This window comes from Jiangella ureilytica, from assembly GCF_004348545.1.
GTDB classification, from domain to species: domain Bacteria; phylum Actinomycetota; class Actinomycetes; order Jiangellales; family Jiangellaceae; genus Jiangella; species Jiangella ureilytica.
In genome coordinates this window covers 1-54,569 of sequence record NZ_SMKL01000040.1, presented here as the reverse complement: position 1 = coordinate 54,569, position 54,569 = coordinate 1, and the positions used below count along the sequence as shown (strand labels likewise).

The following is a 54,569-nucleotide window of genomic DNA, read 5'->3' as shown; positions in this document are numbered from 1 at the left end:
GGGTGGGGGTTCCGGGGTCGGCGTGGGCTCGTCGGCCGGCGTCTCGGCCGGCGTGTCGGTCGGTCGCGGCGGCGGTTCGGGCGGCGGGGTCGGGGTGACCCACGCCGTCGGCGGCGCGGCGACGTCCTTCGCGCCGCACGCGAACCAGTCGTCGATGTCGCGCGGCCGGCCGTTGGGCCGGTCTGGCCCGCGCAGGCCGACGAACGGCCCGCCGGTGTAGACGAGGTACTGCCCGCCGCCGCGCACGCCGACCGCGGTGAGCCGGTAGTCGTCGTCACGCAGCCAGACGGTGAGCCGCGTGCCCTGGTCCGTGACGACCGAGCCGATCGCGTCGCTGCCGGCCAGGTCGCTGCCGCCGTAGCGGCCGCACCCGGCGTCGTCGGCGTCGATCAGCTCGGCGCGGCCGTCGGCCGCCACGGGCAGCGCGGCCAGCAGCACCGCCGCCACCGCCGCGAGCAGCACTCGAAGTCCTCGCACGACGCCCCCCGGCAAGACGACAACGGCCGCGGATCACACAACGGCCCCATGCTTTATAGCGCGATGGGTCTGGATTGTCAGCAAGTGTCCAGCATGTCCTGCAACGCATCCTTCTCCGCGGCCGTGATCGTGAGCTCCCAGTCGTACTTCACGTCGGTCCAGTGCCGCGCGTAGTAGCACCACCAGCCGGTGTTGGCGGGCTTCCACTCCGACGGGTCGCTGTCGCCCTTGGAGCTGTTGCTCGAGGCGGTGACGGCGATCAACTGGCCGCGGGCGAGGTCGTTGGCGAAGTCCTCGCGCCGGTCCTCGGTCCAGGCGCCGGCGCCGGAGCGCCAGGCGTTGGCCAGCGGCACCATGTGGTCGACGGAGACGTCGCCCGGCTCCTCGATCCAGACCTGGTCGTAGACGCTGTACCAGCTGCCTGCGGTCGGGTAGCAGTCGGCGCCGGTGGTGACGCCGGAGCCGTCGCGCACCAGCACCGTCTCGCGGGTGTTACAACTGCCCCCGGCGGGGCTCCAGTGCGGGAATCTCTCGCGTGAGTAGCCGGCGCTCGACCCGGGGGCGGCGACGGTCAACTCGGCGAGCTGGGCCGCGGACTGCGCCGGCGACGGCGGATCCGGCGGGTAGGCGCTGGCCGGGCTGACCAGCGCAAAGACGAAGGCGAGGGTGGCGAGGAGGGTGAGGACGGCACGGCGCATGACGGTGACCTCCTGATTGGCCGAGGGTCACCAAGATTGTCAAGGATGTCCGGAGTGCGCCAGTGTGTGCCGGCCTCTTCGCTCAGATGTCAGCGAACCGCAACCCGGCCGTCGCGAGCTGGCCGAGCAGCGGCGACGGCGCCAGGCCCGGCTCGCGGACCTCGGCGTGCAGCCGCTCCAGGGTCGCCAGCGCGGCGGCCGGGCCGAGCCTGTCGAGCAGCTCGAACGGCCCGGCCGGCAACCGGCAGCCCAGCCGCATCGCGGTGTCGACGTCAGCGGCCGACGCGTACCCGGTCTCGAGCATCGCGACGGCGTCGTTGAGGTACGGCACCAGCAGCGCGTCGACGACGAACCCGGCGCGGTCGGCGCAGACGACGGGGGTGAGCCCGGCCGACGCGGCGACCCCGGCGACGGTGTCGACGGCCTGCCGGGCGGACACGACGGTGCGCACGACCTCGGCGACGGCGCTGGTCGGGCCGGCGAGATGCAGCCCGACGACGTCCTGGGGGCGGCCGGACGCGGCGGCGCTGGCGACGACCGGCCCGGTGCCGGTGGCGGCGAGGACGGTCCCGGGCGCGGTGGCGGCGGCGATCGTGGCGAACGTCTGCGGGTCGCCGGGTGCGACGACGAGGTCGGCGTCCGCGGCATCGCGGACGACGTCGTGGCCGGCCTTGGTGAGCGTCTGCGCCAGCGGTTCGGCCGACGCGGTCTCGAGGACGGCGATGCGGCGGGCTTCGGGGGCGGCCCCGGCGGGAGCCGAGCCGGCGCCGTCGCTCCCCGGCCCGTAGTCGTAGAAGCCGCGACCGCTCTTGCGGCCGAGGAACCCGAGCGTGACCAGCTGGCCCAGGACGGGCGCGGGCGCATGCAGGCGGTTGCGGCCCTGGCGGTACATGGTGCCGAGGATCTCGTGGGCGGTGTCGAGCCCGATGAGGTCGAGCAGCGCCAGCGGGCCCATCGGATAGCCGAGCCCGGCCGTCATCGCGGCGTCGATGTCCTCGCGGCTCGCGTGACCGCTCTCGTACATCGCGGCCGCGCGGTTGAGGTAGCCGAACAGCAGCGCGTTGGTGACGAAGCCCGCGCGGTCGCCGCACTCGACCGGCGACTTGCCGAGGCGCCGGGCGAGCTCGGTGACGCCTCGCACGACCTCTGGAGCGGTGACGACGGTGCGGACGACCTCGATGAGCTGCTGCACCGGCGCGGGGTTGAAGAAGTGCATGCCGACGACCCGCTCCGGGTGCGACACCGCCACGCTGATCTCCGTCACCGAGAGGGAGGAGGTGTTGGTGGCGAGGACGGTGGTCGGCGCGACGATGCCGTCGAGACGGCCGAACAGCTCGCGCTTGATCTCCAGCCGCTCCGGCACCGCCTCGACGACGAGGTGGGCGCCGCTGAGGGCGGCGAGGTCGGTGGTGAAGGTGATGCGGCGGCGGAGCGCGGCTTGATCCTCGCCGGTGAGCTTGCCCCGCTGGACCGCCCTGCTCGTCGAGGTGTCGACGTGGTCCCGGCCGGCGTCGAGGGCGGCCTCGTCGCGCTCGACCCCGACGACCTCGAGGCCGGCCCGCGCGAACACCTCCGCGATGCCCGCCCCCATCGTCCCCAACCCGACGACGCCCACGCTCGTGATCTGCATGCCGCGCAGTCTAGGCAGGGAGGTCGGCCGGGGCGGCGAGGAACCGAGCCCGCCTCGCGCTGCCACGTTCGCAGGAGTCTTCACCACCGGTGGCCGTCTTCACTACCGGCGGCCGTCCTCACTACCCAGAACCGTCTTCACTAGCCAGAACCGTCTTCTGAGCTTCCACGACCACGCAGAAGACGACTCGCGGAAGTGAAGACGACCGGCGGCAGCACAGTGCGTGGGCCGGGACCACCACCGTCGCCCGCCTCGCCCGCCACCACGCCGGGTTGCGAATTAGCTTAGGCGTACCTTACGTTGGCGCCGTGACCGTTTCGTCCACCATGCCGCTCGACGGCCTCGCCGCGCGCGAGCTCGATCTCGCGTACGGGCGCGACGTCGTCGTGCGTGCGGCGTCCATCGAGCTGAAGCCGGGCACGGTCACGGCGCTCATCGGCCCGAACGGCAGCGGCAAGTCGACGCTCCTCCGGGCGCTCGCCCGGCTGCACCTCCCGACCGCCGGCGGCATCAGTTTCGACGACGGCACCGACGTGCTCAGCCTCGACCCGAAGGAGCTGGCCCGCCGCATCACGCTGCTCGCGCAGAGCCGCAGCACCCCCGGCGGCCTCAGCGTCCGCGAGCTGGTCGAGTACGGCCGCCACCCGCATCGCGCGCGGTGGAGCGGCCGCGACCCGGGTGCGGAACAGGCGATCGGCCGGGCCATGACGCTGACCGGCATCGAGGCGCTGGCCGACCGCCCGGTCCAGGCGTTGTCCGGCGGGCAGGCGCAGCGGGTGTGGCTGGCCAGCTGCCTGGCGCAGGACACCGGCCTGCTGCTGCTCGACGAGCCGACGACATTCCTCGACCTGCGCTATCAGATCGAGATCCTCGACGTGGTGCGTGAGCTGGCCGACGAGCACGGCATCGGGGTCGGCGTGGTGCTGCACGACCTCGACCAGGCGGCCGCCATCGCCGACCGCATCCTGCTGCTCGAGGCCGGCCGCGTCACCGCCGACGGCGCCGCACACGACGTTCTGACCCCTGAGAACCTGAGCCGCGCCTACGGCATCCGCGTCGACGTCCATGTCGACCCCGTCGACGGGCGCATCTCGACGCGCGCCGTCGGCCGGCACAACGACGTCCGGCCGCGCGTCACGGCCTGACGCCCACAGAGCCCCGCATCACCCGTCCCACATCCACGATCACGAGGAACCCCACGATGAGAAGAGCGCGCGCCCTCGCGGGCCTGTCCGTCGCGTTCGTGCTGCTCGCGACCGCCTGCGGCACGACGGAGGATGCGTCCGGCGACGATCCCACCGAGGCAGCGGAGTCGACCAGCGACAGCGGTGACGACCCCGCCGCCGGGCCGATCACCGTCACCGATGCGCGGGGCGTCGAGGTCACCCTCGACGAGCCCGCGGTCCGCGTCGCGGCCACCGAGTGGAACGCCGTCGAGAACCTCGTCTCGCTGGGCGTCATGCCGGTCGGTGTGTCGGACATCAGGGGCTATGAGGCGTGGGTCAGCGGTGCCGACCTCGACGACACCGTCACCGACATCGGCACCCGGGGCGAGCCGAGCATGGACACCCTCGCCAGCCTGGACGTCGACCTCGTCGTGGTGACCGACAGCCTCATCGAGGGCGCCCTCGAGCAGGTCGAGGCGACCACGCCGGTCGTCGTCATGCCGGGCGGCGACTCGCAGGACAACATCGGCCAGATGTTCGAGAACCTCGACCTCATCGCCGAGCTCACCGGCACGCAGGACCGCGCCCAGGAGTTGCGCGACGAGTTCGACGCGAAGATCCAGGAGGGCCGGGCCGCCATCGAGGAGGCCGGCGCGGCCGGCGCCCAGGTCGCGTTCGCCGACGGCTGGGTCGACGCGGGTACCGTGAACGTCCGTCCGTTCGCCGAGGGCTCGCTGGTCTCCGACGTCTTCGCCGAGCTCGGGCTGGAGAACCCGTGGCCCATGGAGGGCGACCCGGTCTACGGGCTGGCCCAGTCCGACGTCGAGGGCCTGACGGCGCTCCCCGAGGACACGCGCTTCTGGTACATGGCCAACGACACCGACGGCGGCGACGCGTTCGCCGACAACCTGGCCGGCAACGCCATCTGGGAGTCGCTGCCGTTCGTCCAGGCCGGCAACGTGGTCCGCTTCCCCGACTCGCTGTGGATGTTCGGCGGGCCGACCTCGATGATGCAGTACGTCGACGCCGCGGTCGACGCCGTCGGCTGAGGCGGAAGGGCCCACCTCCAGTGAAGTACGGCCGGCTGCCCCTCGTCGCCGTCACGCTCGCGGTGCTGATCTCGGGCGCGGCGGTCGTCCACCTGACCCAGGGCACCGCCCAGGTCGGCGCGGGCGACGTGCTGCGGTGGGCGGTCGGCCGGGGCGACGACGAGGCCGGCGCGGTCGTGCTGGCCTCGCGGCTGCCCCGGCTGCTGGCGGCGATCGTCGTCGGCGTGGCGCTGGGCGCGGCCGGCGCCACCATGCAGTCGGTGTCGCGCAACGTCATGGCCTCGCCCGACACCCTGGCCGTCAATGCCGGTGCGCACTTGGCGCTCGTGACGGCGGCGACGGTGGGGGTGTCGGTGCCGCTGCTGGGCGCCGCCGGCATCGCGTTCGTCGGCGGCCTGGGCGCGGCGGCGCTGGTGCTGGCCCTGGCCGGGGTCGGCGGCACCGGGGCGGTGCGGCTGGTGCTGGCCGGCACGGCGATCGCGCTGGCGTTCCAGTGCACGACCAGCGCCATGATCATCCTGTTCTCCGAGGAGACCCGCGGCCTGTTCGCCTGGGGCGAGGGGTCGCTGGGCCAGAACGGGCTCGACGGCGTCCGCACGCTCGCGCCGCTCGTCGTCGTCGCGCTGGCCGCGCTGCTGCTGCTCGGCCGCAAGCTCGACCTCGTCTTCCTCGGCGACGACCACGCCCGCATGCTGGGCGTCAACGTGCGCCGGGTCCGCGCGGGGGCCATCGTGCTCGCCGTCCTGCTGTCCGCCGGCGCCGTCACGCTGGCCGGCCCCATCGGCTTCGTCGGCCTGGCCGCGCCCGCCGTCGTCCGGCTGGCCACCCCGATGGTGCCGGGGCTGCACAAACACGTGGCGCTGCTGCCGATCTCGGCGGCGACCGGCGTGCTCATGCTGCTGGTGTCGGACGTCGCGCTGCGGGCGGCCATCGGGTCGCAGGGCGCGCTCGAGGTGCCCACCGGCGTCATCACCACGATCTTCGGCGCGATCTTCATCGTCGCGCTGGCCCGGAGGATCCGCGGCGCGGACACCGTCGGCGAGCCGCCGGCCGCGGGCGTGCGCGGCGGCGTGACCACGCGGCGCTACGGCCTCGTCCTCGGCACCCTGATCGCCGTGACGGTGGCGGTCACGTTCGGGGCCACGCTGCTCGGCGACTCCGTGCTGCTGCTCGGCGACGTCGTCAACTGGCTGTCCGGCCAGGCCGGGCCGATCGTCAGCACCGTCATGGACACCCGCCTCCCCCGCGTCGCCGCCGGGCTGCTCGCCGGGGCGTCGTTGGCGCTGGCCGGCGCGCTCATCCAGGCCGTCGCCCGCAACCCGCTGGCCGAGCCCGGCATCATCGGCGTCGCCGGCGGCGCGGGCGTCGGCGCCGTCACCATGATCACGCTGGTGCCCATGGCGAGCTTCTGGGCGCTGGCCGGGGTGGCCGGCCTCGGCGCCGGGCTGGCCGCCGCGGTGGTGTTCCTGCTGGCCGCGAAGGGCGGGTTCGCCAGCGAGCGGCTGGTGCTGATCGGCGTCGCGGTGTCGGCGGCGGCGCAGTCGCTGATCGTCGTGCTCATCACGCTCACCGACCCGTGGAACGAGGTCAAGGCGCTGACCTGGCTGGCCGGGTCGACCTACGGGCGCTCGTTCGAGCACCTGGTGCCGATGTCGCTGGCGCTCGTCGTCGCGATCCCGCTGCTCTTCGGCATGCGGCACACGCTGGACCTGCTCTCCGTCGACGACCACACGCCGCGGGTGCTCGGGGTCCACGTGCCGCACGCCCGGCTGATCCTGCTCGCCGTCGCCGTCGTGCTGACGGGGGCCGCCGTCGCCGGCGTCGGGGTCATCACGTTCGTCGGGCTGGTCGCGCCGCACGCCGCCCGGGCGCTGGTCGGGCGCCGTCACTCGCGGATGCTGCCGGTGGCCGCACTGCTCGGCGCGACGCTGGTCTGCGGTGCCGACGCCTTGGGCCGGACGGTGATCGCCCCGGCCCAGCTGCCGGCCGGTCTGGTGACCGCGATCGTGGGAGCGCCGTACTTCGTCTGGCTGCTGTACCGCACGCGCCTCCGGGGGAATACGGCACCGCGGCGGGCGGGTTGGCGTGGACATGCCGCTCACCGGGGAGTACGAGCCGAGCACGTCTGACTGGGCGCGCAAGCAGGCGGAGGAGTACGAGGAATCCGGCGGCACGTCGGCCCTCACCCTGCGGGGCACGCCGGTCGTCGTGCTCACGTCGGCCGGCGCCAAGACCGGGAAGCTGCGCAAGACCGCCCTCATGCGGGTCGAGCACGACGGTGAGTACGCCGTGGTCGCCTCGCTCGGCGGCGCCCCGAAGCACCCCGTCTGGTACCACAACCTCAAGGCCAACCCGCACGTCGAGCTGCAGGACGCCACCGAGAAGCACGACTACCTCGCCCGCGAGGTGGTCGGCGACGAGCGCGAGCTCTGGTGGAGGCGCGCCGTCGACGTCTGGCCCGGCTACGCGAACTACCAGACCAAGACCACCCGCGTGATCCCGGTCTTCGTGCTCACCCGCCTGGTCGACTGACGACGGCGTTTGCCCGCCGGTCGGGCGGGTAGGGGCCGCGCATGACGTCGCATGCCACCGACCACGCCGACCGCCCGACCGAGTTCCCGGCCCAGCGGCAGGAGCCGCCCGGCTCGACCGCCGCCATGGATCCGGTGCCGGACCACGGAGAGAAGACGTACCAGGGCTCCGGCAAGCTGACCGGCCTGCGCACGCTGATCACCGGCGGCGACTCCGGCATCGGCCGCGCCGTCGCAGTGGCGTTCGCGCGCGAGGGCGCCGACGTCGCCATCACCTATCTCCCCGAGGAGCAGGACGACGCCGACGCCACGATGCAGCTGGTCACCGACGCCGGCCGGCGCGGCGCGGCCTACGCCGCCGACCTGCGCTCGCACGACGTCTGCGTCGAGACCGTCACCCGGGCGGTGGCGGAGCTCGGCGGGCTGGACGTGCTGGTGAACAACGCCGGCTACCAGATGGCCCGCGAGGGCGGCATCGAGAACATCGACCCCGAGCGGCTGGACCGGGTGTTCAAGACCAACCTCTATGCGCTGTTCTGGATGACGCAGGAGGCGGTGAAACACCTCAAGCCGGGCGGGTCGATCATCAACAACTCCTCGATCCAGGCCTACGACCCGACGGTGTCACTGCTCGACTACGCGTCCACGAAGGCCGCCATCAACAACGCCACCGTCAACCTGGCGGCCGAGCTCGGGCCGCGCGGCATCCGCGTCAACGCCGTCGCCCCCGGCCCCATCTGGACGCCGCTGCAGCCGGCCACGCAGCCGGAGGAGAAGGTGGCGAAGCTCGGCCAGGACACCCCGCTCGGCCGGGCTGGTCAGCCCGCCGAGGTGGCACCGGCGTTCGTGTTCCTCGCCTCCCCCCGCGACGCGAGCTACGTCTCCGGCACCGTCCTCGGCGTCACCGGCGGCAAGCCCGTCTTCTGACCGGGTCCCGACGGCGTCCGCTGCGGCTCCGGCGGGGTCAGAGCCCGCCGCCGAGGTAGGGCAGCCGGCCGCCGTCCACGTCCTGCGGCCGAGCGGCCAGCTCACACCGTCCGTCGAGGGAGCAGCGCACGAGCCCGGCCACGGTGCGGTCGTCGTTCCACACCTCGAACACGAGGCTCCCGTCCGGTTCCCAGGTGACGGTGCCGGGCTCGGTGCCGTCGACCGTCAGCTCCCGCTCGCCGGTCACCGCGTCGAAGACGACCACGGACCGGGGCACGTCGATCGTCGCGTAGCCGCCCTCGTCCTGGAGCCTTCGTTCGGCCCGCTCCTGCGCCTCGGTCAGCCCGGGCGACACGATCACCGCCAGGTGGCGGCCGTCCGGCGAGAACCCGTGCTGGGGGACGTGCGTGTCCGGCGGCAGCTCCCACCGTGTCTCGCCGTCGGCGTCCACGACGGCGGGCACCCGGTTCGCGGCCTCGTTCGTCGGCGACAGCACGGCGAGGCCGGCCCCCGGTGAGACGGCGTTGGCGAAGCCGTAGCCGGTCCACGGCGTGACCGTGTCGGCCTCCGGGTCCCAGAGCGCCAGGCCGGTCGGCGCGTTCGTCGCGGCGTCGAGCAGCACCCGCCCGTCGCCGAGGAAGCCCCTGACCGAACCCATGCTGCCGCCGTCGCCGGACTGCACGCGCTCGTGCAGCACCTCGCCGGTCGCGGCGTCGGCGACATAGAGCAGTGTCCGGCCGGGACCGCCGTCGGGCGCGTGCGTGGCCCAGTCGTGTCGGGCCCAGGCGATCAGGGTGCGGTCGGCGGAGACCCCGAAGCCGTAGATCGGGCCATCGCCCAGCTCCGTGCGGCCGCCGTCCGGCGACAGCAGGAGCAGCCGCAGGTCGGGGCTGCCGTCCGGGCTCTCGGCCGGCGGGACGGTCAGCACCGCGACTCCGCCGGCCACCGCCTCGATCGTCTGGATCCTGGAGATGTCGTCCGGCAGCGCGAACTCCTGGTCGTCCACGCGCAGCACGCCGTCGGTGATCCAGGGGGCGCCGGCGGGCGCGGGACCCTCGGCCAGCCCGGCCACGTCGAGGTCGACGGTGCCCGGCCCGGGATCGCCCGCGTCCGCGGGCTCCCGGGCCGCCGGGCCGATGGTGCCGAGGTCGGCGCCGTCGACCGCCAGCGGGTCGGCGACGACGAACATCGTCCCGGCGGCGACGGCGGCGACGGTGGTGCCGGCGGTCGCGAGCCGGACCTTGGCCCGGCGCCTGTTCGCCTCACGGAGCACGGCGTCGGCCAGGCCGGCGCGGGGCGGGACCCGCGTGACGAGATCGTCCAGCGCGTCCCGCAGGTGGTCTTCGAGCGTCATGCTGAGGCCTCCTCAGGAGTGGGGAGAGCGGCGTCGGCGGCCAGCTCCGGGGCGAGCACCCGCACCCGGGCCAGCGCCCTGGCGGTCTGGCTGCGGACCGTGCCGACCGAGCAGCCCATGATCTCGGCCACCTCACGTTCGGGCAGGTCCTCGTAGAAGCGGAGCACGAGCACGGCCCGCTGCCGCGCCGTCAGCCGGAGCAGCGCCTGGCGCAGGTCGAGCCGGTCGCCGACCTGGCCGGAGGCGTCGGAGACCGACCGGTCCGGCGGAGCGGCCATGGTGTCCTCGCGGACGATCTTCCGCCGACGCCAGCGGGTGGCGTGGTCGTGGTAGATCGTGCGGCGGACGTAGGCCTCCGGGTTGTCGACCTTCTGCCAGCGGCGCACGAGCTTGACCAGCGCCCCCTGCACGAGGTCCTCGGCGGTGTCCAGGTCGCCGGTCAGCGCGTACGCGGAACGACGCAGCGCCAACGAGCGGGACTCGACGAATTCCCGGAACTCGCTCTCGGCTCGAGAATCCATCTCGCCCCTCTCGTCGGCGCTGCTTCCTCACTCACAGACGCACGAACCCGGGCTCACTATGTCAGTCGTCGGAACCGTGACCACTGTTGTCGTCGTCGTCGCGGTCGTCGTCGTGCTTGTCGTCGTCACGGTCGTCACGGTCGTCGTCACGGTCGTCGTCCCGGTCGTCACGGTCGTCGTTCCGGTCGTCCCGGTCGTCGTCGCGGTCGTCGTCGATGTCGACCCGGGTGATCTCGCCGTTCATCGCGTCGACGCGGACGTCGTGCTCGACGCCGTCGAGGTGGATCTCGACCTTCCACTCCAGCCGGCCGTGCTCCCACTCCCGCTCGACCTCGGTGACCGTGCCGCCGCCGACGTGGGCGAGGGCGATCTGCTCGGCCTCGCCGCTGCCCATGCCCTCACCGTCCTGCGCCATGGCGCTGGGCGAGTCGCTCGGCGACGGCGATGCGCTCGGGCTGTCGTCCGGCATGGGCATGGACGACGCGGAGTCGTCGGGCGACGGGGAGTCGTCCGGAGACGGCGAGTCCGACGGCGACGGCGATGCGCTGTCGTCGGGCGTGGGCGAGCTCGTGATGGACGACTGCCGCGACGGGCTGCCGTCGTCGGAGGTGGTGACGGCGTAGGCGACGCCGCCGGTGACGAGGAGCGCGGCCGCGGCGGCCGCGGCGGAGACGAGACGGTTGCGGTTCATGGTGGTGTCCTTCCTGACTGGTGCGTTGCCACCACGTTCCCGCCGGCCGCCCTAGCGCCGCGCTGGGCGACGGTTAACGCCGGGCTAAGACGGCCCGGCCGCCCGGCCGCCGAGGTCGACGACGACGGTGAGCCCGCCGCTCGCCGGGGATTCCAGCCGCACTTCGCCGCCGGACTGCTCGGCCGTCCGCCGGACGATGTCGAGCCCCAGCCCGCTCGACCCGGACCCGCTCACGCCGCGGCGCAGCGCCCCGGTGTGCTGGCCCGACGGGAGCCCGGGCCCCTGGTCGGCGACGACCAGCCGGGCGCCGCCGCCGGGCCGCGGTTCCAGCCGGACGGTGAACGCCGTCCCGTGCGGGGTGTGGGCGAAGATGTTGCCGAGCAGCGCGTCGACGCACGCGTCGAGGTCGCCGCGCGCGAGCGCGACCGGCAGCCGCCCGGGCGCGACGTCGACCGTCAGCTCGCGCTCGGTGTCCTCGGCGAGCACCGACCAGAACGCGACCCGCTCGCGGACGGCGTCGGCGGCGTCGGCCTCGGCCCGGTCCGGCGCCGAGCCGCGCCGGCGGGCCTGCTGGATGACGTCGGTGACGGCGCGGTCGACGGCGTCGAGGTCGGCGACGATGCGCTCGGACTGCTCGCCGCCGGGCAGCGCCTCGGCGTCCATGCGCAGCGTCGTCAGCGGCGTGCGGACGCGGTGCGAGAGGTCGGCGATGGTCTCGCGCTCCTCGCGCAGCAGGTCGGTGATCCGTCCGGCCAGCCCGTTCAGCGCCGCCGCGACGACGCCCAGCTCCCCCGGCGCCGACGTGTCCGCGCGGGCGTCGAGCTCGCCGCGGCCGAGCCGGTGCGAGACCGCCGCCAGATCCGTCGCTCCGCGGACCAGCCGGCGACCCAGCCGGTCCGCGACCACCAGGCTGACCAGCAACAACGCCACACCCAGGCCGGCCAGCAGCAGCCAGGCCCGGCCCACGCCGCGGGCGAGCCGCTCGTCCGGGACGAAGGTGCGGATGACGCCGACGCTGCCCTCCGGGCCCTCGACCGCGAAGACGATCTCGCGGCCGCCGTCGGCCTCGGCGGACGCGCTGGTGCCGCGCTCGGCCAGCTCGACGAGCGGGGACCGGCCGGTGTCGGCGCCGAGCCGCTCGCCGTCGGGCAGGAACACCGTCACGTCGGACGCGGAGTCGGCGTCGAGCTGGGCGACCGTCAGCCCCAACGACACCCGGTCCGTCGTCGCGACCAGCGACGTCAGCGCCTGGGCTTCGACGGTGGCCGCCTGCACCGCGCGGTCGGCGGCGACGTCGCGGACCAGCAGCGCGAGCGGGAGCAGGAATGCGACCAGGACGAGTGTCGTCGTGGCGGCGACGAGGACGAGCAGCCGGCGGCGCACGTGTTCACCTTTCCCTCGTGGGACTCGCCGCCGCCTGGCACCTGGCGGTCGGCGTCGACGAGCTCACGCCTCCGGCGCGGCCAGCCGCACCCCGACGCCGCGGACGGCGTGCAGGTAGCGCGGCTCCTGCGCGGTCTCGCCGAGCTTGCGGCGCAGCCAGGACAGGTGCACGTCGACGGTCTTGTCGGCGCCGCCGTACGGGAGCTGCCAGACCTCCGTCAGCAGCTCGCGCTTGCTGACGACCTCGCCGGCCCTGCTCGCCAGGTAGTGGAGGAGGTCGAACTCGCGCGGCGTCAGGTCGAGTCCGGTGTCGTCGAGGGTGGCCTCGCGCGTGCGCGGGTCGATGCGCAGGCCGCCGACGGTGACCGCCTGGTCGCGCTGCTCCTCGCCACCGCGGCGCAGCACCGCGCGGATGCGCGCGTCGAGTTGGGCGACGCCGAACGGCTTGGTCACGTAGTCGTCGGCACCCGCGTCGAGGACGGCGACCACCTCGGTCTCGTCGTCGCGCGCGGTGGCGACGATGACCGGCACGTCGCTGACGCCGCGGAGCATGCGCAACATGGCGGTGCCGTCGAGGTCCGGCAGCCCCAGGTCGAGCACCACGACGTCCGGCCGCTCGCCGACCGCCTGCTCGAGCCCCGCCATCGCCGTCGGCGCCGACCGGACCGCGTGCCCGCGTTCGGTCAGTCCTCGGATCAGCGCGGACCTGATGGTCGCGTCGTCCTCGACGACGAGTACCTGTGCCATGCGGTCGAGATTACGGGGTCGGCCTGCCCACGCGGCGCCGTCGTGGCTGGTCCGAGGGGTCCGTTGAGGCTGCCTTAGGGATCGCTTAACCCGGGCGGCGGGCAGACTGGGGGCATGGCGAAGTCGAGGATCGTGCGGGTCGGGACCGTGACCGTGCTGTGGCTGGCGGCCGCGGCCGGCGCCACGGCGGTCGGCATGACGGCGGTCGGCATGATCGGCAGCGACATCTTCGGCTCCGGCCAGGACCCGCTGACGGCCGCCGAGGTCGAGCAGCGCCTCGCGTCCCCCGCGCCGACCGCTGCACCGACGGAGACGCCGTCGGTGGCGCCGTCGCCGACCCCCACACCGACGGGCACGCCGTCGTCGACACCCTCGGAGACGCCGTCGACGACACCTGTGGCTCCCCCGGCCCCCGAGCCGCAGAGCATCGCCGCCGACGGCGCCGGCACCGTCATCGCCCACTGCAACTCCGACGGCACCGTCACGGTCGTCAGCGCCGTCCCCGCCCAGGGCTTCGAGGTCGACAGCGACGACGACGATCGCGACGACCATCCGCAGATCAAGTTCGAGAGCGACGACCTCGAGGTCGAGGTTCGCCTCCGCTGCGTCGACGGCGCCATCAGCCCGGAGATCCGTCACCACGCCGAGGACTGACTCGACGCAACCTCTAGTTGCACTTCCGTCGGCGACTCGTCTAAGGTGACAAGCAACCAAAGGTTGCTTCAGGAAGAGGGTATGACATGGTCGACATCCTGCACCGCATTGGCGCCGAGTCCTCCACCGCCGACGTCTACAGGGCTCTGACCACGATCGACGGCCTGGCCGGCTGGTGGACCGAGAACACCACCGCCGCCGGCGACGACGTGATCCGGTTCCGCTTCGCCCTCCCGCAGGGCGAGGACGGGTTCGACATGAAGGTCCTCGAGACCGAGCCGGGCACGCTCGTCCACTGGGAGGTCGTCCAGGGGCCCGAGGAGTGGATCGGCACCCACGTCCGCTTCGAGCTCGCCCAGGAGGACGAGTACGCGGTCGTGATGTTCCGGCACGAGGGCTGGAAGGAGGCGGTGCCGTTCATGAACCACTGCAGCACCAAGTGGGCCATGTTCCTGATGAGCCTCAAGCGACTGGTCGAGACCGGCAAGGGCGAGCCCGCCCCGCACGACGTCCAGATCAGCAACTGGCACTGACCGCGCGTGACCTGCTCATCCAGGATCGACGACGTCATGGTGTCGTCGATCCTGGATGATCACGGGCCGGCCGCGCATCTACAGGTTGATGACGTGGCCGGAGATGCCGTGGATCGCTTCCTTGACCGCCTCGGACAGCGTCGGGTGGGCGTGGATGTTGCGCCCGACCTCGTCAGCGGTCAGGTCCCACAGCTGGGCGAGGGTGAGCTCGGGCAGCAGTTCCGTGACGTCGGGGCCGATGAGGTGGGCGCCGATGATCTCGTTGTGGGCGGCGTCAGCGACGATCTTGACGAAGCCGACGGGGTCGCCGAGGCCGTGGGCCTTGCCGTTGGCCATGAAGGGGAACTTCGAGACCTTGACCTCGTGACCGAGCTTGCGGGCCTGCTCCTCGGTGTAGCCGAAGCTGGCCACCTGAGGCTGACAATAGGTGGCCCGCGGGATCATGTCGTAGTCGATCGTCATCGTCTCGGCGCCCGCGATGGTCTCGGCGGCGACGATGCCCATCGCCTCGGCGGCGTGGGCGAGCAGGATCTTGCCGGTGACGTCGCCGATGGCGTAGATGCTCGGCACGTTGGTGCGCAGGTGGTCGTCCACCTCGATGGCGCCGCGCTCGGTCAGCCGGACGCCGGTCTTGTCGAGGCCGTAGCCGTCGATCCGCGGGGCGAAGCCGATGGCCTGGAGCACCTTGTCGGCCTCGAGGACCTCCTGCTTGTCGCCCGCGGTGACGGTGACCTTCACGACGTCGCCGGAGTCGTCGATGGCGTCGACCCGGGTGGAGGTGCGCACGTCGACGCCGAGCTTCTTGTACTGGCGGGCCAGCTCCTTGGAGACCTCGGGGTCCTCGAGCGGCAGCATGCGGTCGAGGAACTCGACGATGGTGACCTGGACGCCGTAGTTGGCCATGACGTAGCCGAACTCGACGCCGATGGCGCCGGCGCCCGCGATGATGATGCTCCGCGGCAGCTCGCTCTCGAGGATCTGCTCCTCGTACGTGACCACGCGCTCGCTCAGCGACGTGCCGGGGAGCAGCCTCGTCGTCGCGCCGGCGGCGACGATGCAGTGGTCGAACGTCACCGTCTCGCTGCCGCCGTCGTTCAGGCGGACGTCCAGCGTGGTGGCATCGGTGAACGTGCCCCAGCCGTCGAACTCGGTGATCTTGTTCTTCTTCATGAGGTAGTGCACGCCCTTGACCCGGCCGTCGGCCACGGTGCGGCTGCGCTCGTACGCCTTCGAGTAGTCGGCCTTGACCTCGCCCTCGAAGACCAGCCCGAAGGTGTCGGCCTCGTTCTTGACGATGTGGGCCAGCTCGGCGTTGCGCAGCAGGGCCTTGCTGGGGATGCAGCCCACGTTGAGGCAGACGCCGCCCCAGTACGTGGACTCCACGACGGCGACGGACTTGCCCAGCTGCGCGGCGCGGACGGCCGCGGTGTATCCGCCGGGACCGGCGCCCAGGACGACGACATCGAAGTGCGCACTCATGACGAACAGCCTAGAGGGCGCGCTCGGCTGCGATGACACAGTCGTGAAGCGGATCTGAATCCACCTCGGTGTTCAGTGCGGAGGTGTGAACGACACCACGCGCGCCGACCTCGAACGGCTGCAGATCCAGGTCGGGCGGGTCATCGACGATCTGAAGGCCGCGCTCGACGCGCCGCTGTCGATCATGGCGTCCGGCGAGGCGTGGACCGGCAACCGGGCCGACGGCTTCGGCACGTCGCTCGAGATCCACAAGAGCATCCTGCAGCGCGGCGCCGACACCATCAGCGGCGACATCGACGCCGCCGTGGCCGCCGCGCCGCCTGAGGAGCCGCCGGCATGACGTTCTCCTCGGTCTCGGTGGCCGGCCTCGAGGACCTCGTGGCCAAGCTGCGGATCGCGCGCCGCGAGATCGACGACTTCCTCGGGGAGACGACGGAGCGCTCGGTCCGGTCGGACCTGCGCACGCTCGGCCTCTCGTCCACCGGCTTCCAGGATCTCGCGGTCGTGCAGGAGTGGGTCGACTCCGCGCTGCAGGAGACCCAGCGCCGGCTCGGCCTGGCCCGGGTGCTGCAAAGCCAGCAGCCGGGCGCGCCGATGGTGCAGGTCGACGAGGACCTGATGGTGCTGGACCCGGCGTTGGCCGAGCGGCAGGGCCGCGACCTCGCGATCCGGTTCGAGCAGGCGGGCGGCGTCGACGGCGACATCTCCGGCCTGATGGAGGACTTCCAGGCCCTCGCCCACGACCCGGACGCAATGGCCGGGTTCTACGCCGAGCTCGGTCCGGAGCCGGCGGCCCGGCTCGCCGCGGCCATGGGCATGCCGGAGTCCGGCGTCGGCGAGAACGCGCAGCGCTACCTCGAGCTGCTCAGCATCGGCCTCGGCACAGCGCTCATGGACGAGACCCCTCCCGACGGGCTGAGCGAGCTGACCGGCGGGTTCGGCCAGGCCACGGACGACCCGCAGGTCGCCTGGGGCCGGCTGGCACTGCTGCAGTACGGCGACTTCTCAGGGTCGCCGGCGTTCGTGGAGCAGACGGTGAACGGGACGGCGCTCGACGCCTTCGCCGCCGCCGACTGGGCCGACCCGGGCAACATCTCGGCCCAGTCCCTCGGCGACGGCGACACCGCGGTCGGCCTGACCGGCGACATCGCGGCGCTGGCCTTCGGCACGCTCGCCCGCTCCCCCGCGCTGGCCACCAAGGTGCTGACCGAGCAGGACATCTCGGCCAAGGAGCTGACGCATCGGGTCTACGACGCGGCCGGCGACCCCGCCCAGCGCGCCGACCTGGCCGACACGTTCGGCCTGGCCATCGAGGCCGGCACCGGCTCGCAGGGCGACCCGCCCGACACCGAGCACACGCCCGAGCAGGCGGCGCTGGCGTTCGAGTTCATCACCGGCTCGGCCGACCACGAGCAGATCCCGCCCGCGATCAAGGACACGACGGCGCGGGTGGCTGCCGCGTACGTCGACGAGATGCTGGCCGGCTCGCACATCGACGGCGGCGAGATGATGGGCGACCGGGGCTCGTCGATGGACCAGGTGCCTCAGGACTTCCCGCAGGGCACCGGGCTGAGCCCGGACTTCTATCTGAGTCCCCGCGCGGTCTACCGGTTCCTCGGCGGCTTCCAGGACCAGCTCGAGTACTCCGCCCCGTTCGACGAGGCGATGGGCCTGTACATGGACCAGCAGCTGAGTGGGGCGATCCGGGCCGATCCGGCCAACGGCGGCGGCGAGCGGTACCAGTCGCTGCTGTCGCTGTTCGGCTCGCTCGGCGCGCTGCACTACGAGGCGCGCCGCGAGTTCGCCGAGGACTTCGACGCCCAGGAGCGGGCCCGGAAGGCGGCACTGTCCACATACGTCTCGGACGGGCTGGGGCTGATCCCGGGCCTGCCGCACCTGACCTGGTGGGCCGTCCAGAAGGGTGTCAACCTCGGTCTCGGCGCCTGGCAGGCCGCATCGGACAGCGAGGCGGACCAGGTCGCTGCCGAGCAGCAGCAGGCGAGCGACCTGCGCTGGTACGCCAGCGTCCAGCAACTGGTCGACAACGGGGCGCTGACACCGGAACAGCTGAAGGAGGCGCCGTCGTCGCTGCTCGAGAACGGGCAGCTGCGGCCCATCGAGGAGATCTTCGCCGACGACGCCACCCGCCAGGAGTTCTACGAGTGGGTCAACGGCGTCCCGGCGCTCGACGTGCCGGCCGACGCCGGGCAGGACGCCTGGGACAGCGGCTGGCAGGGCGGGCAGACGTTCGTGGGGCGGGCCTGACCGCGGCCGGTCAGAACAGCCGCGAGGTGGGGTCGTCGACGCCGCGGAGGGCGTCGTAGTCGACGGTGACGCAGGTGATGCCGCGGTCGACGGCGAGGGTGCGGGCCTGCGGCTTGATCTCCTGCGCCGCGAACACCCCCCGTACCGGCGCCAGCAACGGGTCGCGGTTGAGCAGGTCGAGGTAGCGGGTGAGCTGCTCGACGCCGTCGATCTCGCCCCGCCGCTTCACCTCGACGGCGACGGCGACGCCTTGGTCGTCGCGGCACAACAGGTCGACCGGGCCGATGGGCGTGGGGTACTCGCGGCGCACCAGCCGCCAGCCCGCGCCGAACGTCTCGACCTGCTCGGCCAGGAGCACCTGCAGGTGCGCCTCGACGCCGTCCTTGACCAGCCCCGGGTCGACGCCGAGGTCGTGAGCGGAGTCGTGCAGGATCTCGTGCAGGCTGATGACCAGGCGGTCGTCGGTCTTGTCGTTCTGGACCGTCCAGACCGCGGTGACGCCGTCGGTCCCCGCACCGTCCCCGTCCGGCCCCGGCTCCGGGTCGCCGACCGTCAGCGTGCAGGGCGGGCTCATCCAGTTCAGCGGCTTGTACGAGCCGCCGTCGGAGTGCACGAGCACACTGCCGTCGGCCTTCACCATGATGACGCGGGTGGCGAGCGGGAGGTGGGCGGTCAGCCGGCCGGCGTAGTCGACCTGGCAACGGGCGATGACGATCCTCACCGCCCGAACTCTAGACGGCGTAGCGTGCGCAACACACGCACCCGACGGTCAGGGGGCGACCATGAATCGAATGGCGCTGATCGCGCTGGGGCTCGCCCTGCTGGCCGTCGTCGGCCTGGGCGGGGTGGTCCTGCAGCGACAGGGCGAGCGGATCGACGAGCTCGAGGCGACCATCGCGGAGCTTCGGACGGTCACGGAGGCCGCCGCCGCCCGGCGCGACGTCGACGACGCGACGCGGCTGGACGAGATCGAGGCGCAACTCGGCTTCGGCGCGCCGGACTGGCCGTCGGAGAACGTCGCCGAGCGCATCACGCAGCTCGAGTGGGACCTCGGCCTGATCTGCGGGTTCCTGCACCGCACCGGCGAGGAGGTCCTGTGCTGACGGGGTCAGCATGCGGTGAGCCCGTCAGCGTGCGGTGAGCGCCGCGGCGAGTGAGGCCCGCTCGGCCCGGAGCCAGGCCTGGCTGCGCCGGATGGTGTCACCGGCGCCGTCGGCCCACATGCGCGCCCAGCCGCCGCCGTCGGTCTCGGCGCGGTGCTTCATGGCGTGCCAGGCGCGGGTGAACCGGCGGTCGGCGACGTCGAGCAGCTGCGCCCGCTGCACCTCGTCCAAGCCGTAGGCGTCGGCGAAGATCCGCATCCGCCGGCCGGCGTCGGCGTCGCGCAGGGCGGGGTCGCGGTCGGCCGGGGCGGTGAGCGGCGCCCAGTACCGCATCGTCGTGACGACGTCGAGCACCCGGGTCGTCGGGCCGGCGAGGTCGAAGTCGATGATCCCGACCGGCCGGCCGTCGACGAAGATCGTGTTCTCGAAGGTGATGTCGTTGTGGCCGACGACGTCGGCCTCGCGATGGTCCGGCAGCGGCGCGACGCCCGGCAGCTCGACCGGCGGCGGCCAGCTGACCCCGTCGGGCAGGGGCACGTCGGCCGAGCAATCGTGCAGCTTGCGCTGGATGACGGCGATCTCACGCAACGCGTCCTCGCTCACCGCCCACGGCGCGAGCGGGCGGCCGCCCATCTCGCCGTCGAGGAAGGTGAGGATCTCGCGGCCGCGGTCGTCGAACCCGAGGAAGCGCGGCGCGTGGGCGAACCCCTCCTTCTCGAGGTGGCGCAGGTAGGCGTGGACGGCGGCGGCGCCCTCGACCGGCCTGCGGCGGACGGTCGCGCCCACTCGGACGACGCCCTCGCTGACGTCGCCGCCGAGCAGCGGGATTTCGACGACCTCGTCGAGGAAGCCGTCGACGGCGGCGCGGAACTCGGCGGGCCGCTCGACCCACGGGTAGTGCCCGCAGTCGTCGACGACGGCGACCCGGCCGGCCGGGAACGACTCGGCCAGGGCGACGACCGGGGCGAGCCCGGTCATCGCGTCGTCGGCGCCGGCGACCACGAGGACCGGCGCGGTGACGGCGCTCAGCTTCGTCGCGAGATCGGCGGGCGGGTCGACGCTGAAATACGCGCGGTTGGCGGGCAGGTCGTAGCGGCCCACGGCGGCGTGCCGTTGTTCGGCCGGGCCCCAGTGCGCGTAGCTGGACGGCGCGACCCGCCGCTGCCAGTCGTTGAAGCCCTCGTCGTCGAGGACGGCGGGCCCGGCGGCCAGCGCCGTCCACGCCTCGGCGAACGCGGGCTCGGCGGTGCGGAGGCGGCCGGCGATCCGTTCGGCGTCCGGCTCGGCGTCGACGAGGTGGGCGGACGGCGGCGTGAGGAGCAGCAGCGCCGCGACGCGATCCGGGTACTGCACGGCGTACGCGACGGCGAGCCGGGTGCCGGCCGAGTGCCCGGCGACGAGCAGGCGGTCCTGGCCGAGGTGCCCGCGCAACGCCTCGAGGTCGGCGGCCTGGCACCAGTAGGACCCCTCTTCGAGTTGCGCGGGCGCCGGTGACGAGCCGATGCCGCGCAGGTGCGGGATCACCAGGGGGTGCCGCTCGGCCAGCCCGGCGAGATCGCCCAGGTAGACGGGGTGCCGCGCGGCTCCTCCCGCCAGGACGACGACCGGCGGACCGGCGGCGTCCGGCCCGGCGAGCTCGTCGTAGTGCAGGGGCGTGTCGTCGTCGGCGCGGTAGGTCGGCACGGCCCGACGCTACCGCCCGCCGGCGGGCGGGATCGACGGCACGATCAGTGGAAGTCGCGGGAGCGGTGCCGGACGTGCAGGGCGCGGGCGGCCTCGGGGTGGACGTCGTCGAGGGAGGCGAGCTTGTCGGCGTTGAGGTTGGTGACGCCGTCGTTGCGTTCGAGGATGCCGCGCACGATCATGCAGGCGGCGTTGCGGGCGATGCGCCGGTGCCGCTGCCAGAGGCCGACCGCGCAGACGACGTTGAGCATGCCGGTCTCGTCCTCGAGGTTGAGGAACGTGACACCGCCCGCGGTGCCGGGCCGCTGCCGGTGCGTGACCAGGCCGGCGACGGTGATCCGGCGGCCGGACTCGGTGGTCTGGAGGTCCTCGATGGACAGGATCCCCTCGCGCCGCAGCAGCGCCCGCAGGTGGGTGAGCGGGTGGTCCGAGGGTGAGATGGACGTGGCCCACAGGTCGGCGAGGGTGAGCTCGACGTCGTTCATGCCCGGCAGCGGCGGCGGGGCCGGGGCGGCGGTGACGGCCTCGAGCTGCAGTTCGGTCTCGGTGTAGCCGGCGTTCCACAACGCCTCGCGGCGGGTGAGGCCGAAGCCGTCGAACGCGCCCGCCGTGGCCAGCGCCTCCATCTGCCGGGAGTCGAGGCCGGCCCGCCGCGACACGTCGGTGGTGCTGGTGAACGGACGCTCCTCGCGGGCGGCCACGATCCGCTCGGCGACGGGCTTGCCGATGCCGCGGACGGAGTCGAGGCCGAGCCGGACCGCGTAGCCGGTGTCGCGGCGGTGCTCGGGGGTGGGGTCGGGCGTCCCCGGCACCCAGTCGGTGGTCTCGTGCAGCGGGCGCAGGCAGTCGTCGCGGCCGGTGGCGCGAGGGTCGCCGTCGGGGAGCAGCTCGAGGTCGGCGACGGCGCCGGAGCGGGCGATGTCGGGGCGATGGACGGTGACACCGTGCCGTCGGGAGTCGCCGACCAGCGACTGCGCGGAGTAGAAGCCCATGGGCTGGGCCCGCAGGAGCGCGGCCAGGAACGCCGCCGGGTAGTGCAGCTTGAGCCACGAGCTGACGTAGACCAGCTTGGCGAAGCTGAGCGCGTGGCTCTCGGCGAACCCGAAGTTCGCGAACGAGAGGATCTTGGTGTAGAGCTGGTCGGCGACGGCGCCGACGAGGCCGCGGCGGGCCATGCCCTGGTACAGCTTCTCCTTGATGCTCTCGATGCGCTCGATGCCGCGCTTGGAGCCCATGGCGCGGCGCAGCAGGTCGGCGTCGTCGGCCGTGCAGTCGCCGACGGCGATGGCCATCTGCATGAGCTGCTCCTGGAACAGCGGCACGCCGAGGGTCCGCTCGAGCACCGGGACGAGGTCGTCGTGGACGTACTCGACCTTCTCCTGGCCGGTGGCGCGGCGGATGTAGGGGTGGACGGCGCCGCCCTGGATGGGGCCGGGGCGGATCAGCGCGATCTCGATGGCGAGGTCGTAGAACTTGCGCGGCCGCAGCCGGGGCAGCGTCCCGATCTGGGCCCGGCTCTCGACCTGGAACACGCCGATGGAGTCGGCCCGGCAGAGCATGTCGTAGACCGCCGGCTCCTCCTCGGGGACGCTCTGCAGCCGCCACGCCTCGCCCAGGTGCCCGGCCACCATGGAGAACGCGTGGTCGATCGCGCTCAGCATGCCCAGCCCGAGCAGGTCGAACTTGACCAGGCCCATCGACTCGCAGGCGTCCTTGTCCCACTGCAGGACGGTGCGGTGGTCCATGCGGCCGCGCTCGATGGGGCACACCTCGCCGATGGGCCGCTCGGTCAGGATCATGCCGCCGGAGTGGATGCCGAGGTGCCGCGGCGCCCGCATGAGCTGGTTGGCGAGGTCGACCACCGGGCCGGGGATGTCGTGCCCGTCGCTGCCGCCGTCGGCCACCGCGCTCCAGCTGTCGGTCTGCTTCGACCACGCGTCCTGCTGCCCCGGCGAGTAGCCCAGCGCCTTGGCGGCGTCGCGGATGGCCATCTTGGGCCGGTAGCTGATGACGTTGGCGACCTGGGCGGCGTTGCGGCGGCCGTAGCGGCGGTAGACCCACTGGATGACCTCTTCGCGCCGGTCGGAGTCGAAGTCGACGTCGATGTCGGGCTCCTCGTCGCGGTTGACCGAGATGAACCGCTCGAACGGCAGGTGGTGGAAGACCGGGTCGATCGCGGTGACGCCGAGCGCGTAGCAGACCGCCGAGCTGGCCGCCGAGCCCCGGCCCTGGCAGAGGATGCCCTCGTCGCGGGCGAACGCGACGATGTCGTGGACGATGACGAAGTAGCCGGCGAAGTCCTTGCGGCCGATGATCTCGAGTTCGTACTCGACCCGCTCGCGTGCCTCGCGCTCGTGCGGCTTGTCGCGGTAGTAGTGCTGGAAGCCGCGGTCGACCAGGATCCGCAGCCAGCTCATCGCCGTGTGGCCGTCGGGGATGTGCTCCTTCGGCAGCCGCGGGCTGGCCTTGTGCAGGTCGAACGCGAGCTCGTCGGCCAGCTCGACGGAGCGGGCGACGGCGCCGGGGTACGCGGCGAACTTCGCCGCCATCTCGGCGCCCGTGCGCAGCGAGGCCGCGCCCCAGGCCGGCAGCCAGCCGTTCATCTCGGCCAGGCTGCGTCGCGCCCGCACCGCCGCCATGGCCGACGCCAGCCGGTGGTCGGACGGGTCGGCGTAGTGGACGTTGTTGGTGGCGACGACGGGCAGCCCGCGGTCGGCGGCGAGGCCGGCCAGCAGCCGGTTGGTGTCGTCGTCGCTGGGATGGCCGTGGTCGTACAGCTCGACGGCGACGTTGCCCTTGCCGAACAGGCCGGTCAGCCGGTCGAGCTCGACGGCGGCAGCGGCCGGTCCGCCTGCGGTGAGAGCGGCGCGGACGGTGCCCTTGCGGCAGCCGGTGAGCACCAGCCAGTGGTCGCGCCCGTGGCTCACCAGCTCGTCGAGGTCGTAGTCGGGCTTGCCCTTCTCGTCGCCGCGCAGCTGCGCCTCGGTGATGACGCCGGCCAGCCGGTGATAGCCCTCGACGCCCCTGGCCAGCACCAGCAGGTGGCTGCCGCGGGGATCGGGCACGCCGTTCTGCGGTGCGTCGAGGCCCAGCGACAGCTCCGCGCCGTAGAGGGTGCGCAGGTTCGCGGCGGCGTACTTCTGGGCGATCTCGGCGAACAGCGGCGCGCCGTAGAAGCCGTCGTGGTCGGTGAGCGCCAGCCCGTGCAGCCCCAGCTCGATGGCGGCCTCGACCAGGCGGTCGGGGCCGCTGGCGCCGTCGAGGAAGCTGAAGTTGCTGTGCGCGTGCAGCTCGGCGTACGGCGTGACGGGGCCGTCGGGACGGCGCACCTCGGCCTTCGGCGTGTACGGCTTGCGCTTGCGCGACCCCGGACCGTCCTCACGGGGCACCGTCGGGCGGTCGGAGAGCCGGCGCTCGAGCTCGCCCCAGGACATCGGCGGGTTGTTCCAGCCCACTGGCTCACGCACCCTCAGTCATAAGCGGCCTCGATGTACCAGCCGTCGTCGGCGCAGGTCATCAGCCAGGCCCGGCCGTCGACGCCGACGATCTGGAACCGGGCCACCCAGCTGGCGGGGTTCTCCCACCACAGCTCCTCGACCGGCCACGGCCCGGCCCACGCGGTGATGGGCTGCCAGCCGCGGGAGCCGCCGCTGCCGCGGGAGCCGCCGGTGCCGCCGGTGCCGCCGTCGTCGCTGGTCCGGAACCGGGCCGGTGGCGCGCTGACCACGCCGCGCTCGCTGACCCACACCAGCCTCCCCCGCTGGTCGACGACGGCGACCGGGCGCGGCTCGGTGTAGATGCGCGCCGGTGCCGGCGGCGGGAGGCTGCCCGGCCACGGCAGCTCGGCCGGTCGTAGCCCCACCGGCCGCTCGCCCCACGGGACGAACGCCTGCCGGTCGCCCGGCGAGCGGCCGCCCTGGACCGCCGGGACGGTGACCGCCTGGTGGCCGAGCATGCCCTGGACCCGCGCGACCGCCCGCTCGACGCGTTCGTCGGTGCCGCCGCCCCACAACCCGGCGGCGTGGGCGGCGGTGGGCTCGACGGTGTCGGGGACGAATCGGACCAGCTCGACCGGCGCTGAGACGCCCATACCGCCCGAGGTGCTGCGCAGCTGTCCCCGCAGCTGCCAGTGGACGCGGTCGACGAGGTCGGCGGCGCCGAACCAGCGCGAGTGCGCCCACACCCGCGACGAGGCGATCTCGTGGTCGCACTCGGCCTCGATGAGCACCTCGGTGCAGACCAGGCCGCGGGCGGCCAGCTGGGTGACGAAGCGCTCGGCGGTCCGGCGGACGCTGAAACTGATGGCCTCGACGGTGTCGAGCGGCGGTTCGAACCGGATCTGGCACTCGAGGTCGGGCGGCGGCGTGCGCGCGCCCAGCCGGGAGTCGTCCTCGCCGCGGGCCAGCCGGTGGATCTTGGCGCCGTAGCCGCCGAACCGGGCCTGGACGTCGCCGCCGTCGAGCTGGGCGAAGTCGCCGAGCGTGCGCAGCCCCAGCCGCCTCAGGAGCCCGGCCACCTCGGCGTCGTCGATGACGCTGACCGGCAGCTCGCGCAGGAACGCCGCCGACCCGCCCGCCTCGACGACGACGGTGTCTTGCGGGTGTGCCTGCCGGGCCGCCTGCTCGGCGGTGAAGAGGTCGTCGGCGATGCCGATGCGGCAGTCCCACACGCCGGTCCTGACCAGCTGCTCGGCGATGAGCGCCCCGGCCGACCCCTCGCCGCCGTAGAACCGGCCCGGCGCGTGCACCGCCAGCAGCCCGGGCCGCAGCGGCGCGACGCCCGGCCGCAGCTCCTCGACCGCCACCACGACCGGCTCGAACGCCCGGGCGTCGCGGTCGGGGTTGTTCTCGATGAGCCGGAGCTCGGGACAGCGCGACTGCGCGTCGCGGCGGCGCATCCCCCGCCGGACGCCCTCGGACCGGGCGGCCTCGTTGCAGGCGACGACGGTGTTGGCGGCCAGCACCGCGGCGGGTGCGGTGACGGCGTCCGGCTTCGTGTCGCCGTCCTCGGCCATGGCCGCGACCACCGGCCAGTCGGGGCACCAGACGACCAGGACCCTGCGTCCGCCCTGGCCCGTGCTCATCCGGCCGCCTCGAGCGCCTCGAGGTCGGCGCCGGACACCGTGCCGTCGGGACCCGGCAGCCACAGCCACGCCGACCGCGGCCGCGCGCCGGACCCTCGCCCCGCCGCCTCGACCCTCACCCGCCGCCCGCGCAGGTGGCCGTCGCCCTGACCGGCCCCGACCCACAGCGACGACGCGACCCGCAGCCGGGTCTGCGCGCCCTCCCAGTCGCCGACGCAGACCAGCGCCGACCCGTGCCGGCGGGCCAGCGCCACGAGCCGCCGGGCCAGCTGGCCGCCCACCTGGCCGGGCGGCTGCACGAGGACCAGCTCGACCGCCGTGAGCAGCACCGCCACCACCTCGGCCCACTGGTCGCCGGGATCGTCGACCAGCACGACGCGGCCGAGGTCGGCGCCGAGGTCGGCGGCCGCCAGCACGCCGAACTCGGAGAGCCCGACCACCGCCGACCACGTTCCGGCCGCCGTCGCCCCGGCGAGGAGCGCCAGCGGCAGCACCCCGGCCCCCTCGACGGCGACCACCTGGCCCCGCCGCAACCCGCCGAGTAGCGTGCGCAGGGCCGGCAGCACCGCCACCAGCTCGACCGGCTGGGCGGCGAAACCCGCTCTGGCCAGCACCGCCTCGGCCTGGTCGCGCCTGAGAACCGTCACCCGCTCATCGTCGAACACGTGTTCGAGAGGTGTCAAGTCGATCACCGATATACTTCATCCGTAGTGGTTGCAATCTACTATCGCTTGGCACTACGGTCTCGAACCAGCGATTGCGACCACAAACGGAGGGAGCACCGTGTTGAGGCAGGTCGCGAAGGGTGTGCTGACCCACCAGAGCGAGTTGCTCGAGAACAATGCCGTCGTCGTGCAAGGCCGGACCGGCGTCCTGCTCATCGACGCCGGGATCACGGGCGACGAGATGGCGTGCCTGGCCAACGACCTCCGCGAGTCGGACCGGCCCGTCGTGGCCGGCTTCTCGACGCATGCCGACTGGGATCACGTGCTCTGGCACACCGACCTCGGCGAAGCGCCCCGTTACGGCACGGCCCGCTGTGCGGCCGCCATGCGAGACGTGCTGTCGAACCCGGACTGGCAGGCCCAGGTCGCCGCGGGGCTACCGCCGGAGATCGCCGACGAGACTCCGCTGGACCGGTTCGGCCTCATCACCGGCCTGCCCGACGGAACCACGCGGGTTCCCTGGGACGGCCCCGAGGTCAGGCTCCTCGAGCATGACGCGCATGCCCCTGGCCACGCGGCACTGCTGGTCGAGGAGAGCAGGGTCCTCGTCGCCGGCGACATGCTGTCCGATGTCCTGGTCCCGATGCTCGACGTGAGCACCGCCGACCCGATCGGGGACTACCTCGCCGCGCTGGACCTCTTCGAGGGCGTGACGGGCGACGTCGATGCCGTCGTCCCGGGCCATGGGTCGGTCGGCGGAGCCGATCAGCTCCGCGCACGGATCGAACTCGACCGCGCGTACGTGCGGGCTCTGCGTGACGGCGGTGGTCACGACGACCCGCGGATCGGCCCCTCGGCCAAGGAAGGCTGGGAATGGGTGGTCGAGATCCACACAGGGCAACTGAACAGTCTCAGCCGGAAGTCTCAGCCGGAAGGGTGAGAGCGATGGGTGGATGCCGAGTGGGCCGGGGTGATGAGGTGGGCTCCCCGTCCCCCTGCTGCCCATTCTCTTAACCCCGGTCACCCGCCTCAAGCCGGCGCCCTCTGTGGTTGCTTGACCGTGTGGTTGGGGGGCTTCGGCCTGACCCGGGCACCCGGGGCCCAAGAACGGGCAGCTATCAGGGGGACGGGGAGACCCTGGGCACGCCTCACCGCCCCGCGTGCCCGTTTCGCCCCGGTTCGCCGGGCTGTGCACAGCGATGATCATCGGCGATCCGCTACATCACCAGGCGTTCTGCCACATCACCAGGCATGCATGCCTCGTGAAGCGGCAGAGAACCTCGTGATGGCCCCGCGAACAACGGAAAATCCCACCACGTGGACACCAGCAGGGCCCGCCAGGACCGTGCCCGTCGCCAGACTCCCCCCGTCCCCCTGATAGCTGCCCGTTCTTAGGCCGCGAAGCCGCGGGTCAAGCGGACCCCAAGGGCGCGCAGCGCCCACCGGTCCGCTTGAGGCGCGGATTCGCGGCTAAGAGAATGGGCAGCAGGGGGACGGGGGAACCCCACCGACCTCAAGACCCGGCCAACCCCCGGGCGTAGCGCACCTCCGACAACACATCGGGCCCGACCTGCTCGTCATGGCGCGCGCCGTCGAGCGCCCACCCGGACCGGTCGTAGAACGCGCGCCCCAGGGCGTTGCCCTCCAGCGTCCACAGCGTCGCCCGCGTGAACCCCTCGGCCCGCAGGAAGTCCAGCGCGGCCGTCATCAGCGCACGCCCCACCCCCGTCCCCAACTGGGCGGGGTCGGCGTAGATCGCGTACACCTCACCCACGTCGGCAGAGGCGGAGGAATCGCGCGACGCGCCCGCGGCACAGAACCCGGCCACCTCCCCCGCCCGGACCGCGACCAGCACCGTCGACCGCCGAGCGGGTTCCAAGAGCATCCGCCGCCACCCGGCCGCCCGCCGCGAGACGTCCAACTCGGCGAGAAACTCCGCGTCGACGACGCCGGCGAACGCCCGCCGCCAGCCGGCGACGTGGACCGCCGCGATCGCGTCGGCATCGGCCACCTCGGCCGCGCGCACCGACAGCCCGCCGCCGTCACCGTCACCCACCGACATGCGCCTGAACCTACGCAACCGACCGGGTCCCCGGCCACCCTTACCAGCGCGCCCGTCATGACGCATGATCAAGTGATGCAACCATCGCGGCACGTGGTGCGGCAGGCGTTGCGCTCCGACGTCGGCACCGTCGCGCGCGTGCTCGCCGAGGCGTTCGACGGCGACCCGGTGATGCGCTTCATCGTCCCGGAGAACCGTCACAGGCACCGGCTCACGTCGCTGTTCGCGTTCGAGACGCTGCTCAGCCCGCACGGGTCGTGGGTCGACGTCGTCGACGGCGAGATCGCGGGGGCCGCGCTGTGGGGGCTGCCGGGCGCCGGGCAGCCCGGGTTCTGGACGACGCTGCGCTACAGCCGGTACCTGCTGCGCACGTTCGGGACGGGGCTGCCGAAGGCGATGCGGGCGTTCCGGACCATCGAGGACGCGCATCCGTCGTCGCCGCCGCACTGGTACCTGCAGACGCTCGGGGCGGCCCGGCCCGGACGGGGTGTGGGCGGCGCGCTGCTGCGCGACGGACTGGCCAGGGCCGACGCGCAGGGGCTGCCGGCGTACCTGGAGTCGTCGGCACCCGGAAACATCAGGATCTACGAGCGGTTCGGGTTCCGCCCGACCGGCGAGATCATGCTCGCGGGCGGCCCTACGCTGACGGCGATGTGGCGCGACCCGGTCGGAGGGGGTCAGTAAGGTCGGAGCGTGGCATTCGACGCATCCGGCTCCCCGCAGCCGCTCCCGACGGCATATCCCCCCGCCCCGCGCGGCGACGACGCCGACGTGCTGCACGGCGTCACGGTCCCCGACCCGTACCGCGCGCTGGAGCCTGAGGACGACCCCGTCACGCAGGCGTGGTCCAAGGCGCAGCGCGTGTTGTTCGACGAGCACCGCGCCGGCTGGCCGGCCCGCCCGGCGTTCGCCGACCGGCTGGCCCAGCTGCTGCGCGCCGGCTCCGTCGGCACGCCGGCCTGGCGCGGCGAGCGGGTGTTCCACACCCGGCGCACGCCCGACCAGGAGCACGCCGCCCTGCTCACCACCGACCCCGGCGGCGCCGAGCGGGTCCTCGTCGACCCCGTCGCCGTCGACCCCTCCGGCGCCACCACGCTCGACGCCTGGCAGCCGTCCAAAGAGGGCGACCTGCTGGCCTACCAGCTCTCCGAGGGCGGCACCGAGGAGTCGGTGCTGCGGGTCATCGACGTCGCCACGGGCCAGGTCGTCGACGGCCCCATCGACCGCGCCCGCTACTCCCCGGTCGCCTGGCTGCCCGGCGGCGAGGCGTTCTACTACGTCCGCCGGCTGCCGAAGGACGCCGTCCCCGATGGCGAGGACCAGTTCCACCGGCGCGTCTACCTGCACCGGCTCGGGGCCGACCCCGCCGACGACGTCGAGATCTTCGGCGACGGCATGGAGAAGACGAACTACTACGGCGTCTCCGTCAGCCGCGACGGCCGCTGGCTCACCGTCACCGCCGCCCAGGGCACCGCGCCGCGCAACGACGTCTGGCTCGCCGACCTCACGGCCGAGGGCGCCACTCTCGAGGCGCCCCGGCTGCGCCCCGTCGTCGTCGGCCAGGACGCCAAGACCGGCCTGCACGTGGGTCGCGACGGCCGCCTGTACGTGTGGACCGACCTCGGCGCACCGCGTGGCCGGCTCGCGGTCACCGACCCCTCGGCGCCCGAGCCGGAGCACTGGCGCGACCTGCTGCCCGAGGACCCCGAGGCGGTGCTCGAGGACTTCGCGCTGCTCGACGGCGACGGGCTCGACGCACCCGTGCTGCTGGCCGCGCGCACCCGGCACGCCATCAGCGAGGTGACGGCGCACGCGCTGGCCACCGGTGAGCCCTTGCACACGCTCGAGCTGCCCGGCATCGGCAGCGTCGGCGGGCTGTCCGAGCGGCCCGAGGGCGGCCACGAGTCGTGGTTCGCCTACACCGACCACACGGTCCCGGTGCGCATACTGCACTACGACGCCCGGTCGCGGACGGTGTCCACCTGGGCCGACGCGCCCGGGGAAATTGACGTCCGGGCCATCTCATCACAGCAGGTCACCTACCGGTCCAAGGACGGCACCGAGGTCCGCATGGTCATCGTGTCGCCCACGGCGTCGGCTGACGGCCCGCGGCCGACCGTCCTCTACGGCTACGGCGGCTTCAACATCGCCCTCACGCCGGCCTACTCCGCCAGCATCCTGGCCTGGGTCGAGGCGGGCGGCGTGTGGGCCGTCGCCAACCTGCGCGGCGGCTCCGAAGAGGGCGAGCAGTGGCACCGCGCCGGCATGCGCGAGCACAAGCAGAACGTGTTCGACGACTACCACGCCGCTGCCGAGTACCTGGTCAGCGAGGGCTGGACGACCAGCGGCCAGCTGGCGATCTTCGGCGGCTCCAACGGCGGCCTGCTGGTCGGCGCCGCGCTGACCCAGCGCCCCGAGCTGTACCGCGCCGTCGTCTGCTCCGCGCCCCTGCTCGACATGGTCCGCTATGAGAAGTTCGGCCTCGGCGAGTCCTGGAACGACGAGTACGGCACCGCGTCCGACCCCGTCGAGCTGGGCTGGCTGCTGGGCTATTCGCCGTACCACCACGTGCACGACGGCGTCGAATACCCGTCGGTCCTGTTCACGGTGTTCGACGGCGACAGCCGCGTCGACACGCTGCACGCGCGCAAGATGGCCGCGGCCCTGCAGGCCGCCACGTCGGGCGACCCCGCCACGCGGCCGATCCTGCTGCGCGCCGAGGCCAACGTCGGGCACGGCGCCCGGGCCGTCTCGCGCACCGTCGACCTCAGCGCCGACCAGCTCGCCTTCCTCGCCGCGCAGCTGGGACTGGAGGTTCCGTGATCCCAGTGGTCGGCCTGCTCGCGGCGACCGGGGCCATCGGCGCGGCCGGCGTCATCGCGTCGCCCGACATCACCGAAGCCGAGCAGTACTCCGCCGAGTGGTGGCGCGACGTGCTGCTCGACGTCCCGCTGCGCCTGGCCGGGCTCATCCTCTTCGCCGTCGTGGCCCGCTACCTCGCGCACAAGTTCATCAACCGCATGGTCCGGCGCACGGTCGAGAAGGAGCCGCCCAAGGCCGTCCTGGGGTCGGCCCGGGCCGCCCGCATCGTGTTCGGCGGCGCCGGGGCCTTCTCCGAGCGGCGGGCGCTGCGCGCCGAGACCATCGGCTCGGTGCTACGCAGCATCACGACGGTCGTCATCAGCGCCATCGCCGTGGTCACGGCCCTGGAGATGCTCGGCTACGCCGTCGGCCCGCTGCTCGCGTCCGCGGGCGTCCTGGGCGTCGCGCTCGGCTTCGGCGCGCAGAACCTGGTCAAGGACTTCCTGGCCGGCGCCGCCATGCTGCTCGAGGACCAGTACGGCGTCGGCGACGTCATCGACATGGGCCACGCCATCGGCACCGTCGAGTCGGTCAGCCTGCGCATCACCCGGCTGCGCTCCGTCGACGGCACCGTCTGGTACCTCCGCAACGGCGAGGTCATCCGGGTCGGCAACTCGTCCTACGGCTGGTCGCGGGCGCTGCTCGACGTCCACGTCCCGGCCGACGCCGACGTCACCCGGGCCCGCCGGCTGCTCGAAGAGATCGTGCACGTCCTCGCCGACGACGACCACTGGCGCGACCTGATCCTGGAGCCTCCGGAGGTCTGGGGCGTCGAGGACCTCACCCCCGACGGCGTGCTCATCCGGGTGGTCATCAAGACCAAGCCGCTGGAGCAGTGGGGCGTCGCCCGCGAGCTGCGCGAACGCATCAAGCAGCGGTTCGACTCCGAGCGGCTGGCGCTCCCGGTCGCGACCGAGTCCCCCGCGCCCGGCCCCGGCAGCGGCGCCGGCGACCCGACCAACCCGCCGCCCGCCACGGCGGCCCAGCCCCCGGCCGCGCCGCCACCGCCGGCGACGTCGAGCGACGGCCTCTGACGGCACTCCGGCCGAACGACGACGGCGGCAGCTTCCGCAACCCCGTGGGGACGGAAGGCTGCCGCCGTCGTCGATGACGAGTGGATCAGGCGTCGGCGAGCGCCGCGTCGAGCGTGATCGTCGTGCCGGTGAGCGCCTTGCTGACCGGGCAGTTGGCCTTGGCGTCCTCGGCGGCGGCCACGAAGTCCTCCTTGGACATGCCCGGCACCACGCCGCGCACCGTGATCTTGATGCCGGTGATGCCCTCACCCGGCTGGAACGTCACGTCCGCCGAGGTCTCCAGCGATGTGGGCGGCGTGCCCGCCTTCGCCAGGCCGTTGGAGAACGCCATCGAGAAGCAGGACGAGTGCGCGGCAGCGATGAGCTCCTCGGGCGACGTCTTGCCGCCCGGCGTCTCCGTGCGCGCGGCCCACGTGACGTCGTAGGTGCCCAGCCCCGACGAGTCGAGCGTGACGCGGCCGGCCCCCTCGAACAGCGAGCCTTCCCAGCGCGTGGTGGCGGTACGGGTGGTTGCCATGAACGTGTCCTCCCATGCGACGTGTGTGCGACCGCCGACCATCCTTCCCTGTCCGGTCCGGCGGCGTGTGGTCAGGGGCACTTTGCATCTCGGGTCGTTCCGCGACGACGATGGTGACGTGACCACGCGCCTGGACAACTTCTACGACGCCGTCGGCGGGCACGAGACGTTCGTGAAGCTCGTGCACCGCTTCTACGAGGGCGTCGCCACCGACCCGCTGTTGAAGCCGATGTATCCCGAAGAGGACCTCGGCCCGGCGGAGCAGCGGCTGCTGATGTTCCTCGAGCAGTACTGGGGCGGCCCGACGACCTACTCCGACCAGCGCGGACACCCCCGGCTGCGCATGCGCCACGCCCCGTTCAAGGTCGGCCCGGCCGCGCGGGACGCGTGGCTGCGGCACATGCGCGTGGCTGTGGACGAGCTCGGCCTGCCGCCGATCTACCGCGACACGCTGTGGGACTACCTCGAGCGGGCCGCCCACTCCATGCTCAACACCTTCGAGGACTGACGGCGTCGGCTCACTCCGCGGCGGACGTCCGGCTCGGGTCGCGGTGGCGCCGGGCGGCGCGGTAGCGGCGCATCCTGGCGCTTGCGCCGCAGGTGTCGTCGCTGCACCAGCGCCGGTTGTGGTTCTTGGTCCGGTCGAGGTAGATCCACCGGCAGTTCGCGGTCGAGCACTCGGCGAGACGGGTCAGGTCCGCCGAACCGAGAAGGCCGACGATCTGTGCGGCGATCGGCCACAGAACGCTGTCCGGCTCGGCTGACGATGCCGGCCACGACCATCCGTAGACGGACTCCCGGGTGAGCCGCGCCCGGGCGAGCGCGGCGACGTAGGCGTCGTGAATCGCTACCAGGTGAGCCTCCTCCGGCGCGTGTCCGGCGAGTTCGGCGCGGACCACCGCGTCGAGGTCCGCGCGAAGTCGTCGTGCGGCTGCCAGTACGGCAGCGGCCGCACCGGGCTCGGTCTCCGCGACCGCTCGCAGCAATCCTGCGTGCTCATGGGTGAGCAACCCGGCCTGCTCGGTCCAGGCGACCAGGTCCGGGTAGCCGGGGAGGAGCTCCTCGAGCGCAGGCGCGAAACCGCCGACCGTGTTGACGAAGTCGACGGCCGGGTGGCCGCCGATCAGCTTGAACGTCATCCGCCGACCGCCCTGTGTGCAGTGTTATGGGCAATCACCAGGTTTGAGCGTAACAGACCCGGGTAACCGTGACGAGCGAGAGGTGGTTTCGACCGTAACGGGTGCGCGACGATCGGAGGAGTCGTGACGGCTTCGGTCAGGGCCGCGTATGCCGGGTTCGCCGCCTTCGGCGCTCTGTGGGGCGTGTGGGGCGCTCTGCTGCCCTCGGTGCGTGAGCAGGCCGGGCTCAGCCACGGTCAGCTGGGTACGGCGCTGCTGTTCATCGGCGCGGGGGCGCTGCCCGCGATGCTGCTCACCGGGCCGGCCGTGGACCGGTGGGAACATCGCGTCACGGCACTGCTGCAGGTCGCCCTGGGCGGCACCGGGGTCGTCGTCGCCGTCACGGGCCACGGGTTCGTCAGCCTCTGCGTCGGACTGGGCCTTCTCGGCGCGGTGTCCGGCGCCGCCGACGTCGCGAACAACGCGGCGGCCGCCTCGGCCGAGCAGGCGTCGGGCCACCCGGTGATCGCCCGGGCGCACGGCGTGTTCTCCGCCAGCGTCGTGGTGACCAGCCTGATCGGCGGTGCTCTCCGCGGCGTTGATGCGGCGGTGGCCGTGCCGTTCCTGCTGGCAACCGCGGCGGGCGGCGCGGCCGGCCTCATCACGCTCGCCGCTACTCGCACGTTCGCCGCCGCTGGCGTGCGCGGGCTCCAACCGGCCCCGCGTCCGCGGACCCGGCGACGGCCCCTCAGCACGCTGCGGCTGCTGCCACTGCTCGTTGCCGGCGGCCTGGTGGCGCTGGCCTTCGCCGTGGAGAACGCGCACCAGAGCTGGAGCGCGGTCTATCTGGGCGACGTCCTGTCCGCCGGGCCCGCGGTCGCGGCCGCCGGGCCGGCGGTCTTCGCCGGTGTCGTCGCGCTGGCGCGGTTCGCCGTCGCCACTCTGACCCACCGGCACGCGCTCGCCGTGCTGATCGCCGGCGCCCTGACCGCCGCCCTGGGCACGGCCGTCGTCGCCGCGGCCGCCAACGTCGCGATCGCCCTGACCGGGCTGGGTCTGGCCGCCGCAGGGACCGCCGTGCTGCAGCCCACCGTGCTCGGGCTGGTCGCGCGCCGGGTCGACGAGACGGCCAGGGGCAGGGCGACCGCCGTCGTCACCACCGTCGCGTACCTCGGATTCCTCGCCGGCCCCGTCTACGTCGGGCAGTGGGCGGGTGCCGTCGGCCTGCCCGGGGCGATGCTCGCGGTCGCCGCCGTCGCCGTCGTTCTGGCGCTGCTGACCTGGCCGGCAGTGCGGCTGATCACCCGGACGCCCGCCGCGGAGGTCGAGCCGGTGGGCCGGCGCTGAGCCTCAGCTGACTCCCCGGCGGGTCACGATGCCGCGCACGAACGCGGCCTGGCCGGCGTGCTGGAGGTTGTCGCCCACCACGCTGACCAGCCGCACGCCCATGGTCACCGGCGGGTCGTACCGATCGTCGACGACGCGGCCGAGCGTCTCGTCGTCGAGCTCACGCAGGAAGCCCTCGGTCATCTCGTGCGTCGCGTGGTGGTAATCGATCAGCAGCCCGGGGTCGTCGACCTTCACCGCGGCGACGTCCGCGCTGCCGTGCCCGTAGCCGGTGGCCTCGTCGGGAAACGGCAGCCCGAACCGGTCGCTCCAGGGCCCCGAGGTCCACACCTGGTCGATCCCGGCGACGTGCGCCACGTGGTCGTCCTGGATGCGGGTCAGATGCCAGACCAGCCAGGCGATCGAGTTGGCGTCCGGGTCGACGCGGTAGGCGAGCTGGCTCGGGGTGAGCCCGTCGACCGCCGCGTTGACGCGGTCGCGGATTCGGCCGAAGGCATCGATCAGCAGGTGTGGACCGTGCACGTGCACCACTCCTCAGCGCCGGCGTTAGCGTGAACCGCCATGACACCACATCCGCTGCTGGCCGTGTTGCTCGACGCCGTGGCCGGCCGGTTCCCGGCGGTCGACGGAGCGGTCGGCGTGCTGCCGCCGCTGGCAGCTGGAGTGCGCGACGGCGTTCACCGGGCATGCGGTCGTGAGCACGGCACTGCCTGCGGCAGATGTGCCGGCCCGTGAGTGGACGGGTACGGCGCTGCGATGGCGCCGGACTTCCTGCGCCGGCTCGCCGGGCCACAGGGCTGGATCGGCGAACTGGACCTGCTGCTGGTGGCGGCCGGGACGGGTCCAGTCGGCCTCGAAGGCGACCACAGCGGGAGTGGCACCTCCCCCGTCATCGCTGCCCGCACGGATCTGGAGGGACACGACCGGGTGCGTCGAGCGCGGTCACTGCGGCTGGACGTGCGGGTCTACGGCGACGAGCGCGGGCTGGTCACGCTCGGGCGCGGGGTGGCGGGACGGCGCGAGCTGAGCGTCGAGGTACCGGACGGCGCTCAGGGGCGGGGCCACGGGCGAACGCTGCTGGCCGACGCGCTGCGGCTGGTGCCGGCCGGGGAGCCGGTGTTCGCCGCCGTCACGCCCGGGAACGCCCCGGTCGCTGCGCGCCTTCCTGGCCTGCGGGTTCGTACCATCGGCAGCGAGGTGCTGCCGCGCCCGGCCAGAGCCGCGGTGTGAACCTTTCGCCCTGGCCGGGTGCGCTGTTCTAGGCTGGTGTCTCGTGACTCAGGCATACCGTGACTGGTGGAGAGACGCCGTCATCTACCAGGTGTACATCCGGTCCTTCGCCGACGGCAACGGCGACGGCGAGGGCGACGTCGCCGGCATCCGCGAGCGGCTCCCGTACCTCCGCGACCTCGGCATCGACGCGCTGTGGATCAACCCGTGGTACCCGTCGCCCCTGAACGACGGCGGCTACGACGTCGCCGACTTCCGCGACATCGACCCGCGGTTCGGCGACCTCGCACAGGCGAAGGCGCTGCTCGACGAGGCGCACGGGCTCGGCCTGAAGGTGCTGCTCGACATCGTGCCGAACCACAGCTCGTGGGACCACCAGTGGTTCAAGGAGGCGCTGGCCGCCGGCCCGGGCTCGCCCGAGCGGGCCCGCTACATCTTCCGCGACGGCCGCGGGCCCGACGGCAGTGAGCCGCCGAACAACTGGCGCAGCGTCTTCGGCGGGCCGGCCTGGGAGCGGGTCACCGAGGCCGACGGCACGCCGGGCCAGTGGTACTTCCACATCTTCGACGTCTCGCAGCCCGACTTCGACTGGAACAACGCCGAGGTCCGCGCCGACTTCCTCGACATCCTGCGGTTCTGGTTCGACCTCGGTGTCGACGGGTTCCGCATCGACGTCGCGCACGGCATGGACAAGAACATGGACGGTCCGGACCTGCCCTACGACAAGTCCGGGTTGCTCGATCGGCCGAGCATCGCCGACCACCCCTTCTTCGACCGCGACGGCGTCCACGACATCTACCGCGGCTGGCGCGAGGTCGCCGACTCCTACGACCCGCCCAAGCTGTACGTCGCCGAGGCGTGGGTCGAGCCGGCCGAGCGGCTGGCCCGCTACCTGCGCGACGACGAGCTGCACAGCGCGTTCAACTTCGACTACCTCAAGTCCGCGTGGACGGCCGCCGAGCTGCGCCGTTCCATCGACGACTCCGTGACGGTGCTCGCCTCGGTCGGCGCGCCGGCCACCTGGGTCCTCGAGAACCACGACGTCGAGCGGGTGGTCACCCGCTACGGCCGCGAGGTGACGGCGGCCGGGGCCGGGCATGCGGGCCGGGTCAGCGGTGCGGTCGACGTCGAGCTCGGGACACGGCGCGCCCGGGCGGCGGCGCTGCTCATGCTGGCGCTGCCCGGCGGCGCGTACGTCTACCAGGGCCAGGAGCTCGGACTGCCCGAGGTGCTCGACCTGCCCGAGGAGTCGCTGCAGGACCCGGTGTGGGAGCGCTCCGGCCGCACCGAGCGCGGCCGCGACGGCTGCCGGGTGCCGCTCCCCTGGGCCGTCGCCGGGACGTCGTACGGGTTCGGGTCGGGCGGCTCCTGGCTGCCGCAGCCGGCGGGCTGGGGCGCGCGGTCGGTCGAGGCGGAGTCCGCCGACCCGTCGTCCATGCTCTCGCTCTACCGCGACGCCCTCCGCCTGCGCCGGTCCATCCCGTCGGTCGAGCCGCTGGCGTGGATCGACGAGACGACCGAGGACATGCTGGCGTTCCAGCGCGGCCGCGGGTTCGCCTGCGTGGTCAACCTGGGCGCGACGCCGGCAACGCTCCCGGCACACCGCGAGGTCATCCTGGCCAGCGGTCCGCTCGACGCGGACGGCCGGCTGCCCTCCGACACCGCCGTCTGGCTGGCTCTCTGAGTCGTCCGCTCGGCCCGCATCGGCGAGGGCGTCACCCACCGCGCTGCGGGGGTGACGCCCTCGCCGCGTTCCCACTCGCTCGCGGCCCTCGCCGCGTTGCGATTCGCTCGCGGTCCTCGCCGCTCCGCTGCGGCAGCCTCACCCATCGTCGCTCGGTCCCCGCCGCGGGGACATCGCCCTCGCCGCATTCCCACTTGCGCTCTCACGCCCCCGTGGCCCGTGGCCCGCGTCCCGCGGCGCCCTCACCCATCGTCGTTCGGCTCCGTCGCCGCCTGGCAGACGCGCACCTACCCTTGTTGATCATGGAGAAGGTAACGTCCAGGTGGCTCGGAGTCCGACCTTCTCCATGATCGACTTCGGCCGGGGCGGCTGCCCGCTGCATCGGCACGGGCCCGAGCGCGCGGGTCAGAGGGCGAAGAGGGCCAGGCCGGTGCGGGCGATGACCGAGCCGTTCGGCGCGTCCAGCCGCCACCAGGCGCCGGCCGTGCGCAACGCGACCTCGGCACCGTCGGGCCCGCTGAGGAAGCCGTACGACGACGCAGCGTGGGCGAGCCGCAGCGGCATGCCGGCCGCTAGCTCGCGGTCCCAGATCTCGGTCGCCAGGCCCTCCAGGGCGGCCCGGCCGGCCCGCAGCGACTTGCCGTCGGCGACGCCGACGGCACGGGTGCGGAACTCCTCGACGCCGCGGTCGACGTCGGCGACGACGGCGGTCAGCGGGAGGCGAGCGAGCTCCGTCCAGCCGGAGCGCGGCGGGAGGCTGCTGGCCCAGCGCAGCGCTGGCAGCGCCGGCGGCAGTTCGAACTGCCCGGCCGCGCCGACCGCCCGCGCGGCGAGGTTGCCGGCCTCGACGACGACGTCGAACTCGGCGGGCTCGGCGAGCGCGATGGCACGCAGGGCGAGCGCGTCGAACGGGGTCTCGGCGAAGCAGCCGGCGACCGTCCCGTGGGCGAGGATGCGCAGCACGGAGTCGGGCTCGTACTTGGCCACCCGGCGGGCGAACGTCGCGAGGTCGCCCGCGGCGCCCGGATGGGCGGGAACGAACGACGTCACGACGACGGCTCGAGGTAGCGCTCGAGGACCTCGCGCTCCAGCGGGCTGACGGGGCGCGGCGTGTTCGCGCGGACGTCGAAGGCGACCAGCACGCCGGTGGCCCGCGCATACAGCGAGGTGTCGTCCTTGACCTCGTAGGCGACCTCGAACGACGTCGTGCCGATGCGGGTGACCCACACCTCGACCTGCAGTGGCTCGGTGCGGAACGGGACCGGCGCGAGGTAGTCGACGCTCTGGTGGACGACGACGGAGCCCTCGTGCGGCGCGTCGCCCGACGACGTGAGCTGCCGGTGCGCGAAGTCGACCCGCGCCTCCTGCAGGTACTCGGCGAAGGTCACGTTGTTGACGTGGCCGAACGCGTCGAGGTCGTCGAAGCGGACCGAGCACTCGTAGATGTGCCTCACGCCGCCGCCTTCCCGGGCTCCGGACCGTCGAGCTCGAGGAACGACTCGAGCACGAGCCGCTCCTCGTGGGCGACGCGGCGCGGGTGCGCGTCCTCGAGGTCATACGGCACCAGCACCGACGAGGCGACGGCGTACACCGTCCGAGCGCCGTCGCCGTCGATGTCGAGCACCTCGTAGCCGAGGTGGAACGACGAGTTGCCGACGCGCCGCACCCACGTCTCGACGCGGACCGGCTCGGCCCGGTAGTGCAGCGGCGCGTGGTAGCTGATCTCGTGCCGCGCCACGACGACGCCCTCGGCCAGCTGCTCCGCCCCCTGTTTGGGCGCGTGGACGAACAGCATGTCGACTCGCGCCTCCTGTAGATAGCGCAGGTAGACGACGTTGTTGACATGGCCGTAGGCGTCCATGTCGGCCCAGCGCAGGGGCACGTGAGTCACGTGGCGCGGCACCCAGGGTCCCTAGTCGCGGCTGAGCTTGCGGTAGGTGACCCGATGCGGCCGGGCGGCGTCGGCCCCGAGGCGCTCGATCTTGTTCTTCTCGTAGCTCTCGAAGTTGCCCTCGAACCAGAACCACTTGGCCGGGTCGTCCTCGTCGCCTTCCCACGCCAGGATGTGCGTGGCGACGCGGTCGAGGAACCACCGGTCGTGCGACGTGATGACGGCGCAGCCGGGGAACTCGAGCAGCGCGTTCTCGAGCGACTGCAGCGTCTCGACGTCGAGGTCGTTGGTCGGCTCGTCGAGCAGGATCAGGTTGCCGCCCTGCTTGAGCGTGAGCGCGAGGTTCAGCCGGTTCCGCTCGCCGCCGGACAGCACGCCGGCCGGCTTCTGCTGGTCCGGGCCCTTGAACCCGAACGCCGACACGTACGCGCGGCTCGGCATCTCGACCTGGCCGACCTTGATGTGGTCGAGCTCGTCGGACACGACCTGCCAGACGTTCTTCTTCGGGTCGATGCCGCCGCGCGACTGGTCGACGTACGACAACCGGACGGTGTCACCGATGCGGAACTCTCCCGCGTCGGGCTGCTCCTGGCCGACGATCATCTTGAACAGCGTCGTCTTACCGACACCGTTGGGGCCGATGACACCGACGATGCCGTTGCGCGGCAGCGTGAACGACAGGTCGCGCATGAGGGTGCGGTCGCCGAAGCCCTTGGTGACGCCGTTCGCCTCGACGACGAGGTTGCCCAGGCGCGGGCCCGGCGGGATCTGGATCTCTTCGAAGTCGAGCTTGCGGGTCTTCTCGGCCTCGGACGCCATCTCTTCGTACCGCTCGAGGCGGGCGCGCTGCTTGGTCTGCCGGCCCTTGGCGTTGGAGCGGACCCATTCGAGCTCTTCGCGCAGGCGGCGCTGGCGCTTGGCGTCCTTCTGACCCTCGACCTTGAGCCGCGCTTCCTTCGTCTCGAGGTAGGTCGTGTAGTTGCCCTCGTAGCCGTGGACGCGGCCGCGGTCGACCTCGGCGATCCACTGCGCGACGTGGTCGAGGAAGTACCGGTCGTGGGTGACGGCGATGACCGCACCGGGGTACTTCTCGAGGTGCTGCTCCAGCCACAGCACGCTCTCGGCGTCGAGGTGGTTGGTGGGCTCGTCGAGCAGCAGCAGGTCGGGCTGCTGCAGCAGCAGCTTGCACAGCGCGACCCGGCGGCGCTCACCACCGGACAGCACCTTCACGTCGGCGTCGGGCGGCGGGCAGCGCAGCGCGTCCATGGCCTGCTCGACCTGGGAGTCCAGCTCCCACGCGTTGCGGTGGTCGAGCTGCTCCTGCAGCTTCCCCATCTCTTCGAGCAGCTCGTCGGAGTAGTCGACGGCCATCTTCTCGGTGATCTCGTTGAACCGGTTGAGCAGGTCGAGAGTCTCGGCCACGCCCTCCTGGACGTTGCCGAGCACCGTCTTGTCCTCGTTGAGGGCCGGCTCCTGCGCGAGGTACCCGACCGTCGCACCGGGCGCCAGTTGGGCGTCACCGTTGGACGGCTGGTCGAGCCCCGCCATGATCTTGAGGATGCTCGACTTACCGGCGCCGTTCGGGCCGACCACGCCGATCTTCGCTCCGGGGAGGAAGTACAGAGTGACGTCGTCGAGGATGACCTTGTCACCGTGCGCCTTGCGCGCCTTACGCATGGAGTAAATGAATTCCGCCATAACGAGTCCAAGAGTACGGCCTCGCCCCCTCCACGGACGACTGCGTCCCCCTCTCTGGGACCGTCCGGACGGATCCGCCCATCGCTGCTGATGGGAGTGGTCTCGTCCGATGACCCGCCCGACGCCGGACGGCGCCTGTTCCCCCTGGTCAGCGGGTGGGCCTCGCCGCGGAGCGCGGCACGAGCTCCGCGGCGAGAGATCTCGGCCGGCTGCGCCGACGCATGCAGCACCGCACGGCGCAGCTCGGCATGGTGAGACGCGGCGCCCCACGTGCGCAGCCGGATCAGGCGGCGGCACTGCTCTTTCCCGTCCCGTCCCGGCTGGGGCCGGTGCGACGCCGCCACCCGACACGGCACGGCACGACGAGTCGTCGGCTGACACGGCCCGGGGGTCAGGCCAGCGCCCCACCCTTCACCGGCCGCCCGGGCCGAGACGGGGCGCCACCCGACACGGCACGGCGCGGCACGACGGGTCGCCGGCCGACACGGCACGACACGGCACGACGGGTCGCCGGCCGACACGGCCCGGAGGTCAGCCCAGCGCCCCATCCTTCCCCGCCGGCCGGGGCCGGTACGGGCCCACCACCCGACACAGCACGACACGGCGCGACGCGGTCGCCGGACGGCACGGCACGGGGGTCAGGCCAGCGCCCCACCCTCCCCGGCCGCCCAGGGCCGGAACGGGGCCCACCCGACACGGCACGACGGATCGCCGGCCGACACGGCCGGGGTCAGACGGGCGCCTCGGCCTTCTCACGCCTGCTGCGGGTGGTGGTACGCGTGCGGGTGGTCACGTTGGCGAGCGGCTCGGCCGGCGCGTCGTTGCCGCGCCGCTCGCCAGTGGCGCGCGTGCGATCGGCGCCACCCAAGCTTTCCCCGGCCGCGGGTGAGCTCCCGCCGTCCGCCGGCGCCGGTCCGTGCTCCGCGCGCAGCTCGCCGCCGGGCTGGCCGTTTCCGCCGGGCAGGGTGATCCCGACCCTGTTCCCGCCGGGCAGACCGTTCCCGCCGGGCAGGCCGTTCCCGCCGGGCATCCCGTTCCCGCCGGACGGGCCGCTCCCGACCCCGTTGCCGCCGGGCATCCCGTTGCCGATGCCGGCGTAGGGGTCGCTGCTCGGGTTGGCGCCGCCGAGGGCGTCGGCACCATAGGCGTACATCTCGCGGACGGTCTCGACAGCGTCGTCCTCGTCGGGGATGAGCGGCGGCCTGGTCACCTTGGTGAACGTCGACGTGCCGCGGTAGAGGTCGTGGCCGAGGCTGCGCGCCGTGATCTCCGGCGACACTCGCGCGGCCTCGTTCTTGTCGCGCCACTCGCGGTTCTTCAGCCGGCCGTAGACCACCACCGGATCGCCCTTGTGCAGCGACGCCGCGATGTTGTCGGCAAGGGGCGAGCGCCAGCAGTACACGGTGTAGAACGACGTGTCGTCGTCGACCCAGGACCGTGTTCGGGCGTCGTAACGGGCGTTGTTGCACGCAAGCCGGAAGTGGGCGAACGCGTCGCCGTTCTTGTTCCGGTCCAGCTTGGGTTCGGTCGCGACGTTGCCGACGACCGTGATGTTGACCTCGCTCATGTGGCGTCTCCTGTGCTCGTACCCGATGAGGTTGACGAACACGAGATTTCCGCCCGGCGCGGCCGCTCGAAAGCCCGATTCCACGAAATGTGGACAACTCCGCGAAGTCATGAAGCCTGTGGAAACCCAACGTCCCGCGGGTTGCGATACGACAGCGTCAGCGCGCCGGCGGCGGCACGGCCATGACCTCCGGCGCGCGGAAGGCGTCGACCCGACGGTGGAGCGGCTGCGGCGCCGCGGCGACGCGGCGACGGCCGCGAACGACTGACGTCACCCCGTCCGGGTGCACCTCACCCGCGAAAGCGCCGCATCCGGCCGCGGGCGACCCACGTCACCCGGTCCGGTGCACCTCACCCGCGAAATGGCCGCATCCGGCCGCGATCCAGCCGCGATCCCGCCGCCATCCAGCCGCGATCCCGCCGCGATCCCGCCGCCATCCAGCCGCGATCCCGCCGCCATCCAGCCGCGATCCCGCCGCCATCCGGCCTCCACGCGAGTGAGGTGGCCTCCGGGTGAGTAAGGGTTCCAGGCACCGCCGGCGGCGCGGCCGTCCGGGGGCCGTCCGCGCCAGGGAGTGGGGCTGCGTCCCCTGGCGCGCGGAAGGCGTCGACCCGGCCTCTGAACCGACGCAGGAGTTGATCTTGGAGCAACTGCGCAGTCACGGGGCAAGATGTCCGGTTGATTCCGCAGTTTCTCCAAGATCAACGCGGGAGGGAGGCTGACGGCGGGGCCGGAGCCCACGAGATCAGGAGCGGGCGCGGTCCAGAGCCGTCTTGAAGGCGCGGTACTTGCTCAGCTCGGCGTCGACCGGGTCGACGACGACCTCGCCCGCGACACCGTCGATCAGGTCGCGCAGCTGGCCGCGGACCCGCTCCTCCTGCCGCCGGCTCCCCCGTCTGGCCGCCCACAGTCCGGCCACTCCGAGCAGCACGCCCAGCACCAGCCCGCCGGCCAGCAGCACCGTCGGCACCGGGATCCCGCCCACCGACGGCTCCGCTACGTCGAACCGCAGGAACGACGTCCCCGCCAGCGCGAGCAGCCACAGGACCCCAGCGGCCGCCGTCAGCAGGGACAGCCACTGCAGCGCGTTGAACAGCCGCCACCACCGCGGCCGCGTGGAGATCCCGAAATCGGTCCCCGCGACCCGGCGGTCCAGCTCGTCCGAGAGCCGCTCGCCCGACGACGTCGCCACCGAGCGAACCGCGTCGCGCCAGGCGGCCGGCAGCGTCCCCGCCGCGGCGTCGCCGTACGCGCGCACCGCCGCGTCCGACCGTGACCGCTGCACCGGCGTCGTCACCGGCAGGGTGATCCGCGCACCGGACTCCGCACCCACGGCACCAGGACCCGAACCGCCCGGCAGCAGCGACGACGAGCGCACCTTCACGCCCAGTTTCGCCAGCGGGTCGCGCCGCAGCCGCCCGAGCCACCGGGTCACCGGCCAGCCGGTCGCCGCGCGCGCCCGCTGCAGGTAGGACCGTCCGGCCGCCGTCGCCACGACGTCGGCTCCCGACGCCTCCGCCACCGCCGATGCCAGCCGACGCCGCTCGTCGGCGCCGACGGTCCCCGGAGCCCCGTCACCCACCGCCGACGCCACGAGCTCGGCCGTCATCCGGATGTCGGCCTCGATGCGCTCGTCGACGGCGCGGCGCTTGGTGACGGCGGTGCGGATGAGGTCGACCAGCGTGTCGACGCCGTCGCCGGTCGCGGCCGACAGCGCGACCACCGGGACCTCGTCGAGCCCGTCGTCGTCGAGCAGGCCGCGCAGATCGGTGACGCACTCGACGACGTCGGCCCTGGTCAGCCGGTCGATCTGGTTGAGCACGATGACGGTGACCGCCTGGTGGGACGCCAGCGGCCGCAGGTAGCGCTCGTGCAGCGCGGCGTCGGCGTACTTCTGCGGATCGAGGATCCACACGAACAGGTCGACCATCTCGACGAGCCGGTCGACGGTGTCGCGGTGCGTTCTCTGGGTGGAGTCGTGGTCGGGCAGGTCGAGGAGAACCAGGCCGTCGAGTTCGTCGCCCTCGCCGGAGTCGAGGACGCTCTCACGCGCGACGCGGTGCCGCGGCGGCACCTGGAGCCAGTCCAGCAGCGGGATGACTCCCTGGGTGCCCCACACGATGGCGAGCGGGTCCGACGTCGTCGGGCGGCGGACGCCGACGACCGAGACCTCCATGCCCGCGATGCGGTTGAACAGCGTCGACTTCCCGCTCCCCGTGGCGCCGGCCAGCGCGACGACGGTGTGCTCGACCGAGAGCTGCCGCCGTTCGCCGGCGCGGTCGACCACGACCTGCACCGTCTCGGCCAGGTCCGGTGGCAGCCGCTTGCCGCCGACGGCGACGGCCTCCTGCAGCGCGGTCACCCGCTCCGGCAGCGTGATGCGGTCGCGGCGGGACCACCTCCTCATGCGTGGTCCTCCGTGGCTCGCTCCACCCTCGCGTGTGCGGCCCGAAGCGGGCTCATGCGTGGTCCTCCCGGGCCTGCTCGACGGTGACGAGTGCGGCACGCAGCGCGTCGCCCGCGCCCGCCTCGACAGGTAGCCCCCCGAGCCGATCCGTGAACCGTACCGCCTCCGTGCGCAGCAGCTCCTCGACCCGCTGCGACAGGTCGGCGCGCGCCCGCGCGGCCAGCCGGCGCACGGCCTCGTCGCCGAAGAACGCCTCGAGCAGCCGCTGCCCGACGACGGCGGTGCCGCCGGCCACGCCGACCTCGGCGCCGGTCAGCCCGGCGGTCGACGCGAACACGACGATCATGAGCGCGAGCCCGAGCCCGTTGACGCCGAACGACAGCAGCCGTGCGTTGAACCGCTTGTCGGCACCCTCGGACCGGACCATCGCCAGGACCGCGTCTTGCCATTCGCGGACGGTCCGGGCGCTGCGTTCTGGGAGATCACTCGCGGTGCGAGTGAGGTCGTCGCCGGCCAGGAGGGCCCGGCCGGCCGCGGAGTCGCGCCACTTGCCGTCGGCCTTCTCGGCGGCGCGGTTGGCCTCTTCGACGATCATGGCGGCGAGACCGTGCTCGATCGCCTCGCCGACGGCGGCGGCGGGCTGCGGGCGGCCGCGCAGGAACGCCGTCACCCTGTCGCGCACCCGGCCGACCTTGGCCTCGAGGGAGCGCATGAAGTCGCCGGTCCCGACGAAGTCCTGCCAGCGCGCGAGCACCTCGCCGCGCAGCATGCTGCCGTCGGCGGACGCGTCGTCGATGCGCTTGACCGCCTTGCCGTAGACGTGCGTGATCTCCGCCCGCAGCCGCTCGAGCACCTCGACCTGGTGGTCGGCGGCGTCGGCGAGCTTCGGGATCTGCCGCAGCGTGCCGCTGATGGCGCCGTCGAGCGTGCGTCGCACGATCTCGTTGCGCGCGGACTCGTCGGCCGCCAGCCCGTCGAGCCAGGCCCGCACCGACGCGACGGCGTCCTCGGGCAGCAGGCCGGTGTCGTCGGGCGCCGTCTCCTCGACCACCAGCAGCGGCGCGTCGCTCAGGCCGTGCTGGGCGAGCATGGCGGCGAGGTGGCCGCGGACCTCGCTGACGGCGTCGGGCGCGACCCGGTCGAGGACGACGGCGACGGCGGCCTGCCGGTCGGCGGCGGCGCGGAGGAAGTCCCACGGGACGGCGTCGGAGTAGCGGGCCGCCGTGGTGACGAACAGCCAGAGGTCGGCGGCCGCGAGCAGCTGCGCGGCGAGCGTGCGGTTCTCGGTGACGACGGAGTCGACGTCGGGCGCGTCGAGGATCGCCACACCGGCCGGCAGACCGTCGTCGGCGACCAGCCGCAGCGCACCGCCGGCCTGGTCGTGGATGGCGACCCGCGGCAGGTCGGGCAGGATGCGCAGCTCGTCGAACCAGCCGACGTCGTCGGGGTGGTGGACGAGGACCGGCGAGCGGGTCGTGGGCCGCAGCACGCCGGCGTCGCTGACCTTGCGCCGCACGAGCGAGTTCACGAGCGTGGACTTGCCCGCCCCCGTCGACCCGCCGACGACGGCGAGCAGCGGCGCGTCGAGCTGGTCGAGGCGCGGCAGGATGTAGTCGTCGAGTTGTGCGAGCATGTCGCGGCGCGTCTGGCGAGCATCGTCGGCGTCGCTGACGTCCAGCGGATACTGCACCCCGGAGAGACGGCCGCGAAGAGCGGCGAGAGCACCATGAATGCTCATCTCAGCGGTATCCACTGGCGAATCTTGCACTCTCGCACCGCCCCTGGCCAAGAGTGATGGCGGCATTGATGCCAATCGTTCACATGGCGAGTCACACCGCGGAGTCGATGGACTAACGTCGGCCGTGCCGGATCGCCTGCCACGGAGGACTCGATGTCGCTGGAACGTCCCATCCCGCCGGACCCCTACGCCCTGCTCCCCGCCGTCGGCTCCATGACGCTGACCAGCGACGACGTCAGTGACGGCGAGCAGCTCGCGAAGGACTTCATCTCCACGGACGCCGGCGGGTCGAACCTCTCGCCGCAGCTGTCGTGGTCCGGCGCGCCCGACGGCACCCGCAGTTACGCCGTCACGTGCTTCGATCCCGACGCGCCGACGCCGAGTGGGTTCTGGCACTGGGTCGTCGTCGACCTCCCGGCCACGGCGACCTCGCTGGCCCGTGGTGCGGGCCTGCCCTACCCGGCGTTCGCCGTCCGCAACGACGCCGGCACGACGGAGTACTTCGGCGCCGCGCCGCCCCAGGGCGACATGCCGCACCGGTACTTCTTCGTCGTCCACGCCGTCGACGTCGAGACGCTGGGGGTCGACGGCGACGCCTCGCCCGCCGTCGTCTCGTTCAACCTCGCGTTGCACACACTGGCGCGCGGCCTGGTGGTGCCGGTCTACTCGCACTGAATATCGCGTTGAGGACTGCCGCGGCCGGTTCCTAGGCTGCAACGGTGATCCATCAGCATCCGCTCGCGTACCTGCTGGGGCTCGAGGGCGTCGCGCTGCTGCGCGCGTTCGCCGGCCGGCACGACGAGGCGTTCGTGGCCGACCGGCTGGCCGAGATCCGCTCGCTGCTCGACCGCGCCGGCGAGCTGGGACCCGGCGGCTCGGCCATGGAGCTGACATCCGCCGAGGCGTACGGCTCGTGGGCCGCGGGCTACGACCGGCCGGGCAACCAGCTGCTCGACATCGAAGGCCCGCTGGTCAGGGCGCAGCTCGACGGAGTCCCGGTGGGGGTCGCGCTGGACGCGGCCTGCGGGACCGGGCGGCACGCGGCGCATCTGGCGGAGCTCGGGCACACGGTGATCGGCGTGGACAGCTCGCCGGAGATGCTGGCGCTCGCCCGGGCCAAGGTGCCGGCGGGCCGGTTCCTGCTGGGCGAGCTGGCGTCGCTGCCGGTGCCGGACGCGACGGTGGACGTCGTGGTGTGCGCGCTGGCGCTGGCGCACGTGCCCGACCTGCGCCCCGTGTTCGCCGAGTTCGCCCGCGTGCTGCGCCCGGGCGGGTCGCTGGTGGTATCGGACCCGCGGGGCCGGCTGGGCGACACCGGCCTCCCGATCGTGGTCGCCGGGCCGGACGGGTCGCCCGGCTACCTGGCCAACCGCAGCCGGCTGGCCAGCGAGTACCTGGCCGCCGCGCTGCCGCTGGGCTTCGAGGTCCGGCACTGCGAGGAGCCCATGCGGCCCTCACCCTTCGTCGACGGCGACGGCCTTCCGCCGGGGGCGGCCGGGCCGCCTCCGCCGCCGTCGCCGCCGGGCACGCCGCCGAACATCTGGTCGCTGCACCCGCTCATCCCCGACGCCGCCAACGCCGCCTACGAGGGCAGCCCCATGGCGATCGTCTGGCGGTTTCAGCTCGCGTCGTAGCACGGGCCCGGATTGCAGAAACCCTTTGCAAAATCCGTTTGCGGTTTTAGTCTGGCTCCATGCCAGATCCCCACGCGTGGCCGCCGCCGTGGTTCGATCCGGACCGCCACGACCTGCTGACCCCGCTGAACGTGCGCGCTCTGTCCCACCCGGTCCGGCTCACCCTGCTCCGGCTGCTGCGCGAGGACGGTCCGCAGACGGCTTCCCGGCTGGGCGAGCGCATCGGCCAGTCCAGCGGAGTCAGCAGCTATCACCTGCGGATCATGGCGACCGCCGGGCTCGTCGTCGAGGACCCGTCGCTGGGCAACCGGCGCGACCGCTGGTGGCGGGCCGCCCACGAGGCGACGACGTTCTCCTTCCGGGTTCCCGGGCAGGCCGGCGACGTCGAACAGATAGAACTGGCCGAGCAGTACCTGCGCACGGTGACCCAGGTCGCCTACGAGCGCGTGCTGTCCTGGATCGGCACGCTGGTCGAGCGCCGGGACGAGCTCGCCACGCTCCCGTGGCAGCTGGGCGAGGCCTCGCTGAGCCTCACGCACACGGAGGCCAGGGAGCTGTCCGGGCAGATCCTCGCCCTCGTCGCCCGGTACCGCCGCGACCAGGCCGATCGGGCGCGCGGGCCGGGGGGACCGGACGAAGTGGAGCCGCCGGACGGGCCGCGGCGGGAGCGGGCGGTGTTCCAGTTCCAGCTGCTGCCCGACCCGCATCCCGGCGGTGAGAGGCCCGTTCCGTGAACCAGGCGGAGGAGCGGTCGGTGAGCCTGGCGCCGTCGACGGCCGAGGCGACGACGCGGCGCCGCCGGCTGCCGCTCGCCGCAATGCTGACGGCCTACCTGATCTCGACGACCTGCACCGCTGTGTCCGCGATCGCCATCCCGTGGCTGGTGCTCGGCACGACCGGCAGCGCCACCCGGACCGGACTGGTCGTCCTCGCCGAGATGGCCCCGTACGTCGCGATGCAGGCGATGGGCGGACCCTGGGTCGAGCGCTTCGGCCCGCGCCGAGCCAGCTGGCTGGCCAACCTGCTCGCCGGGTTGTTGTTGCTGGCCGTGCCGGCGCTGTTCGTGGCCGGCCGACTCGGTTACGGCGCGCTCGTCGCCGTGGTGTGCGCGGTCGGGGCCCTGCGCGGCCTGGCCGACTGCGGCAGCGCACCGCTGGTTCCGCGCACCGCGGCGCTGAGCCGGACACCGCTGGAACGCGCGGCCGGCCTGCACGCGTCGGCCAGCCAGGCCGGCGCCCTGCTCGGCGCGCCGCTGGCCGCGGTGCTGCTGACCCTGATGTCCGCGCCGCTGGTCCTGCTGGCCAGCGCCGGCGGGTTCGTGGTGGCGTCGGCGCTGGTCGGGCTGCTGGTTCCGGTCACCGTCGGCGCCGGATCCGATGCCGCCGAGCCCTACCTGCGCCGGATCGCCACCGGCGTCGCGTTCCTCGCCCGGGACCCCGTGTTGCGCGCCCTGGTGGTCGTGATCGCCGCCACGAACACGCTCAGCGCCGGCTTCTTGAGCGTGCTGCTCCCGTCGTGGGTGCGCCACAACGAGCTGCCGGTGGCCGCCGTGGGCGCCGTCGCGGCCGCCTCCGGGCTGGGCTCGCTGGCGGGCAGCCTGGTCGGGGCGTGGGTGGCGCCGCGGGTGAATCGGTGGCTGGTCTTCGCCGTGGGACTCCTGGTCGGCGGATCACCCCTGTTCGCGAGTCTCGCCCTCAGCGACACCGTGCTGCCCGTCGTGGTGGCCGCGGGCTTGTGCGGTCTGGCGGGAGGCGGCGTCAACCCGGTCATCGGCGCGGTGCAGTACGAGCGGATCCCGGCCGACATGCAGCCCCGGGTGCTGGGCGCGGTCAAGGCGTTCGCCTGGACCGGCATCCCGCTGGGACCGGTCATGGTGGGTGCGCTCACCGACCAGGCGGGCGTCCAGGCAGCGCTCGCGGTCGCCGCGGCCGCCACATTCCTGCTGACGCTCGGGCCGTTCGTCGTCCCGGCCTTCCGGCTGATGAACGACCGGCAGCCCGCGCCGGGCGGGGGTCCTAGCCGGCCCCGATGACGTCGTAGTCGAGCCGGACCACCCAGCGCACACTGCCGCCGTCGTCGCCGCCGTCCTCCCTGGGCTCGACGGTGCCGCTCGCGTCGCGAGGTGGCCCGACGGTGACCTCCTCGCCCCGCTGCTCGAGGAAGGCCGCCCGGACGACCTCGACCGGGTCATCGCCGTGGGCGAGCAGCCCGCCGGCGGTGGCGCCGTCGGCCCGGTGTCCGAAGGCCGCGACGCGTAGCTCGACCCGGACGCCGTCGGCGATCGGCGGGTTCGGCCCGACCCGCGCGACCGGCACGCCGTCGCCGTCGTTCATGGCCATGCCGATCGCGACGAGAGGGACGGCGTCGAGGCTGGAGAGCTTGTCGAGCGGGACCCACTCGGCGAGGTCGCTGGTGCCGCCGACCTCGTGCGTCAGCTCGCCGCCGGTGACGTGGCCGCGGTAGACGATGCGCACGGCATGCACGTCGACGCCGTCGTACCCCTCGGGCACGTGCCGATCACTCTCGAAGTGCTGCACGTCGATGCCGAGGAGCGCGTCGAGCTCGCCGACGTAGCCGGTCTCCTCGAACAGCTCGCGCAGGGCGCCCTGCTGCGGGTTCTCGCCCGGGTCGAGGCCGCCGCCGGCCAGCGACCACTGCGGTCCGTCGTAGCCGATCCAACGGGAGAGCAGGACCCGCTCGTCGTCGACGCAGATGACATAGGCGGAGACGCGCAGGCGTGGGAAGAGGGCCACGAAGACGGGACCGTAGCATCGAGGGGTGACAACGCCGAAGATCGGCCGGCTCGAGACGGAGCCGGCGCTGTCCCGTCCCGACCTGCTCGCGGGGCCGGTGAAATCCGCACTGGAGGGGTCCTCGTCGGCTGCGTCGGTGTACGTGGCACCGATCGACGCGTCGCTGGCCGACACCGCCGCCTTCTGTGCTGCTTACGACGTGTCGTTGTCGGAGTCGGCGAACTGTGTCGTCGTGGCCGGCAAGCGCGAGGGCGTCTCGTACGTGGCCGCCTGCATGGTGCTGGCGACGACACGCGCCGACGTCAACGGAGTGGTACGCCGGATCCTGGGGGTGCGGAAGGCGTCGTTCCTGCCGATGTCGGAGGCGGTGTCGGCGACCGGCATGGAGTACGGCGGCATCACGCCTCTGGGGCTGCCCTCGGACTGGCCGATCCTGGTCGACCCCGCCGTCGCCGCGCTACCCTTCGCGGTGGTCGGCAGCGGTGTGCGCGGATCCAAACTGACGGTTCCGGGCGCGGTCCTCGCTGCCTGGCCGGGCGCACGGGTGGTGGACGGCCTCGGCCGGCCCGTGCAGGAGGGCTGATCTTTCGGTCACAATGTCCGTGTCCGCCATGCGCCTGTAGCTCAGTCGGATAGAGCAGGAGCCTTCTAAGCTCTTGGTCGGGGGTTCGAGTCCCTCCAGGCGCGCCCAGCTCAGAGCACATCTCGATCATGGACACCTCCTCTCGGGTCGGCGGTTGGTCGGTACGTGGTCGGTAACTAGGCGGCTTCCGGTCGTCGGGACCGGCCGTCGCGAGCGGTGCGAGCCTTCGTGTTCATCCGCTTGGCCACGTCGCTGAGGTCGTCGGGGAACAGGCTGGCGTAGTGGCGCAGCGTCGTCGCGGCGTCCTCGTGTCCCAGCATCTGGGCGACGGCGACGACCGAGGCCCCGGCATCGATGGCGAGGCTGGCCGCGGTGTCGCGCAGGTTGTGCGGCGCGATCGGCTTGATCTTCGCCGCCCGAGGCCCGGCGTGAGGGCGCTGGGTGTGCGTACTGGCGTGAGGCCCTGGCCGGGCGGATGATTCGACAGATGCCGCTCGTCGGACCCACTCCGGGATCTATCGGCTCGCTCGTCCTTACGGGGATGGGTGCGTTGGCGATGCTGTCGGCGTGTGCCGATCCGAAATCGAGTGACGCAATACCGGGTGACGCAACGTCGCATGCCCCCGCAGTGGACCGTGCTCCCGCTGTGTGGCACCTGCAGTCAGATCAGCGGCTCACGGCCTCATCCACCGGCTTCACGGCGCTCGTCTCGCGTCTCGCATGCAACAGCGGAGTAACCGGTGACGTGTTGTCACCCGAGGTCGAGATCGCGGATTCCGAGATCGTCGTCACCTTCCAGGTGGAGCCTGAGAACCCCGGAGCAGCGGACTGCCAAGGCAACGCATGGGTCGCTTATGAAGTCACTTTGAACGAACCGATTGGGGATCGAGCGCTGATCGACGGCCAATGCCTACCCGGCAGGGCGGCCGAGCAGACCACTTTTGCGATCCGGAACGTAGCCGATGGACTCCCTGAGCGACATGAGCAGGAGTCACCCTCGTCTGCTGGGTACGCCATCGTTGCGGCTAAGGCGGGTACCTCCGCGAGCGATGAGCAACCACGCCATGGGCGAATGTTGAGGCTGGCAGTCAGCGAATCGTCAGCAGAGTCACCACCACCAGGCGACAGCGGGCGACATCGTCCGATCAAGTGGGTCAAGTGGGTGACGTCCCGCGGAGTGGTGGAGTTGGTCAACACCGTGCGGGTCAGTGGGTTAGATCATGCCGTCATGAGCTCGGGTTTGGCCACCACCTCTTCTGTCGTGGGCGGGGTGAGTAGTGCCATGGAGGTCTCGGAGAGATAGCGACGCTCGGCGGCGACCTGCCACTCGTCGTGCGCTTCGACCAGGACAGCGCCGGCGAGTCGGAGCAGCGCGGCGGGGTTGGGGAACACCCCGACGACGTCGGTGCGGCGTTTGACCTCCTTGTTCAGTCGTTCCAGCGGGTTGGTCGACCAGACCTTTTTCCAGTGCGCGACCGGGAACGCCGCGAACGCGAGGAGATCGTCGCCGGCGTCGCGGAGCATCTGTTCGACCTTGGGCAGTTGCCGGCCGAGCATGGTGGCGATGACGTCGAACTGCTCGTGCACGTGCTCGGCGTCGGGCTGGGCGAAGATGGTGCGGATCGCCGCGGCCACCATCTCGGCGTTGCCCTTGGGCACCTGGGCCAGCACGTTGCGTAGGAAGTGCACCCGGCAGACTCCCACTGTCAACCTGCGCGCGATTCGATCTTCTGAACCTGCGCAGCATTGGCGGCCGCGCGGCCTGTTCGCCGGCGGCTGAAGAAGGGCGCTGGTCAGCCCGTGGT

General features: G+C 72.9%; 51 protein-coding genes, 1 tRNA gene and 1 pseudogene. 25 read left to right on the top strand and 28 right to left on the bottom strand.

The features are described from left to right. The 3 genes and pseudogenes from E1212_RS30045 to E1212_RS18010 all read right to left on the bottom strand — a co-directional run. Positions 1 to 462: pseudogene (locus tag E1212_RS30045) on the bottom strand (hypothetical protein); the annotation flags it as partial. A gap of 92 nt (positions 463 to 554) precedes the next feature. Then, on the bottom strand, positions 555 to 1,175 hold the full coding sequence (locus tag E1212_RS18015) for an HNH endonuclease family protein (protein WP_131984928.1): 621 nt from the start codon (positions 1,173 to 1,175) through the stop codon (positions 555 to 557). Positions 1,176 to 1,257: 82 nt separating this feature from the next. After that, entirely contained in the window at positions 1,258 to 2,805 is a 1,548-nt protein-coding gene (locus tag E1212_RS18010; protein WP_131984926.1) for a 3-hydroxyacyl-CoA dehydrogenase family protein, read from the bottom strand. Positions 2,806 to 3,131: 326 nt separating this feature from the next. On the opposite strand from E1212_RS18010, the gene E1212_RS18005 reads away from it, so the two are divergent. Genes E1212_RS18005 through E1212_RS17985 form a run of 5 tightly spaced genes read left to right on the top strand, consistent with a single transcriptional unit; the run spans position 3,132 to position 8,478 of the window. Next, positions 3,132 to 3,950, top strand: coding sequence for an ABC transporter ATP-binding protein (locus E1212_RS18005; protein WP_131984940.1), 819 nt, complete (start codon positions 3,132 to 3,134; stop codon positions 3,948 to 3,950). 56 nt (positions 3,951 to 4,006) lie between these two features. Next, entirely contained in the window at positions 4,007 to 5,020 is a 1,014-nt protein-coding gene (locus E1212_RS18000; protein WP_131984924.1) for an ABC transporter substrate-binding protein, read from the top strand. Positions 5,021 to 5,040: 20 nt separating this feature from the next. Next, a complete protein-coding gene (locus tag E1212_RS17995; RefSeq protein ID WP_238992397.1) occupies positions 5,041 to 7,149 on the top strand; it encodes an iron ABC transporter permease in 2,109 nt (702 codons plus the stop codon). Next, the gene (locus E1212_RS17990; RefSeq protein ID WP_131984922.1) at positions 7,112 to 7,552 is read left to right on the top strand and encodes a nitroreductase family deazaflavin-dependent oxidoreductase; all 441 of its coding nucleotides are present in this window, start codon (positions 7,112 to 7,114) and stop codon (positions 7,550 to 7,552) included. Before E1212_RS17995 ends, E1212_RS17990 begins: the two co-directional genes overlap by 38 nt. 41 nt (positions 7,553 to 7,593) lie before the next feature. Beyond that, complete coding sequence (locus E1212_RS17985; protein WP_131984920.1) at positions 7,594 to 8,478, top strand: SDR family oxidoreductase; 885 nt, start codon at positions 7,594 to 7,596, stop codon at positions 8,476 to 8,478. A 37-nt stretch (positions 8,479 to 8,515) separates the two neighbouring features. Here the strand turns inward: E1212_RS17985 and E1212_RS17980 are convergent, their stop codons facing one another. The 5 genes from E1212_RS17980 to E1212_RS17960 all read right to left on the bottom strand — a co-directional run bounded on the left by E1212_RS17980 (position 8,516) and on the right by E1212_RS17960 (position 13,174). Further along, a complete protein-coding gene (locus E1212_RS17980; protein ID WP_131984918.1) occupies positions 8,516 to 9,832 on the bottom strand; it encodes a hypothetical protein in 1,317 nt (438 codons plus the stop codon). Next, positions 9,829 to 10,353: a SigE family RNA polymerase sigma factor gene (locus E1212_RS17975; protein ID WP_131984916.1), complete on the bottom strand. Its 525-nt coding sequence runs from the start codon at positions 10,351 to 10,353 to the stop codon at positions 9,829 to 9,831. Before E1212_RS17975 ends, E1212_RS17980 begins: the two co-directional genes overlap by 4 nt. Positions 10,354 to 10,414: 61 nt before the next feature. Next, positions 10,415 to 11,044: a PepSY domain-containing protein gene (locus E1212_RS17970; protein WP_131984914.1), complete on the bottom strand. Its 630-nt coding sequence runs from the start codon at positions 11,042 to 11,044 to the stop codon at positions 10,415 to 10,417. Positions 11,045 to 11,128: 84 nt separating this feature from the next. Continuing rightward, positions 11,129 to 12,427, bottom strand: a complete 1,299-nt coding sequence (locus E1212_RS17965) for a sensor histidine kinase (RefSeq protein ID WP_131984912.1) — start codon at positions 12,425 to 12,427, stop codon at positions 11,129 to 11,131. Positions 12,428 to 12,490: 63 nt separating this feature from the next. Further along, a complete protein-coding gene (locus E1212_RS17960) occupies positions 12,491 to 13,174 on the bottom strand; it encodes a response regulator transcription factor (protein WP_131984910.1) in 684 nt (227 codons plus the stop codon). Between the two features lie 114 nt (positions 13,175 to 13,288). Here E1212_RS17960 and E1212_RS17955 point away from each other — a divergent pair, with 114 nt between their 5' ends. Together E1212_RS17955 and E1212_RS17950 are read left to right on the top strand one after the other, a co-directional pair. Continuing rightward, on the top strand, positions 13,289 to 13,828 hold the full coding sequence (locus tag E1212_RS17955) for a hypothetical protein (RefSeq protein WP_131984908.1): 540 nt from the start codon (positions 13,289 to 13,291) through the stop codon (positions 13,826 to 13,828). An 86-nt stretch (positions 13,829 to 13,914) separates the two neighbouring features. Continuing rightward, a complete protein-coding gene (locus tag E1212_RS17950) occupies positions 13,915 to 14,361 on the top strand; it encodes an SRPBCC family protein (RefSeq protein WP_131984906.1) in 447 nt (148 codons plus the stop codon). Positions 14,362 to 14,439: 78 nt separating this feature from the next. On the opposite strand, the gene lpdA is transcribed toward E1212_RS17950, so the two are convergent. Next, positions 14,440 to 15,840 (bottom strand): dihydrolipoyl dehydrogenase, encoded by a 1,401-nt coding sequence (gene lpdA / locus E1212_RS17945; protein ID WP_131984904.1) that lies wholly within the window; start codon positions 15,838 to 15,840, stop codon positions 14,440 to 14,442. 85 nt (positions 15,841 to 15,925) lie between these two features. Here lpdA and E1212_RS17940 point away from each other — a divergent pair, with 85 nt between their 5' ends. Continuing rightward, positions 15,926 to 16,180, top strand: coding sequence for a hypothetical protein (locus tag E1212_RS17940; protein WP_131984902.1), 255 nt, complete (start codon positions 15,926 to 15,928; stop codon positions 16,178 to 16,180). After that, positions 16,177 to 18,105 (top strand): hypothetical protein, encoded by a 1,929-nt coding sequence (locus E1212_RS17935; protein ID WP_131984900.1) that lies wholly within the window; start codon positions 16,177 to 16,179, stop codon positions 18,103 to 18,105. The genes E1212_RS17940 and E1212_RS17935 overlap by 4 nt, the downstream gene beginning before the upstream one ends. A gap of 10 nt (positions 18,106 to 18,115) precedes the next feature. Here the strand turns inward: E1212_RS17935 and nucS are convergent, their stop codons facing one another. Further along, the gene (gene nucS, locus E1212_RS17930) at positions 18,116 to 18,826 is read right to left on the bottom strand and encodes an endonuclease NucS (RefSeq protein ID WP_131984898.1); all 711 of its coding nucleotides are present in this window, start codon (positions 18,824 to 18,826) and stop codon (positions 18,116 to 18,118) included. Positions 18,827 to 18,896: 70 nt separating this feature from the next. On the opposite strand from nucS, the gene E1212_RS17925 reads away from it, so the two are divergent. Further along, a complete protein-coding gene (locus tag E1212_RS17925) occupies positions 18,897 to 19,208 on the top strand; it encodes a hypothetical protein (RefSeq protein WP_131984896.1) in 312 nt (103 codons plus the stop codon). A 24-nt stretch (positions 19,209 to 19,232) separates the two neighbouring features. On the opposite strand, the gene E1212_RS17920 is transcribed toward E1212_RS17925, so the two are convergent. Genes E1212_RS17920 through E1212_RS17905 form a run of 4 tightly spaced genes read right to left on the bottom strand, consistent with a single transcriptional unit; the run spans position 19,233 to position 26,621 of the window. Next, the gene (locus tag E1212_RS17920; RefSeq protein ID WP_131984894.1) at positions 19,233 to 20,891 is read right to left on the bottom strand and encodes an alpha/beta fold hydrolase; all 1,659 of its coding nucleotides are present in this window, start codon (positions 20,889 to 20,891) and stop codon (positions 19,233 to 19,235) included. A 44-nt stretch (positions 20,892 to 20,935) separates the two neighbouring features. Continuing rightward, positions 20,936 to 24,346, bottom strand: coding sequence for an error-prone DNA polymerase (locus E1212_RS17915; RefSeq protein WP_131984936.1), 3,411 nt, complete (start codon positions 24,344 to 24,346; stop codon positions 20,936 to 20,938). Positions 24,347 to 24,360: 14 nt separating this feature from the next. Then, positions 24,361 to 25,974: a DNA polymerase Y family protein gene (locus E1212_RS17910; protein ID WP_131984892.1), complete on the bottom strand. Its 1,614-nt coding sequence runs from the start codon at positions 25,972 to 25,974 to the stop codon at positions 24,361 to 24,363. Further along, complete coding sequence (locus E1212_RS17905) at positions 25,971 to 26,621, bottom strand: hypothetical protein (RefSeq protein WP_203416968.1); 651 nt, start codon at positions 26,619 to 26,621, stop codon at positions 25,971 to 25,973. Before E1212_RS17905 ends, E1212_RS17910 begins: the two co-directional genes overlap by 4 nt. 136 nt (positions 26,622 to 26,757) lie before the next feature. Here E1212_RS17905 and E1212_RS17900 point away from each other — a divergent pair, with 136 nt between their 5' ends. Then, complete coding sequence (locus E1212_RS17900; protein WP_131984891.1) at positions 26,758 to 27,579, top strand: MBL fold metallo-hydrolase; 822 nt, start codon at positions 26,758 to 26,760, stop codon at positions 27,577 to 27,579. Positions 27,580 to 28,152: 573 nt separating this feature from the next. Here the strand turns inward: E1212_RS17900 and E1212_RS17895 are convergent. After that, positions 28,153 to 28,701 carry a GNAT family N-acetyltransferase gene (locus tag E1212_RS17895; protein ID WP_162605533.1) on the bottom strand — a complete coding sequence of 183 codons (549 nt, stop codon included), beginning with the start codon at positions 28,699 to 28,701 and terminating at the stop codon, positions 28,153 to 28,155. A 75-nt stretch (positions 28,702 to 28,776) separates the two neighbouring features. Here E1212_RS17895 and E1212_RS17890 point away from each other — a divergent pair, with 75 nt between their 5' ends. Genes E1212_RS17890 through E1212_RS17880 form a run of 3 tightly spaced genes read left to right on the top strand, consistent with a single transcriptional unit; the run spans position 28,777 to position 32,597 of the window. After that, positions 28,777 to 29,385 carry a GNAT family N-acetyltransferase gene (locus E1212_RS17890; RefSeq protein WP_131984887.1) on the top strand — a complete coding sequence of 203 codons (609 nt, stop codon included), beginning with the start codon at positions 28,777 to 28,779 and terminating at the stop codon, positions 29,383 to 29,385. Positions 29,386 to 29,394: 9 nt separating this feature from the next. Next, a complete protein-coding gene (locus tag E1212_RS17885; protein WP_131984885.1) occupies positions 29,395 to 31,524 on the top strand; it encodes a prolyl oligopeptidase family serine peptidase in 2,130 nt (709 codons plus the stop codon). Beyond that, positions 31,521 to 32,597: a mechanosensitive ion channel family protein gene (locus tag E1212_RS17880; RefSeq protein WP_203416967.1), complete on the top strand. Its 1,077-nt coding sequence runs from the start codon at positions 31,521 to 31,523 to the stop codon at positions 32,595 to 32,597. The genes E1212_RS17885 and E1212_RS17880 overlap by 4 nt, the downstream gene beginning before the upstream one ends. 85 nt (positions 32,598 to 32,682) lie before the next feature. On the opposite strand, the gene E1212_RS17875 is transcribed toward E1212_RS17880, so the two are convergent. After that, a complete protein-coding gene (locus E1212_RS17875) occupies positions 32,683 to 33,114 on the bottom strand; it encodes an OsmC family peroxiredoxin (protein WP_131984883.1) in 432 nt (143 codons plus the stop codon). Here E1212_RS17875 and E1212_RS17870 point away from each other — a divergent pair. Continuing rightward, positions 33,113 to 33,622 (top strand): globin, encoded by a 510-nt coding sequence (locus E1212_RS17870; protein WP_131984881.1) that lies wholly within the window; start codon positions 33,113 to 33,115, stop codon positions 33,620 to 33,622. The two genes, E1212_RS17875 and E1212_RS17870, sit on opposite strands and share 2 nt — an antisense overlap. 10 nt (positions 33,623 to 33,632) lie before the next feature. Here the strand turns inward: E1212_RS17870 and E1212_RS17865 are convergent, their stop codons facing one another. Then, positions 33,633 to 34,253: a CGNR zinc finger domain-containing protein gene (locus E1212_RS17865; protein WP_131984879.1), complete on the bottom strand. Its 621-nt coding sequence runs from the start codon at positions 34,251 to 34,253 to the stop codon at positions 33,633 to 33,635. A 123-nt stretch (positions 34,254 to 34,376) separates the two neighbouring features. Between E1212_RS17865 and E1212_RS17860 the strand changes: the two genes are divergently transcribed. Next, positions 34,377 to 35,579: an MFS transporter gene (locus E1212_RS17860; RefSeq protein WP_203416966.1), complete on the top strand. Its 1,203-nt coding sequence runs from the start codon at positions 34,377 to 34,379 to the stop codon at positions 35,577 to 35,579. A 3-nt stretch (positions 35,580 to 35,582) separates the two neighbouring features. On the opposite strand, the gene E1212_RS17855 is transcribed toward E1212_RS17860, so the two are convergent. After that, positions 35,583 to 36,101 (bottom strand): mycothiol transferase, encoded by a 519-nt coding sequence (locus E1212_RS17855; protein ID WP_131984875.1) that lies wholly within the window; start codon positions 36,099 to 36,101, stop codon positions 35,583 to 35,585. Positions 36,102 to 36,140: 39 nt separating this feature from the next. Between E1212_RS17855 and E1212_RS30040 the strand changes: the two genes are divergently transcribed. The 3 genes from E1212_RS30040 to E1212_RS17845 are packed head-to-tail and all read left to right on the top strand — an operon-like array spanning position 36,141 to position 38,493. Next, the gene (locus E1212_RS30040; protein WP_203416965.1) at positions 36,141 to 36,314 is read left to right on the top strand and encodes a hypothetical protein; all 174 of its coding nucleotides are present in this window, start codon (positions 36,141 to 36,143) and stop codon (positions 36,312 to 36,314) included. A gap of 21 nt (positions 36,315 to 36,335) precedes the next feature. Beyond that, a complete protein-coding gene (locus tag E1212_RS17850; RefSeq protein WP_203416964.1) occupies positions 36,336 to 36,809 on the top strand; it encodes a hypothetical protein in 474 nt (157 codons plus the stop codon). Positions 36,810 to 36,852: 43 nt separating this feature from the next. Beyond that, complete coding sequence (locus tag E1212_RS17845) at positions 36,853 to 38,493, top strand: glycoside hydrolase family 13 protein (protein ID WP_203416963.1); 1,641 nt, start codon at positions 36,853 to 36,855, stop codon at positions 38,491 to 38,493. Positions 38,494 to 38,898: 405 nt separating this feature from the next. Here the strand turns inward: E1212_RS17845 and E1212_RS17840 are convergent, their stop codons facing one another. The 7 genes from E1212_RS17840 to E1212_RS17810 all read right to left on the bottom strand — a co-directional run bounded on the left by E1212_RS17840 (position 38,899) and on the right by E1212_RS17810 (position 47,746). After that, positions 38,899 to 39,543, bottom strand: a complete 645-nt coding sequence (locus E1212_RS17840; protein ID WP_131984872.1) for a DUF8185 domain-containing protein — start codon at positions 39,541 to 39,543, stop codon at positions 38,899 to 38,901. Then, positions 39,540 to 39,947, bottom strand: a complete 408-nt coding sequence (locus tag E1212_RS17835; RefSeq protein ID WP_131984870.1) for an acyl-CoA thioesterase — start codon at positions 39,945 to 39,947, stop codon at positions 39,540 to 39,542. Before E1212_RS17835 ends, E1212_RS17840 begins: the two co-directional genes overlap by 4 nt. Further along, positions 39,944 to 40,396, bottom strand: coding sequence for an acyl-CoA thioesterase (locus E1212_RS17830; RefSeq protein WP_131984868.1), 453 nt, complete (start codon positions 40,394 to 40,396; stop codon positions 39,944 to 39,946). The genes E1212_RS17835 and E1212_RS17830 overlap by 4 nt, the downstream gene beginning before the upstream one ends. 9 nt (positions 40,397 to 40,405) lie before the next feature. Continuing rightward, the gene (gene ettA / locus E1212_RS17825) at positions 40,406 to 42,082 is read right to left on the bottom strand and encodes an energy-dependent translational throttle protein EttA (protein WP_131984866.1); all 1,677 of its coding nucleotides are present in this window, start codon (positions 42,080 to 42,082) and stop codon (positions 40,406 to 40,408) included. 730 nt (positions 42,083 to 42,812) lie between these two features. Beyond that, on the bottom strand, positions 42,813 to 43,649 hold the full coding sequence (locus tag E1212_RS17820; RefSeq protein WP_162605532.1) for a single-stranded DNA-binding protein: 837 nt from the start codon (positions 43,647 to 43,649) through the stop codon (positions 42,813 to 42,815). Positions 43,650 to 44,394: 745 nt separating this feature from the next. After that, entirely contained in the window at positions 44,395 to 46,056 is a 1,662-nt protein-coding gene (locus E1212_RS17815; protein ID WP_131984862.1) for a YfjP family GTPase, read from the bottom strand. 52 nt (positions 46,057 to 46,108) lie between these two features. Continuing rightward, complete coding sequence (locus E1212_RS17810; protein ID WP_131984860.1) at positions 46,109 to 47,746, bottom strand: GTPase family protein; 1,638 nt, start codon at positions 47,744 to 47,746, stop codon at positions 46,109 to 46,111. Positions 47,747 to 47,947: 201 nt separating this feature from the next. Here E1212_RS17810 and E1212_RS17805 point away from each other — a divergent pair, with 201 nt between their 5' ends. From E1212_RS17805 to E1212_RS17790, 4 genes are read left to right on the top strand one after another with little or no spacing between them, the layout of a single operon-like run. After that, entirely contained in the window at positions 47,948 to 48,469 is a 522-nt protein-coding gene (locus tag E1212_RS17805; protein ID WP_131984858.1) for a YbhB/YbcL family Raf kinase inhibitor-like protein, read from the top strand. Between the two features lie 44 nt (positions 48,470 to 48,513). Then, a complete protein-coding gene (locus E1212_RS17800) occupies positions 48,514 to 49,428 on the top strand; it encodes a class I SAM-dependent methyltransferase (RefSeq protein ID WP_131984856.1) in 915 nt (304 codons plus the stop codon). A gap of 59 nt (positions 49,429 to 49,487) precedes the next feature. Continuing rightward, positions 49,488 to 50,162, top strand: coding sequence for a winged helix-turn-helix domain-containing protein (locus E1212_RS17795; protein WP_131984854.1), 675 nt, complete (start codon positions 49,488 to 49,490; stop codon positions 50,160 to 50,162). Positions 50,163 to 50,182: 20 nt separating this feature from the next. Further along, positions 50,183 to 51,460: an MFS transporter gene (locus E1212_RS17790; RefSeq protein WP_131984852.1), complete on the top strand. Its 1,278-nt coding sequence runs from the start codon at positions 50,183 to 50,185 to the stop codon at positions 51,458 to 51,460. Here E1212_RS17790 and E1212_RS17785 read toward each other — a convergent pair. Beyond that, positions 51,444 to 52,181 carry an NUDIX hydrolase gene (locus tag E1212_RS17785; RefSeq protein WP_131984850.1) on the bottom strand — a complete coding sequence of 246 codons (738 nt, stop codon included), beginning with the start codon at positions 52,179 to 52,181 and terminating at the stop codon, positions 51,444 to 51,446. The two genes, E1212_RS17790 and E1212_RS17785, sit on opposite strands and share 17 nt — an antisense overlap. A 40-nt stretch (positions 52,182 to 52,221) precedes the next feature. Between E1212_RS17785 and E1212_RS17780 the strand changes: the two genes are divergently transcribed. Next, complete coding sequence (locus E1212_RS17780; RefSeq protein ID WP_131984930.1) at positions 52,222 to 52,764, top strand: YbaK/EbsC family protein; 543 nt, start codon at positions 52,222 to 52,224, stop codon at positions 52,762 to 52,764. 30 nt (positions 52,765 to 52,794) lie between these two features. Continuing rightward, positions 52,795 to 52,868, top strand: a tRNA-Arg gene (locus E1212_RS17775). Positions 52,869 to 52,940: 72 nt separating this feature from the next. On the opposite strand, the gene E1212_RS31150 is transcribed toward E1212_RS17775, so the two are convergent. Together E1212_RS31150 and E1212_RS17765 are read right to left on the bottom strand one after the other, a co-directional pair. Then, positions 52,941 to 53,084 carry a hypothetical protein gene (locus E1212_RS31150; RefSeq protein WP_238992392.1) on the bottom strand — a complete coding sequence of 48 codons (144 nt, stop codon included), beginning with the start codon at positions 53,082 to 53,084 and terminating at the stop codon, positions 52,941 to 52,943. Between the two features lie 898 nt (positions 53,085 to 53,982). Continuing rightward, on the bottom strand, positions 53,983 to 54,569 hold a 587-nt coding region (locus tag E1212_RS17765; protein WP_238992391.1), incomplete at its 5' end, for a transposase.

Excerpts from the sequence above, each read along its gene's own strand:
- E1212_RS18015 (WP_131984928.1), bottom strand. The coding sequence starts at position 1,175 with ATGCGCCGTGCCGTCCTCACCCTCCTCGCCACCCTCGCCTTCGTCTTT.
- E1212_RS18010 (WP_131984926.1), bottom strand. The coding sequence starts at position 2,805 with ATGCAGATCACGAGCGTGGGCGTCGTCGGGTTGGGGACGATGGGGGCG.
- E1212_RS18005 (WP_131984940.1), top strand. The coding sequence starts at position 3,132 with ATGCCGCTCGACGGCCTCGCCGCGCGCGAGCTCGATCTCGCGTACGGG.
- E1212_RS18000 (WP_131984924.1), top strand. The coding sequence starts at position 4,007 with ATGAGAAGAGCGCGCGCCCTCGCGGGCCTGTCCGTCGCGTTCGTGCTG.
- E1212_RS17990 (WP_131984922.1), top strand. The coding sequence starts at position 7,112 with ATGCCGCTCACCGGGGAGTACGAGCCGAGCACGTCTGACTGGGCGCGC.
- E1212_RS17985 (WP_131984920.1), top strand. The coding sequence starts at position 7,594 with ATGACGTCGCATGCCACCGACCACGCCGACCGCCCGACCGAGTTCCCG.
- E1212_RS17980 (WP_131984918.1), bottom strand. The coding sequence starts at position 9,832 with ATGACGCTCGAAGACCACCTGCGGGACGCGCTGGACGATCTCGTCACG.
- E1212_RS17975 (WP_131984916.1), bottom strand. The coding sequence starts at position 10,353 with ATGGATTCTCGAGCCGAGAGCGAGTTCCGGGAATTCGTCGAGTCCCGC.
- E1212_RS17970 (WP_131984914.1), bottom strand. The coding sequence starts at position 11,044 with ATGAACCGCAACCGTCTCGTCTCCGCCGCGGCCGCCGCGGCCGCGCTC.
- E1212_RS17960 (WP_131984910.1), bottom strand. The coding sequence starts at position 13,174 with ATGGCACAGGTACTCGTCGTCGAGGACGACGCGACCATCAGGTCCGCG.
- E1212_RS17955 (WP_131984908.1), top strand. The coding sequence starts at position 13,289 with ATGGCGAAGTCGAGGATCGTGCGGGTCGGGACCGTGACCGTGCTGTGG.
- E1212_RS17950 (WP_131984906.1), top strand. The coding sequence starts at position 13,915 with ATGGTCGACATCCTGCACCGCATTGGCGCCGAGTCCTCCACCGCCGAC.
- lpdA (WP_131984904.1), bottom strand. The coding sequence starts at position 15,840 with ATGAGTGCGCACTTCGATGTCGTCGTCCTGGGCGCCGGTCCCGGCGGA.
- E1212_RS17935 (WP_131984900.1), top strand. The coding sequence starts at position 16,177 with ATGACGTTCTCCTCGGTCTCGGTGGCCGGCCTCGAGGACCTCGTGGCC.
- E1212_RS17925 (WP_131984896.1), top strand. The coding sequence starts at position 18,897 with ATGGCGCTGATCGCGCTGGGGCTCGCCCTGCTGGCCGTCGTCGGCCTG.
- E1212_RS17910 (WP_131984892.1), bottom strand. The coding sequence starts at position 25,974 with ATGAGCACGGGCCAGGGCGGACGCAGGGTCCTGGTCGTCTGGTGCCCC.
- E1212_RS17895 (WP_162605533.1), bottom strand. The coding sequence starts at position 28,701 with ATGTCGGTGGGTGACGGTGACGGCGGCGGGCTGTCGGTGCGCGCGGCC.
- E1212_RS17890 (WP_131984887.1), top strand. The coding sequence starts at position 28,777 with ATGCAACCATCGCGGCACGTGGTGCGGCAGGCGTTGCGCTCCGACGTC.
- E1212_RS17870 (WP_131984881.1), top strand. The coding sequence starts at position 33,113 with ATGAACGTGTCCTCCCATGCGACGTGTGTGCGACCGCCGACCATCCTT.
- E1212_RS17875 (WP_131984883.1), bottom strand. The coding sequence starts at position 33,114 with ATGGCAACCACCCGTACCGCCACCACGCGCTGGGAAGGCTCGCTGTTC.
- E1212_RS17865 (WP_131984879.1), bottom strand. The coding sequence starts at position 34,253 with ATGACGTTCAAGCTGATCGGCGGCCACCCGGCCGTCGACTTCGTCAAC.
- E1212_RS30040 (WP_203416965.1), top strand. The coding sequence starts at position 36,141 with ATGACACCACATCCGCTGCTGGCCGTGTTGCTCGACGCCGTGGCCGGC.
- E1212_RS17850 (WP_203416964.1), top strand. The coding sequence starts at position 36,336 with ATGGCGCCGGACTTCCTGCGCCGGCTCGCCGGGCCACAGGGCTGGATC.
- ettA (WP_131984866.1), bottom strand. The coding sequence starts at position 42,082 with ATGGCGGAATTCATTTACTCCATGCGTAAGGCGCGCAAGGCGCACGGT.
- E1212_RS17820 (WP_162605532.1), bottom strand. The coding sequence starts at position 43,649 with ATGAGCGAGGTCAACATCACGGTCGTCGGCAACGTCGCGACCGAACCC.
- E1212_RS17815 (WP_131984862.1), bottom strand. The coding sequence starts at position 46,056 with ATGAGGAGGTGGTCCCGCCGCGACCGCATCACGCTGCCGGAGCGGGTG.
- E1212_RS17805 (WP_131984858.1), top strand. The coding sequence starts at position 47,948 with ATGTCGCTGGAACGTCCCATCCCGCCGGACCCCTACGCCCTGCTCCCC.
- E1212_RS17795 (WP_131984854.1), top strand. The coding sequence starts at position 49,488 with ATGCCAGATCCCCACGCGTGGCCGCCGCCGTGGTTCGATCCGGACCGC.
- E1212_RS31150 (WP_238992392.1), bottom strand. The coding sequence starts at position 53,084 with ATGCTGGGACACGAGGACGCCGCGACGACGCTGCGCCACTACGCCAGC.